This window comes from Bacillus sp. FDAARGOS_527, from assembly GCF_003812125.1.
Classification (GTDB): Bacteria; Bacillota; Bacilli; order Bacillales; family Bacillaceae_G; genus Bacillus_A; species Bacillus_A paranthracis.
In genome coordinates, this window is sequence record NZ_CP033795.1 from 965,246 (window position 1) to 1,022,916 (window position 57,671).

Consider the following 57,671-nt stretch of genomic DNA (forward strand, 5'->3'; position numbering starts at 1 on the left):
TCAGCTCACGGAAATTATAAATTTCTCCATTATAAGTAAGAGCATACGTATAATCACCAGCACGAAATGTCTTCGGCTGTGTCCCACCTTCTGGATCAATTACAATTAAACGGCGGTGTGCAAAAGCCGCGCGAGGTGAAAACCAAAATCCTTCAGCATCCGGACCGCGATGCTGAATACGATTTGCCATCTTTTTTAAAATAACATGTTCATTGGAAAGATCTTTATTCCAATTTACCCAACCTGTAATTCCACACATACACATCTCATCTCCTAATTTTAAATAGTAGGTTAACGAAATAAAATGTACACTAAGTTAAAGAATGACTATATAAATAGTGTACTACATGAATCAAATTACAGACTTGAGAAAATTTTCTTTGGATGCATAGTTATGTGAGACAATGGCTAAGGGAAAGTATTCCATTACATACAAAAAATAATTAAAAGATGAGAGAAAATATTTTTTTAGACGTTATATAGGGTGTAAAAGCTTTTACAAAAAAATAAGGGGAATCGCTACATGAAATCAAATGAGAAAAATTATATAAAAAGATTAAAGCGACAAAAAGAAGATGCGCTAGAATTTGTTGTCGATACATACTTACCGCTCATAAAAGGAATAACCCACAAAGTTCTTCTTCCAGTTCAAAATGATGGACTCATAGAGGAATGTGTAAACGATATATTTCTTTCCATATGGAATAACGCAAATAAATTTCATGGAGAACCAAATGATTTTAAAAAATGGATTGCGGCAATTGCGAAATTTAAGGCGATTGATTATTACCGGAAGGCAACTAAAAAAGTAGAGATTATTTCGGATGAGTTTCATATTAGTACGGAAAAGTCAGCAGAAGATGAATTAATCGTTATGGAAGATAGGGAAGAGTTATTGAAGCTTATTAATCAATTAGAACCGTTAGATCAAAAGGTGTTCATTATGAAATATCTTCTTGGTATGAAGACAGAAGAAATAGGAGACAAGTTAGGGTTAACTCGGGCAGCGATAGATAATCGTGTGTATCGTGGAAAAAAGAAACTACAACAAAATGCTACGAAAATTAGTTTTGGAGGTAGTGTCATATGAAAGACATTTATGAACTATTAAATGATATTGATATAGATGAGAAAGAACTTGAGGAAATTGAGGCTTCTGAAATTGAAAAAGAAAAAGTAAAGCGCAATGTAAAACAATCGATGCGTACGAAGAAAAAGATGAAAAGTTGGAAAAAAGGCGTTGCTGCTGCATCTATTTTAGTCGGCGTATCGGTTGCCATGCTTGGCATCGGATTTCCGACATACGCTGGAGGATTACCAATAGTAGGTGACATATTCCGATTTTTAGATAATGGTAGAACAGGGTTATATGAAAATTATAAAGAGTTTTCGACTGAATTGAATATGACGAGGGAGAGTAATGGGGTTAAGGTTACCATTAATGATGCTGTGTTCGATGGTAGAACTATTACAATCACATATTCTATTGAGAGCGAAAAAGATTTAGGAGAGAAACCGTTCCCATTTGGAAGTCCGCAAGTTATGGGCTTTGATGGCGGAGGAGGTAGTTCAAACGTTACAAAAGTTGGAGAGGGGAAATATGTAGGTATGACTACGATGAGTGGTCATGGTAGTGAAAGATTAGATGTTGCAAATGTTTGGTGGGATATAGAGGCAATTGAGTTGGATTATGAAGGTAATGTAATAAAGGGAAACTGGAATTTCGCACTTAGTTTAAAAGCAATGGATAGTAAAGAAGTAAAGGTTAATAGGGTTTCTGAAAATGAATTAATAAAAGTAAATATAGACAAAATGGAAGTAACTCCGATGTCATTTATCGTTTTTTTCAATCAGGAAGAATCTAAAGTATTAAGAAGTATATGGGATAGCGCTGATGTGGAATTAGAAATAAAAGATGATTTAGGAAATAAATATGCTGGTGAAGGAAATGGCGGAACTAGTACAGTAGCAGAACCGCACAAAAGTAGTTGGAGTTCGACATTCCAAAAGTTAAATGAAAATGCAACAAAGCTTATCGTTACACCTCACGTGCACTTGCGAGTTCATACACCTGAAAATCATGGTGGAGTGGAGTATGTGAATGGGAAAGAGAAGAAGATTGAAGTACCGAAAAAAGAAGCGAAGAGCAAAGATATTGTTCTAGATGATATCGTAATTGATTTAAAGAAATAGAAGAGAGACTGCCTAAAACCATTAGGCAGTCTTTTTTTCGTTAAGGAGTAGTAACGAGTAATGCATGCGGGTGTTGTGTTTTATACTCATCTTTCCACGGAATGTTTAGTTGTTCCCACGATTCACCGCTATCATTGGATTGAAACAAGCCGTTGTTATTTAAAGTGTAAAATGTATGTGGTTCTGCTTCGTTTGTCGCAAACATCGAAATGACTGTACCGATTGCAGATGGTAGTCCTTGTTGTACTTGCTGGAACGGAGTATCTTTCGTTTTACGATAAATATAAGATTCATAAGGAATACGGTGATGAGCGAGATCTGCACTCGGTGCGGCAGAAACGAGAATTGTATTACAATCAGCTGGATCGATAGCCATGCTATATAAATAATGATGTTCAAGTCCATCACTACATGAAATCCAGCTGTTTCCACTGTTATAACTTTCAAGATATGCGCGATCAGGTCCGCCCATAAATCCGTCACCACATGATGCATAAAGGCGATTTGGGGCTTCAGGGTGCATAAGTAATTGATGAGCATCGATAGGAGCACCGAATTTTTTATCAATCCATGTATGCCCTTTATCGTTACTTTGAATAACGGCACCAGCTTCGATTGAAACGTGGATTGTATTTGGATTGTTTGGATCAACCGTAATCCAGCGTACGTGATGAGTAAAAGGTCTAGGAGGGAAAGCCCACGTATAAGAAGATAATAATGATTTCATATTTTTTAGTTCCGTCCACGTTTCCCCACCATTTTCTGAACGGAATAAAGCGCTCGGTTCTGTGCCGACATAAACGGCGCCATATCCGTTAACTTGTTCATTCGTGCTTATCGTAATGGAAGTGATCGAAGAATGTAAAATACCATCTTCTTTTGGAAAATCAAAGTAACGATAAGAATCTCCAATTGGTCTCCATGAATCTCCGCTATCGTCACTTAACCAGAGACCTCGTCCAAAAGTGCCGCAATATACACGATTTTTTTGAAATGGATCAACAGCGATACAGGTAGGTTGCATATTTTGTAAGTGATACGCCGCTTCATAGTTACCATATCGTTCTTTCACTACAACAAGTTCACGTTCCATACAGAGAAATAAACGTTTCATTTTCGTAACCTCCTTAAAAATTCTTTCATTAGTAAACAATATGAAGCTGAAAAAGAAGTAGTCTTATTTTTTGTTGAGAAAAAGGACTTGTTTGAAAAGTATCGAAGTGTGAATACAGAGGAAGCGGGATAAAGACAGGGAGTTTGTTTCATACTAACATACAGATATAGCACTTAAAGGAGTATAAGTATGGGACATTCACATGATCATGGTCATTCCAAAAATAAAAAGGCATTACTACTTGCATTCTTACTAACAACCAGTTTTATGATTGCTGAAGTTATTGGGGGATTTGTAACAAATAGCTTAGCACTACTATCTGACGCGGGGCATATGCTAAGTGATGCAGTATCTTTAGCTTTAAGTTTACTTGCGTTTAAACTCGGAGAAAAAACAGCAACAACTGCGAAAACATATGGATATAAGCGAGTCGAAATGTTAGCGGCATTATGTAACGGTGTCGTCCTTATTGTCATTTCAATATACATTTTTATTGAAGCAATTCGCCGTTTTAAAGAGCCAGTTGAGATTGCTAGTAATGGAATGCTTATTATTGCTGTACTTGGTCTGCTTATTAATATTTTATCAGCTGGGATATTAATGAGAGGCGGAGATGTGAAGGGTAATTTAAATTTAAGAAGTGCTTTCTTATACGTATTAGGCGATCTATTAGGATCAGTTGGAGCGATTATTGCTGCGTTACTTATTAAATTTTTCGGATGGACTGCTGCAGATGCGATTGCTAGTATTCTTGTGTCTATTTTAGTCATTATTAGTGGATGGCGTGTAACACGTGATACGGTCCATATATTAATGGAAGGTGCACCGCAGAACATAAATGTTGAAGAGGTAAAAAGTACATTGTTAAATATTCCGGTTGTAAAAGAAGTTCATGATTTGCACATATGGTCTGTCACATCGGATTTTCAAGTATTAACTTGCCACTTGATTATTAAAGGAAATGAAACACAAAGTGTATTAAAAGAGGCTACGGAAGTATTAAAAGAGGAGTTTCATGTAGAACATGTCACCATTCAAGTAGAAATAGATGGTGAATTTAATCATAGTGAGACAACTTGCAAAGTATGAAAGAAAAAGGATAAGAAAAAGTGTCATAACATTTTTCGCACGGCATACATATATATAATGTGGCCACAAATACTTTGTAAGGTAAATATTTCATGAAATTACTTTACTTATAAAGAGTCATCTTTTATAATCAAAAGTGGTAATTGATAAAGATTATCATTTTCAATGATCGTAGAAAGGAGTTTTTTAAAAGATGAGTAGTCAACTCCGTTTTGCTGTTGAAAATCGTAAGAGGCATTTAATTGATGAGTTAATTGGAGCAGGTGTGTTTAAAATTCGTGACCGACAATTATACGAGCTGTCTTTAGAGGAATTGGAAAAAGAGTACGAAGATATGGAAGATTATGCAGATATTCAGGCATAGCTATATATATTAGTAAAAAGAGAGCTGGTTACGATTTTGTGTAGCCAGCTCTCTTTTTATTTCGTAGAAATTATTTTTTGTATTTCTTTCATTGGACGGAGCCAGTTTTGAGTCATCATTTGTTCCATTTGTTTTTCATCCTGCTTCTGTAATGCTTGAATGATAGAGTGATGTTCTTCAATAGATTGACTTGCTGGAACAAAGTTTTGGAAAAACAAATATTCAAGGCGTAAGACGTGAAGTTGCATATTTTCTAGAAAGGGTTCAATATATTGATTTTTAGCAATAGAAGAAATGGTATTGTGAAATTGTATATCTAGTTGTAAAGCTTGTTTTGTGTTTTCTTTCTCTATAGAGTACTGAAAGTCATCATTTATTTTAGAAAGTAGCTTCAGATCAGCGTCTGTAATGTTTTGAAGTGCTTGTTTTCCTATAATAGAGTGAAGACCAGCCATCGTTTCATAAATGATCGGAATGTCGTCTAACTGAATAGGAGCAATTTTTGTTTTTTGTCCAGGTACCATTTCCACTAATCCAGAAAGCTCTAATATTTGAAGCGCTTCTCTCACAGGTGTTCTGCTTACTCCTAGTGCTTCAGCCAGTTCCCCATCATTAATTTTTTCATTGGGCTTCAGTACACCTTCAATAATCCAATCTTGTAGTTGATTTAAAACGAGTGATTTTGCTGAAACTCTTCCTAGTTTTTTATTATTTTGAGGGATAGGCATAGTGAATTCAATCCTTTCATTGTATATTTTCCTTTTTCTCATGAACAAGCTTTAATTCGGGTTTCCCTTCATCCGGTTTTTGGCTTAAGATAAGCACCATTACAATGACACAAAGGGCCCCTAATAACTGAAAAGATTGAAATGGTACATGTAATATAAGTACAGAAGAAATAATAGCTGCGAGTGGTTCTGTACAACCGAATAATGTCGTTTCTTTCGGGGTTAAGTATCGTATGCTGTCTAAGTATAAATAAAAGGCAATAAGTGTCCCAAAAATGACGACAAATGTGATGAGCGGTAGAGTACTTAATTTTACATATTTCACAGTTGATAATAAAATAAATTCTTTCGTAGAAATAAAGTGTACAATCGTTACACCAATACCCCCAATAATCATGCCCCATCCAACGATAACAGAGGAAGACCATCTTTCTAGTAATCCCTTTGAATATAAACTATAAAAAGCGAGAGATAATCCAGATAAAATCCCCCAAATAATAGCTGGTGTAGAAACAGCTAAGTTATGCACAGACCCGTTTGTTAGTAAGAGGAAAGTACCTACTAATGAAAGGGTAATTGAAATAAAATCAATTTTTGATGGACGAACGTTCCATTTGAAAAGTAAGTATACAGTAATAAATATAGGAGCTAAATATTGCAATAATGTTGCAACGGCAGCATTTCCTTCTTTAATAGAAGCGAAGTACGTGTATTGTACAGCAAGCATACCGAATAGGCCAAACAATATCATTTTAGTAGCATCAGATCTTTGTTTCCATATGCTGAATATTTCTTTTTTTCTCGTTCCGAATGATGAAATAATGAGCAAGATAACGCCCGATATAAGCAATCGAATTGTAACTAACCATTCAGTAGAAATATTGTCATATTGAAAAAGTTGTTGTGCAGCTGTTCCGGACAAGCCCCATAAACAAGCACCGATGACAACCATAATGATTCCTTTTAGACGATTTGGATCCATCATGTAGAGAGTCCTCCTTCCAGAAAATATATTGTATACAATATGCAATATATCACGAAATGAATGAAAAATAAACTGAAATTTCTGTACTGTGAAGTAGGAATTATAGTATTTTCAGTTACGTTTACGATACAAGTGAGTAGGTTAAATAAAGAGAGATAAAATTATAAAATTAAATCATAATCAACAGGATAAAAAAATAAAGATAAGAGTAATTTGGTTTGTTAAAAATATGTGTAGAAGGAGATACGCGATGAACTGGGTTACTCATAAACCAACATTTGAATTTGATAATTTTAGTCCATTTATTCGTGCGAATACTGCGTGGCTTGGGCATTTGGAGTTCGCATACGATTTAGTAAGATTTGAAAAACCAGAAATATTAGTTGAGCTAGGTACACATCTAGGCGCTTCTTTTTTCAGTTTTTGTCAAGGGGTAAAGGATGGGGGATTATCTACAAAATGTTATGCTGTAGATACTTGGACTGGAGACGGGCATACAGGTCCATATGGAGAAGGTGTTTTCCAAATCGTAGATAAAGTGGTGAAAATGAGCTATCCCAATATAGGTAATTTAATTCGATCTACTTTTGATGAGGCTGTTGATCAATTTCAAGATGGAACGATAAACTTGTTGCATATTGATGGCTATCATACGTATGAAGCAGTTTCTCATGATTATAAAACATGGTTACCGAAACTTGCGAATAACGGTATTGTGTTATTTCATGATATTGAGGTGAAAGATCGAAACTTCGGCGTGTATAAGTTTTGGGATGAAGTCACAGCAAAGCACCCTCATTTTCAGTTCCAGCATTCATATGGACTCGGCGTATTATTTCCGAAAGGTTGTAGCGATAAGTTTGTGGAAATACTTAAAAATAAAGAAGAAATACAAAATATGTATAAATAAAAGTGGAGCATGCATCATTTGAATGATGCGTGCTTTTTTGTGTGGGGAATAATGATATTCCTTTAAACGGTGAGGATAATAGTAAAAAGTTTTATGTTGGCAAATATTAAAAAAGTTACTCTTTGATTGTTAAATATAAAAAATGTAACATTTTTTATATTTTCCATTGCGAAAAGTAGCATCTACTTTTACAATAGAAAAGGTGTCCAATATATTATACTGGAAAAATAAATCGAAATAATATGAAAATTTTGTTTTGTCTTCGCTAATTGTATATTACATACATGTAAGACGACACACGTCATGTTATCGACTTGTAAGGAGAGAAAAAAATGAAAAGTGTAAGATTACCATCGATGCTAGAAATCATAGTTCTTTTATTATTATTTCTTGCTGTTGTCTTTTCCTTCCAAACGATTTTTGATCTCCCAATTCAATTAGCGCTATTTATTTCATGGTTTTTAGTAATTGCGCTTGGATTAAGATTAGGATTTCGTTATCAAGAATTGCAAGATGCAATTACGAAAGGGATTTCTAACGGATTAGAAGCAATACTCATTTTAGTTGCAGTAGGTGCTTTAATTGGAACATGGATTGCTGGTGGGATAGTACCAACATTAATTTATTATGGATTAGAATTTATTCACCCTAGCATATTCCTATTAGCAACATTAATTATTTGTTCGATAACTTCTATCGCGACAGGAACATCATGGGGAACAGTTGGAACAGCAGGTATTGCAATGATGGCGATTGGTGAAGGTCTTGGGTTACCATTACCACTTGTTGCTGGTGCAGTTCTTTCAGGTGCTTATTTCGGGGATAAATTATCGCCACTTTCTGATAGTACAGTACTTGCAGCATCTATGGCAAAAGTAGATGTTATTGCACACGTACGAGCTATGCTTGTATTAGACGTTCCAGCGTATATTATTACTAGCATTATGTTTACTGTAGCTGGTTGGATGTATGGCGGAGATAACGTAGATTTAAATCGAGTAGAATTTTTAAAGGAATCATTATTAAAACACTTTGATATTAAAATATGGATGTTAGTTCCGGCGATTATTGTCATTGTCCTATTAGCAATGAAGAAGCCTTCTATGCCTACAATTGCAATGGGAGCTTTACTTGGCGCAATTTGGGCAACTGTTTTCCAAGGAATGCACTTTGGAGACGCAATTGGAACAGCATATAACGGATTCTCAATTCAATCAGGCGTTGAGTTTGTTGATAAGTTATTAAACCGTGGCGGAATTAACGGTATGCTCGGTTCAGTAGCCGTAATTATTTTCGGTTTAGGGTTTGGTGGATTACTTGAAAAATTAGGTGTTCTAAAAGTAATCGTATCAAAATTCGAAAAGAAATTAAATTCTGCTGGTAATGTAACATTATCTACATTAATCGTTGCATTTTTAGCGAACATATTTGGATGTGCGATGTACGTATCACTTATTTTAACACCGAAAATTATGCAAGAAAGTTATGATAAACTAAAAATCGACCGCCGCGTATTAGCGCGTAACTCAGAAGTAGGTGGAACATTAACTTCAGGTATGGTTCCATGGTCGGATAACGGTATTTTTATGGCTGGTATTTTAGGTGTTGCGACGATATCATACATTCCATTTATGTGGTTAAGCTTCGTATCGTTAATTTTAGCAGTTATTTACGGATATACAGGCAAGTTCATTTGGTATGTAGATGATGCTGAAAAAGGAAAAGAAGCATCATAAATAAAAAATCACCTTCTACGTGTTGTAGAAGGTGATTTTTTATTTTGTAATAGGAGTTGAAGAGGTTATCTCATCCTCATATTTAGCAATTTTTTGTTGTATCTTTTTTTGCTAATTGACGAACAAGTTCATATCCAATTCCTTTATTTGCACCTGTTATGAAAGCATATTTTTTCATATTGAATTCCTCCAGTATTGTTATAGTAGGTTACAAAGGAAAGAATACAACCTAAACTTAAGTTTAGGTCAAGAGGAGTTTTTAAAATAAATATAAAATATCTATTTATATGAGTGAGAATTCTTATCATTTAAAGGGAAGTCTGTTATTATAAGAAATGTAGGTATTATATTTTCAAGGGGATGAAAACATGGAGTACAGAATTGAAAGAGATACATTAGGAGAAATTAAAGTTCCAGCTGATAAATTATGGGCAGCACAAACACAACGTAGTAAAGAAAACTTCCCGATTGGAACAGAGCAAATGCCGCTTGAAATTGTAAAAGCGTTTGCCATTTTAAAGAAGAGTGCAGCGCTTAGCAATCAAAAATTAGGAAAGCTATCAGAAGAAAAAGCAGAAGCAATTGTGACAGCAGCTGACGAAGTGATAGCAGGGAAATGGAATGAACATTTTCCACTTGTCGTATGGCAAACAGGTAGTGGTACTCAGTCAAACATGAATGTGAATGAAGTAATTGCAAACCGAGGGAATCAAATTTTGAAAGAGAAAGGATTTGACGTACATATTCATCCGAATGATGATGTGAACATGTCTCAAAGTTCAAATGATACTTTCCCAACTGCGCTTCATGTAGCATGTGTACTCGCAGTAGAAAATCACGTGTTACCAGCAATTACGAAATTAAAAGAAACGTTAGCAGAAAAAGTAAAAGCATTTGAACATATTATAAAAATTGGTCGTACACATTTACAAGATGCGACACCGTTAACATTAGGACAAGAAATTAGTGGATGGCACCGTATGCTTGAAAAAACAGAGCGTATGATTGCAGAGAGCAATACATATATGAAAGAGCTTGCGATTGGTGGTACTGCAGTTGGAACAGGTATAAACGCCCATCCTAAATTTGGTGAGATGGTATCTGAGGAAATTAGCCAATTTACAGGTAAGCAATTTATTTCTGCACCAAATAAATTCCATGCATTAACGAGTCATGATGAAGTTGTATATACGCATGGGGCATTAAAAGCATTAGCAGCGGATTTAATGAAAATCGCTAACGATGTGCGCTGGCTGGCAAGTGGTCCACGTAGTGGGCTAGGAGAAATTATTATTCCAGCAAATGAGCCAGGAAGCTCTATTATGCCAGGTAAAGTAAATCCAACGCAAAGTGAAGCGTTAACGATGGTTGTAGCACAAGTGATGGGAAATGACGCAACAATCGGATTTGCAGCGAGCCAAGGCAATTTTGAGTTAAATGTATTTAAACCTGTTATTGCATATAACTTCTTACAATCTGCTCACTTATTAGCAGATGCAATTGTTTCATTTAATGATAATTGTGCAGTTGGTATTGAAGCAGATGAAGAAGTCATTAAAGAGAATGTGAATCGTTCATTAATGCTTGTTACTGCATTAAACCCGCATATCGGATATGAAAATGCAGCGAAAATTGCAAAGCATGCTCATAAAGAAGGGCTAACTTTAAAAGAAGCAGCATTGCAATCTGGATTACTAACAGAAGCGCAATTTGATGAAATTGTCGATCCGAAAAAAATGATTGCTCCGAAAGAGTAATAAAAAAGCCAAGATTCTTTGTTTAGAATCTTGGTTTTTTTATTACTGTAAATGCCAAAATATATTATTTGTTAGCAGACATATTCAATATTTTCATATGTGGGCAGTTTTCTTTTAAAAGTGCAATGAATTTTTCTTCTTCTTGTGGTACGAAAGTTGTCACAGAGTCGAATAAATTATAATGGATTTCTAATTGCTGTCTAGTCCATTTCTTTGAATGAAGTTTTTTACCAGAGTATTTAATGTGGCGAATATCTTCAAAGGGAATTTCAGTACGTAGTATGAAACCATGTTTTACGAAAAGAGATGATTCCGTTACGTTGTAGTGAGAGAAATAGAATGAAGAAAGATTCACGATATTTAGCAGCATCATGAGGGTGAAAAAAATAGAATTTTCATTTTGGAAAAATAGTGAAATGAAAAAAATCATGATAAATAATGTAATAAAAATGACGTGAAATGGATTTTTTTTCGCTTTAAATTTCAAGTTAGTCACCTCGGTATACGTGTACTTTAACTAAATTAAATCATAACATCGTAATAAAACGTGTGAAATTTCTTGATGGGATACATTCAAAAGAAGTTTTGTAATAGTGGAGTGGCATGAAGTGACTTACAAGAATAGGAAGATAGTGTTAGTCATAATTAGTTGTATGATGATTATGGGGAGTTGTGCTAATACATTTGTTTAAGATAGAAACCGAAAGCATACATTTGTACAAGCAAGTAAGGTTTTAGTTGAGACTGTAAATAGAATCTTTAAAAGATAAAGGTGTTTTCGTATACGGAAACACCTTTTTTGTAGTTAAAATTGAATGTACTTTCTCCCAATGTCCATATTCACTAATTGCATATGTATTTTGGGCAATTTGTTTAACAGTAAACCAAGGGTCGTGCAGAATAGTCATGTTTTGTTTCACATCCTATCGTAATTTATTAAATACATTCGCTTTTTATTGCTTCATGTCCTTTTTAAAGAATATTTTATAGACATTTTTTATAAAGGTTTGAAAAATAGGTAAACGAAACATTGAAATGTTTATTTCGTTTATGTTAAGATGATGAAGTGATAATAAACGTTATTGAAATTTGTTTATTTTAAAACGGACATTTTAAAGGAGTGTTTAGTATGAGCGATATTTCAGAGAAGTTTTGGGATGCGTCGGTAGAGGAATTGAAAAAAGGGTATGTGTTTGATGAGGAAACGGAAGAGTATATTTGTTTAGCTTGTGGAGAAACGTTTATTAAGGGTGTTATTTATCAAGATAATCAAGTTTTGTATGAAGCAGAGAAGTTTGTACAATTGCATGTGCAAAACGAACATACATCTATGTTTGACTATTTATTAAACCTTGATAAGAAGTATACGGGTTTAACGGATTTGCAAAAGAAGATGGTTCAGTTTTTCCATATGGGGCTGAATGATAAAGAGATTGTGAAAGAGATGGATGGCGGAAGTACTTCAACCATCCGCAATCATCGGTTTACACTTCGAGAGAAAATGAAGCAAGCGAAAGTGTTTTTAGCGTTAATGGAACTGTCAGAAGAAAAATCAAAAGTACAAACGAAATTTGTACCCATTCATAGAACAGCAACGATGGTAGATGATCGTTACAATATTACAGAAGAAGAAAATGATGAAGTGTTAAAAACGCATTTTACAGAGGGATTAGATGGACCGCTTTCTAAATTTCCAAAAAAGCAAAAGCGTAAATTAATTATATTACGTCATTTAGTGACGAAGTTTGATAGTAATAAAAAGTACACTGAAAAAGAAGTAAATGCTATTATAGAAAGCGTATATCCGGATTTTGTAACTTTGAGAAGATATTTAATCGAATACGGGTTTTTAGATAGAACAGCTGATGGAAGCCAATATTGGGTGAAGTTATAATATAGGGACAAGAAAATGAATAGAAGCACATCGTTATAACAACTATACAAAGAGATAGAAGTTGAAAAACAGATTTTTAATAAAAGGAGAAATGAAATTTGAAACCACCTACAAATAACAATAAAGAAGGTGCGGAGTCACATAAGTTAGAAAGTGAGAGTAAACCGATTTGGAAATCGATGTCCATGTTTTTAGTACCGTTACTATTAAGTAATGTACTACAATCAGTTGGACAATTATTCGGTATGGTAGTAGTAGGAAGATGGCTTGGAGTGAATGATTTAGCGGCCATATCGGCATTCTTTCCTCTATTTTTCTTACTCGTTTCATTTGTAATTGGTATTGGTTCAGGTAGTTCTATTTTAATAGGTCAGGCGTTTGGGGCAAAAAACGAAGATCGTTTAAAAGCGATTGTTGGTACGACGCTAACATTTACCTTTATTATTGGAGTTGTGTTAGCGATAGTAGGTAGTATTTTTGCAATGGATATTATGCGCCTTATGGGGACGCCAGAAAATATTATTGAAATAAGTGTACATTATGCACGTATTTTATTTATATCGATGCCAATCTTATTTTTATATTTCGCATACACAACGTTTATGAGAGGTACAGGAGATTCTAAAACGCCATTTTACTTTTTAATTGTAAGTACAGCGCTAAATATGATCTTATTACCAATCCTTATTTTTGGATGGTTAGGTGCTCCAAAATTAGATGTGTATGGAGCAGCCTATGCTTCTGTTATATCTACAGTTATTACGTTTATTGTCATGTTAGTGTATTTAAAGAAAAAAAATCACCCACTACAATTAGATAGTACGGTAAGGAAATATCTTCGAATGGATTGGGGGTTATTAAAGCTTTTACTACGACTTGGTATTCCAGCGAGTATTAATATGATATTAGTTTCATTATCAGAAATTGCGGTAATCGCGTTTGTAAATCGTTACGGTTCGGATGCAACAGCAGCTTATGGCGTTGTGAACCAAGTTGCAAGTTATGTGCAAATGCCAGCAGTTAGTCTTGGTATTACAGTCTCCATTTTTGCTGCCCAATCAATTGGTGCGAATCAATTTGATCGATTGCAGAAAGTTGTGAAGGCCGGAATTATTATGAACTACGTCATCGGTGGTGTGCTAATATCTCTCATTTACTTGTTCTCAAGAGACATTCTATCACTATTTTTAACGAGTCAAACTACAATTGAAATTGCTCATAGCCTAGTTATGATTACATTATGGAGTTATTTAATTTTCGGGCATGCGCAAATTATTAGTGCGACAATGCGAGCAAGCGGTACAGTATTATGGCCAACTGTTATTGGCGTCGTATCAATTTGGCTTGTTGAAGTACCTGTAGCGTATTACCTTTCTTACCATACAAGCCTTGGCATAGAAGGCATATGGATTGGATACCCAGCAGCATTTATTGTTAGCTTAATACTACAATATGCATATTATAAGCTTTCATGGCAGAAGAAACGAATTACACGATTAGTGAGTTAAACACTAAAAATGTCCCTAAGTTATTATACTTAGGGACATTTTTTATAAGTGCAGATTTACAAATAGCTTTTTAAAGTAATATCAAAATGTTGTCTAATGAGTTTATTATCACTCATGTAAAACTCCCACGCTTTTTCTGGTTCACCGATAATTTCAAAAGATTCTTCTGTAATATATAAGGCACAATTATCCTCTAGTGCAATGCCTTCTATATTCCCTTGATGATTTTGTAAAAAGGAATGGAAGGCGTTCATTCTATTTAATTGATTATAATGTGGACAAAACCTTTTGTTCACAATTCCCCAGCCGTTGCTCTCTATATAACCGGAGCCTTCATAATCTGAGCGGATGCTAGATGTGAACCAGCACATAGCACCAGCGCTACACCCTGCAATGAGCGTTCCTTGCTGCAGAGCCGATAGTAATTTTTCATCGAGCTTATGTTCTTTCCATTCTGTAATCATTTGAATATAGTTCCCGCCACCGAGATAAATTAAATCAGCAGACTGAATCATTTCGTTTATTTCATATTTAGAAGGTGTATCGGCTATAATACGTAAAATTTGTACGTCACAGTGTAATTGTTTTTCAAATGTGTCTAAAAATAATTTTATATAGCTTTCATCATCATGACTAGCTGTAGGAATGAATAATACTTTCGGATACTGTTTATTTGTTAATTCTATAAGTCGCTCATTAATAGGCGAGTGATTTGAATCTTGTAAATCACCGCCACCAATGACAGCTAATTTCATAGTAAAGCACCACCTAATCATTTTCGTTATATAAAAATTCGATAGAAGAGAGTTACATTCCTTCTGTGATGTAATGATTAAGTAGAAAATATAGTTTAAATATATCGGGATAGTAAAGCAAAGGCTGGTTATATTGGGAAATGAATTAAAAACAATTTATTAATATATAATACTTCTTACTATTGTTTCAAAATATGGAAACAATATGTTTAAATAGATATAACGAAGCATGAATTCATATTGAATGAGTGCTTATCCTTTAAAAAAGAATTGGAAATAATAGAGATTTTACAAATGAGTTTTTACTTTTAATAGGAAGTTATATTACAATATGGTAAAATTATTTCAATATATTTATTTAATATAAAAATACAAAGAGGGAGCGTGAAAAAAGTGGATTTTCGATTTGAATTTACAACGAAGGTGAAAGAATACTTGGATGATGAGAAGGATGAAAAAATAATAAAAGATGGACATAGAGATATTATTTTTCAGTATTTATATCCGCCTAGAGAGTGAAATTGGTATTTATAAAAATCCTAACTTTACTTTTTTTGCATCAGGAAGACGCTCGCATATCGTATTAGAAAACATTGAATTTAAAACAGAGGTAAATGTAAAAAGTAACATCATTGAAATTACAAAAATAGTGGATAATGTCGTTATCCCGTTAGATACTATCGTAGCGAAAGATCGGGAATTGTTTGCACTTGGACGTAATGAGAAGTTTAATGTACAAATATTAGAGCAGTATCTCTTTGATACGTTTGGTGAAAAATTAGGTTTAAAATGAATGGAATTGCCTATGATAGGTAGTTCATTTTCGTATATATCATTTACGTTTGACCTTTCATGTAATTTGTACTACAATTCGTAGTGTGAAAGGAGCCGCATTATGTTTACTCAAAACTATAAGCTAAATGAGCAAGGGTTAAATCATTTCTTTGGACCGCTTGAAGCGAAAATTATGGAGATTGTTTGGTCTAGCGAGGGTATTACGATTAAAGAAGTACAGCAGAAATTAAGCGAAGAATCACCTGTGAATTTTAATACTGTGATGACAGTTATGAACAGGTTAGTAGAGAAATTACATTTAGAAAAACAGACTGTGAAAAGAAGTGGCATATATCTTGCTGTACAAACAAAAGAAGAATTCTTATCCAATCAAACGAAGAAAATGACACAGGAATTGATGGGGGAATTTGGAGATTTGGTTGTAAATCATATGCTAGATGAGTTAGAGCAGGCTGATCCGACTTTAATAAAAAAGTTAGAAGATAAATTGAGTCAGTTAAAAAAAGAGGATTAATGAAATGAAATGGCAAATGCGTAAAATCGTATTGTTAACAGTAATTGTTAGTACCCTTTTTGTTAGCATGTTATTGTATTACGTTACATATCCATTTCTTTTTCAAAATAAGGCGTTCTTTCTTTCGAATTTTTGCTTGTTTCAGTTAGAAAAACATATGAAAGAATTATCGCTCATTCGTATTATAATTGCTGGATTTCTACTACTTACTGTGTTTATCGTGTGCAAAAGAATGTGGCGACAATTTTTCGATACTAAAAGATTACAAAAAGTACTTATCGCCTTTGTTCGAAAAGGAAAACAAATATATATATTGCCGACTGCGGAAGTTGTGGCATTTACAATTGGATTATTTCGTCCGAAAGTTGTCGTGTCAGAAGGGATGCTTCAAACATTTTCAGATGAAGAAATGGATGCGATTATTTTTCATGAAGAATATCATCAAAACAATCGAGATCCGCTAAAATTATTTTGTTTTACGTTATTAGCAGAAGGAATGATATACATCCCGATATTAAAAGGGCTATTGCAGCGCTATCATGTGTATCAGGAGTTAGCTGCAGATAAGTATGCAATGCGGAAAATGAAATCTAAATTCGAGTTAGGAAGCGCATTATTAAAATTAATTAAAATAAAGACAATGGAAAATCGATGTGTTACAGCTTCATTTGCAAAAACAGCAATAAATTTACGAATTGAGCAAGTGTTACATGAAAAAGTTGTTAAGCTTACTATTCCGTTACATACGAATTCGGTATATGTAACAGTAGGTTTATTCTGTATGTCGGTTGTACTGATTGTAGGAGAGTGCATATAGCCTCTTTTTTTTAAGAATTAACACTACTTTATGTAGTGTTTTGGGAGGAAGAAAAGTGAAGAAACTAATTGCTATTATACTAGCCGGAGCACTAATTTGGGCCGGAGTGAATTTTTATAATGCAAAGAAAGAAGAAAAAGAAAGAAAAGCGAAACAAGCGGAATTACAGAAAACAGAAGTATTACCACAAGTAGGATTTAAAGCACCAGACATAACATTAAAAGGATTAGACGGGAAGCTGTATTCGTTAAATGATGCAAAAGGTAAACCATATCTTATTAATTTTTGGGCATCATGGTGTGGTCCATGTGAAATGGAGGCACCTGACTTAGTTCATATGTATGATAAATATAAAAAGGATGTTGAAATCTTTGCGGTAAATGCAACAATAGGAGATCCAGTGCAAGAAGCGAGCGCTTTTGCAGATCGTCATGGATTTCAGTTTCCTGTTTTACTAGATATGGACGGAGTAGCTGGATTAGACTATAAAGTATTTTCTTTACCAACGACATTTTTTGTTAATAAAGATGGAATTATTGTAGAGCAAGTACGAGGCGTATTACCTCCAGATCAATTAGAAGAGAAATTTAAGAAATTAATTGAGAGTTAAAGAGGGGATTTTGTATTAATGGAGTGGATCGTGAGGATACAATCTGTAGCTCTTATAATTGGAAGTCTATTTGGATTTATATTGATGAAACGAAAGATGAAGAACGAAAGTGTACCATATGAAAAAATGATGGATGCAGTAACAAATGCTTTTCTTATCATCGTATTTGTATGGAAATTTGCACCGGCAATTATAAATCCAGTATGGGCTATTAGATCACCACTGCAAGCATTATTAGCTATAGGAAGTATGAAACATATTATAGTAGGATGTATAATTGCGAGTGTATACATTGTTTGGAAAAGTAAAAAGGAGCAATTTTCGCTTCGTATTTTACTTGATGCATTGCCCATTGGGTTTTGTATGAGTATTATTTTTTATTTTCTATTCCACCACAAAATAGGTGTACAAACGACACTGCCTTGGGGTGTGAAAATATATGAATCTAAATTTATATATCATCCCATTTTCGTATATGAGATCATCCTTGGTCTTTGTATACTGGGCTTGTTATGGATGAAAAATGAAAGACTGGGAAATGGAAAGAATATAAGTGTTTTTCTAATAGTTGAGGGGTTTGCTCATATTATTATTTCGCTTGTTAGTGAACAGAATTCGGTTTTATTTGGTTTATCGATGCAGCAAATACTAAGTTTTTGTGTTATGAGTTTAGGGATTTTGTTCGTGCCGAAAAGATAAAAATAGCCATGTACGGAGGAATCCGCACGTGGCTATTTTTATTACATCTATTAAAAAATCGGCGGAGTAACAGAAAATAAAACAATGGCATTTTTCTCGAATTGATTTACCCATTTATGTTTTAAATAAGCGGGTATTTTTACGCTATCACCCGTTTCTAATATGTATTCTTCTTCATTTAAATGTAATGTGATTTTCCCTTCTAATACAAATGCTAATTCTTCACCTTTATGCTCTAGCACATTTTCTGATGAAGCTGTATTCGGCGGGACGGTCATAATTGCTGTTGCTAAATTTCCTGTGAAATCAGGTGATAGCATTTCATATGATAAATTATCGATAATCATTTTTTTGCGTTTATGAGAACGTACAATTAAATCGTCTGTATTGGTATCTTCAAGTAAAAAGCTAAATGTTGGAACATCAAGAGCTTTAGCGAGTACTTTTAATGTTTGGATAGAAGGGTTGGCAGATCCACGCTCAATTTGACTTAACATAGATGGTGTAATATCAGCCATCTTTGCAAGTTCTTTACTCGTTAAACCTTTTTCTTTTCTTTGTTTTTCAATTTTTTTACCAATATCTATATTTTCCATAATGAAAATCTCCTTACTAATTATTAAATTATATTTAAATAAATTAAATTAAAATTAACTAAAGTGAAAAATTTATGTTAAACTATATTAAAATTAATTTAATTATAATTTATTAAATCGTAAGCTACAAGGTGATGAGGAGGAAGAGAATGAAGGGAATAGAGAAATTAAAAGAGGGATATCCACTCTTAAATAAATTAATCGCAACAGAAGAAGTGTTTTGGGTGAATCCGAACATGGAAAAGTATGAAACGGCAATAAAAGATTCGCCACTCAGTGAAGAGAATGTAAAAGATGCGGAGGAGAGGTTAAAGCGTTTTGCATCATACATTGCGAAAGTTTTTCCTGAAACGAAAGAGACGAAAGGCATCATTGAATCACCTTTATTGAAAATCCCTTCTATGAAACAAGCTTTAGAGAAACATTACAAGCAACCTATTTTAGGAGAATTATTATTAAAATGTGATAGCCATCTCCCAATATCAGGATCAATTAAAGCTAGAGGCGGCATTTATGAAGTGTTGAAACATGCTGAACAATTAGCTTTGCAGCATGGTATGTTAACAGAAGAAGATGATTATTCCATTTTAGATAGTGATACATGTAGAGAGTTTTTTGCAAAATACTCAATTGCTGTAGGTTCTACAGGTAATTTAGGGCTAAGCATTGGGATTATGAGTGCGAAACTAGGTTTTAACGTAACGGTTCATATGTCAGCAGACGCGAAACAATGGAAAAAAGATTTATTAAGAAGTAAAGGTGTAAATGTTATTGAATATGAAGCTGATTATAGTAAAGCAGTAAAAGAGGGGCGTCAGCAAGCAGATACAGATCCTAGTTGTTATTTTGTAGATGATGAAAACTCACATGATTTATTTTTAGGATACGCAGTAGCAGCATCGCGTTTACAAAAACAATTAGAAGAGTTAGAGATTGTAGTGGACGAAGAACATCCTTTATTCGTTTATCTACCATGCGGAGTAGGGGGCGGACCTGGCGGAGTCGCATTTGGTTTAAAGTTATTATATAAAGACAACGTACACTGTTTCTTTGCAGAGCCAACACATTCACCATGTATGTTACTCGGGTTAATGACAGGACTTCATGATAAAATCGCCGTTCAAGATATCGGAATTGATAATGTAACAGACGCAGACGGACTTGCGGTAGGAAGGCCGTCTGGATTTGTCGGTAAAACGATGGAACCATTTTTGAGTGGGAATTACACAGTAAGCGATGAAGAGTTATATAGATTGTTAAAAGAACTAGCTGATACAGAGAATATTTATTTAGAGCCTTCTGCATTAGCTGGTATGATAGGACCAGTAAAAGTATGTAAAGAAGATGCGTATTTACAAGAGCAACAGTTAATGAAGGAGATGAAAAAAGGTACTCATATTGTATGGGGAACTGGTGGTAGTATGGTTCCAGAAGATGTGATAAATGGGTATTATAAAACGGGTGAGAGATTAACAATATAAGAAAAATGAGGCTAGTTGTAGCCTCATTTTTTCATGTACATAAAAATCTTTGTTATTTTCACAATAGTTCTTTATAGTATATATAAAGGATAATTAATATTGTATAAATACAACAAAAAGCTTTATTTTACATAATAAGAGGATGTGTATACGATGTCATTACAGACTAAATATATAGCGGGTATTTCGCTTGGGGTTATGGGTATCGGCTTTGCGGCTTCTATCCCTTTTCAAGGAACGGTAGCAGGAGAGATTATACAAGGGGGATTTGAAGCTGGATTGGTTGGTGGACTTGCGGATTGGTTCGCAGTTACAGCATTATTCCGTCACCCGATGGGAATTCCAATTCCGCATACAGCTTTGTTACCGAAAAACCGTAAACGAGTAACGAAAGGGCTCATCAATACGTTAGAAAATGAGTGGTTAACGAAAGAAAGTATTACGAATAAAGTAAAAGAAATGCAGCTAGCACAAATGGTGCTGCAAATTGCAGAGAGAGAAATGCAGTCTGATGCTGTGAAAAAAGGGATTGTAACGATTGCGGAGAAAGCGATTGTTTCAATAGATACGGAAAAATTAGCGGTTATTATTGAAAAAGAATTAAAAACATATTTGCATACAATGAATACAAGTAACATTTTACAAGTGCTTGTTGATCAATTAGTTGTGCAAGAATATGATGAAAAGACACTTGATTACATATTAGTAAAAGTGAAAGACTGGACAGCGCAAGATGAAGCGCGTTACCAACTCGGAAGCTTAGGTATGAAGGCGATGGAAAATATAAAAGTAGATGGATTCTTGCAGTTTACTTTGAAATCATTTATGAATATTGTAGATGAAGATAAAATTGGCGGTATTTTGCAGAAGTTTATTATTAGTAATATTAGCGGCTTACAAGATGCTGATAATAGCACGAGACAACTTATATTAGCGAAAATTCGTCAAGAAATAATAAATGTAAAAGAAAATGAAGCTTTACTACAAGAATTAGAAAATTGGAAAGAAAAATGGATTGCCAATTGGAACGCTACTGACAAAATTAAAGAGATGCTAGAACAAGTGCAGCAAAAAGCAGTTGCCTTTGTAAACAATGAAGAATTTGCGGATAAGTATGTTATTCCATTTTTACAAAAACAAATGAATAAAATAAAAGATGACGAAGTGACTGTTCAAAAAATAGAAGATTGGTTACAAAAACAAGTTGTGAAGCTTGTTGAGAATAACCATTCGAAAATCGGAAAGCTTGTGCAAGAAAACCTTGATAAGTTAGATGATAAAACGTTAATTGAAATGATTGAAAATAACGTCGGTAAAGATTTACAGTGGATCCGAGTAAACGGAGCTGTTTGCGGATTTATGATTGGCTTAGTGTTAGAGGGAATTAAAGCGATTATATGAGAAAAACCTTCCGCAATTTGCGGAAGGTTTTTTTATTTTTCAATAACGCTCATATTTAAATTGTAAGCTTTCTCAATGTTTAATTTGTACGTTCCATTCCCGGTTTTAATCGAATTTTTATACCAATGTTCTTGCCCGTTGGATTCTGGATTTTCTTCTGAAGAATTATTTTCTTTTTTCGTTAAATCTTCTACTTGTTCCCAAGGTGTATTTCCGATAGCTTCTTTTTGGTTTGTTACTGCTGTTAGAGAAATGTCACTTTCTTTTATTAAATGAACAGATACACCTGAGCTTTCTTGTACAAACCAATTGTTTTGTAATTGACCTGGATAAAGAGAAAGATCGCGATTAGAAGCACGAATTTCTACATGTTTCGTTTGCGGTAGTACAAGTGTCGGCTTTACGCGTGGTTCATGACCAAACAGTCTTTGATGAAACGGTAACGACTTTAATGTTATATACATTGTTTCTCCGGTCGTTTGAACTGAAAGAAAATCTTCTTGTTTTAAATTTGGTTTTTCATTTCCTTTTGTTGTCATTTCGTATGTTCCAAGAAGGCTAACTTCATTTGAGTTTCTTCCGTCTATCGTTAGAGGATGGTTGTCTGTACCTGCATCTACGACAATTTTATTGATAGATTCAGGAATGCTAAGTTTGCTTTCTGGAATCGTGTTCGTTTGTCTAGTTGTATGAATGGCGTAGCGAACTTCTTCTAGCAATCCAGTTGATAATAAACAGTAAAAAGCAATGCCAACACTTCCTAAAACACCGATAAAGAAAATACTAAAAATATCATATTTAATAAATGATTGTTCCTTCTTAGAAAATAGAAGGTAAAGTAAGATTTCCACGCCAAGTATAATAAGTAAAACAGGCCACCATGCTGTTAAGGAATCTAATACTTCAGTACCTTTTATAACTGAAAATAGTAAGAAGCAACCTAATGCAATAATAGAAAGCCCCATTGAAAATGTTCCAACGCGCCATGTTCTCATTCTTTCGTACCACCTTTGTTTTCTTTATTTCCAAGTAACAATTTAAAGCCGCCACCAATTAAGAGGAGTGCAACGATAGATGTTTGGAAATAGCGATAATACAGCTCGCTAAGATGAATGTTAAATATAGTTGCAAAGTAATCATTCAAAATAGGAAGGACTGTTTGATCTAATAAATAATAACCACCGAGTGCAATTAACCCAATACCGATCCATCTTTGATGATTGATAAAATAATCAATGATAGGTTCGTCATTTACACGTTCTTTTCCATACTTTGCAGTTTGCTGTAAAGCGTCAAAAAAGCTATAGAACCAAATGATTGGAACTAAAAATAAAAACGCAGAAAGTCTTAATAAGTCAAGTAAATATATAGAAAGTAAAAAGGCTGCCATAAGCTGAAGGCCGCGGCGTTGTAAGCCTAAATACATATGTCCTGCTCCGGGGAACATCGCTAAAATAGAAGCAAATGTTTTATTCTTCTTTCCTTGTTCACGATGCTCTTCAAACTCTTCGAAAATAGTACGATCATCTAGTTGCTCGCCACGTTCTTTTTTCTGGAGTTGCTGAACAACATCGAAGAAATTGTATATCCATAAAACAGGTAATGTAATAAGGAAGATAAGGAAACTTTCTTGCGATGTTAAAAGCGCAACGAAAATAATCATACTTCCGATCCCTGTGCAAGCTACTAAAAATGTAAGTCCACGTTGCATAAGCCCTAATTGAAAATGTCCAAGTCCAGGGATGATTGATAGAAGAATGATATAAAATCGTTCGCTCTCTTTAGAGGACTCTGTTAATTCTCCAGCTTCTTGTTTTTTCGTTTGGTTTATAATGGTGATAACTAAATCTAGTAAGTTAATTACCCATAGAACAGCTAGTAAAAATAGGGAAAGAAAAGCCATGGTGCGCTCTCCTAATTCTACTGTACAAAATACTGTGAAGATAAATAGAAATAAAGCTCCCCCGCTATATAAAATAAACCGTCCAAATTTCTTTAAATATAAATGTCCAAGCCCGGGAATTAGCCCTAATACAAGTGCTAAAAAGGGATTTTTATTCATGCTTTGAACCTCCGTCCTTTTTGGATGTGTCTACCGATTTGTTTACAATTTGTTGTGAGATAGAAGACTCGTTATGTTTTGAAGATTTCTCGAAATTTGATGTCGCTGTGAAAATATATTGGAATAAACCACTTACCATAAAAATAATTGTAGCCGCAGTCGCAATTATGTAGTGAACGATGGTGCGCTTTAGTGAGTTTGTTTTTATATTTTCATTAGGTTGTAGCGTTTCAAAATTAATTTGCGTCATAACTTCGTTCGTAAATGAATCATCATTTATCATTGGAAGGTTTTCCTGTTGTTCATCAATACTTTCCATATAAAGTGCTAAACAATGATCACATTCATAAAGATGTTCTTCCATAGATTCACGTTCATTGCTTTCTATAACATTTAATGTATAATTGCGCCAATCTTCTTTTGAATAATGCATCATAGAAACTCTTCCTCCTTCCAATGTTTTTTAATCCATTTTCTTGCCCGATACAGTTTCATTTCGACTGTTTTCACTTCGATGTTTTCCTGTAAAGCAATTTCTTGATAGCTTTTTTCTTCTAAGTAATGTGCGAGAACGACGTCACGGTAATTATCGGGAAGTTCTCTCAGTTTTTGAGCAATGAGTAATTTTTGCTCTTTCGTCAATAATAAAGCCTCAATATTATGAGAGGATTTTATATTTTCCTCAGTTTCTTTACATAAAGAGAGCTCTTCGTTTTCTCTAGCTTTCTTTCTCTTATAATCAATAGCGTGATTGGTGGCAATACGCGCCATCCACGTTTTTAATCCGCGAAATTGATAATTTGGGAGAGAGGCGTGAATTTTTACGAATACTTCTTGTGTAACATCTTTCGCATCTTCTTCATGTCTTAAAATAGAAAAGATAACTTGAAAAATATAATGACGATATGTTTGCACAAGGATACGAAAAGCATGTTCGCTTCCTTGCTGTGATTTTTCAATTAATTGTTTTTCCTCAATGGGTCTCTCCCTCCTTTTTGACGCATTCTATTATATAGACGTAAAGAATGGTAAGTCACCCTACACATGTTGTAAAAAAAGAATAATATATTTTTAGGAAGGGGGCTAGATGAAAAAAGGTGTGAAAAAATGGTAAAGAGAAGTATATAATGAGCAAGTAAGAAATGTTACGGGAAGAAAGGATGTGAATGTTAGTAGGGGAAGATCCATACTAACAAACATGAAAATTAAAATATTAATAGCAGATGATAACTCTTTTATAAGAGAAGGTATGAAAATTATTTTAAATACATATGAAGAGTTCGAAGTAGTAGATACAGTAAATGATGGGAAAGAAGCAGTGGAATATTGCAAAAAGAACGACGTTGATATCGCTCTTTTAGATGTTCGTATGCCGAACATGAATGGGGTAGAGGCGACGAAATTCATTTGTGAAGAGACGAAAACGAAGCCGCTTATTTTAACGACGTTCGATGATGATGAATATATTTTGGACGCAGTGAAGAATGGGGCGAAAGGTTATTTATTGAAAAATAATGATCCAGAGCGTATTCGTGATGCGATTAAAGGAGTATATAACGGCCAAACCGTTATGCAAGATGTAGTTCTCGATAAAATTAAGTCTAATTTAATGGAAAGTAAAGAGGAAGAATGTAAAATAGATAAAAGTCTTTTTACTGAAAGAGAGCTGAGTATTATCGCATTAATTGCAAAAGGCTTTTCGAATAAAGAAATCTCGAAGCAACTTTTCATATCAGAAGGAACAATTGCAAATTATATTACGTCAGTTTTAGGGAAAACTGGACTGGAACATCGTACACAAATCGCGATTTATTATTTAACAGGGAAAGTAGATTAAAGATATGGAATTTTGGTTAATTGTAAGTAAATTAATTGTCTTTATATATATTGTGTTTAGTTACATGTATTTAAATGTTGCGAACTTACCATGGATTATACTTACTTTGCTTTTATATCTTTCTGTAAACATGCTAATTTCTATATGTAAAAAAAATACGTACAAAAACATATTAACTTTTATTTCAATTGGCTTAGTTATGTTATTTACATGGAAGATTCATTCGTTCTTTATTTTGTTTTTACCACTGAACTTATATGAAATTATATTCCGTTATATAGAGAAGAGATGGCAACTCTTTATCATTATGATGATTCCTATTATCTTTACAAATGAAAGTATTAGAATGACATATGGATTAATTGTTGCATTTTCCTTTCTCGTATTAACTATGGCAGAACGGTATATATCGCGCGTATTAAAGCTTGAATCACAAAATGATCAGATGCGAAAAGATATGCAGCGGCTGACGAAAAGCTTAAATGAAAATAAAGAGTATATAAGACAATCAGAGTACACATTTAAGTTAGAAGAGAGAAACCGGTTATCACAGGAAATTCATGATAAAATTGGCCACTCGATGACAGGGGCACTCATTCAAATGGAAGCAGCAAAGAGATTAATGGGGATAGATAAAGAAAAATCTGCCGAGTTATTACAAAATGCAATTCATATTTCAAAAGATGGTATTGAAAGCATTCGGATTACATTAAAAAATATGAAGCCACCAACTGAGCAAATTGGCATTCATCGTATGAAATTATTCATAGAGGAATTTGCCGGTAAGCATGATATAAATATTCCTTTCGTATATAAAGGGAATTTAGATATGATTTCGCCGATTCAGTGGAAGATTATCGGTGAAAATGTTACGGAGGCATTAACAAATGCGATGAAATATGCTGATGCGACAGTCATTTCAATCGATATTCATGTACTTAACAAGATGGTGAAAGTGCAAGTGAAGGATAATGGAAAAGGTGCAGTACTTGTTAAAAAAGGTCTCGGGATTATGGGGATGGAGGAACGAACGGCGTCTGTAAATGGTAAAATTATTGTAGATGGAACAAGTGGTTTTTCAGTAACAATGTTGCTGCCGATATGAGGATGAATCATCTCATATGAAAAAAGTGAATAATCTCATGTGAAAAGAATGAACTTCTGCACTGAGCAGGTTCATTCTTTTTGTTTATACTAAAAGCAGAGAAACCGAAATAGGGGTGAAACGATGAATACTTTAGAAATTAAAAATTTAACGAAAAAATTTGGTGATTTCATCGCAGTTGATAATATGTCTTTATCTATTAAAGAAGGAGAAATATTTGGCTTTTTAGGATCGAATGGTGCTGGTAAGAGTACGACAATCAACATGATTGCTGGTTTGTTAAGAAGTAATGAAGGTGAAATTAGCATACTAGGAAAAAATATAAAGAAACACAATCGATTTGCGAAGATGAATATCGGTATTGTTCCGCAAGATATTGCAATTTATGAAGAGTTAACAGCTTATGAAAATGTGAAATTCTTTGCTGGATTGTACGGATTACGGGGAGCTGAATTAAAAGCTAGGGTCGAGGAAGCTCTTCAATTTGTAGGACTTAGTGATAAACAGAAAAGCTATCCGAAAAACTTTTCAGGCGGGATGAAGCGAAGACTGAATATCGCTTGTGCAATTGCTCATAGACCGAAGTTAATTATTATGGATGAGCCGACAGTTGGAATTGATCCACAGTCAAGAAATTATATCCTGCAGTCTGTTCGGAAATTAAACGAAATGGGAAGTACGATTATTTATACGAGTCACTATATGGAAGAGGTAGAAGAGATTTGTACGAAAATAGCGATAGTAGATCACGGTAAAGTGATTGCAGAAGGAACGAAAGAGCAGTTAAAAGCGATTATTACTGATACGAAAGATATTTGGATTGAAGTGAAATCGGTAGAGAATTTAGATGTAGAAAAATTAAAAGAGATAAACGGTGTGAAAGCTGTTCAAATTGAAGAGAACGTAATTAAAGTAAATTCTGATGCAGGATTAAATAATTTAAATAAAATTGTTCAGCACTTCATCAATCATGACATTGAAATCCGTTCGTTAGAGGAGCAGGCTCCTAACTTAGAAACGGTATTCCTTACGTTAACTGGAAGAAACTTACGAGATAAATAAAGAGTAAATGAAGAAAAGGTAAAGGGAGGTTCATCAATTGAACATCTTCAATATTGCAATTATGCATATGAAAAGAGATTTCAGAGACGTAAGAACTTTAGTTTTTATGTTAGCTTTTCCGATTGTGCTTATGCTTGTGTTAGGTACAGCATTAAGTAATGCGTTTAATAGTGATAGTCATTCAATTAAAGATATACGGGTGCTATATAAAGATGAAGCGAGTAGCACGTTTTCTCAAGTATTTGAAGCATTTGCGAAAGAAGTTGATAAATCGGGGATTCATTTTAAAAAAGCTTCTGAAGGTATAGATGGGAAGGAAGCAGTGAAGCAAAATAAATATGCTGCTTATGTAGAATTAAATAAAGATGGTGCAAAAACTTACGGAAGTGACAAAAGTAGTATTGAGGGAAATATTGTGGAAGGTATGCTTATAACATTTGTTGATAAGTACAATGTAGCAGCCGAAGTTGCAAAAGTTGATCCTAGTAAGGTGAGCGCAGTTATTTCAAATGGAAATCATAATGATTATATAAAAGAAACATCTTTACAAGCTGCGAATAAACCGGGTTCTATGGATTACTATGCGGTTGTAATGACGACGATGATTGCGCTGTATGCTGCGATGGGAGCAAGTTTTCTAATTCGAGGCGAACGAATACGTAAAACAGGAGATCGCCTTATTGCTGCACCTATAAGTAAGGCTGAAATCTTCATTGGGAAAGTGCTTGGTAGTCTAGTAGCAAATGCCCTGTGCATATTACTCGTTATGTTATTTAGTAAATTTGTCTTTCAAGCGAATTGGGGAGATCACCTTGGAATCATATTTCTTATTTTATTAACAGAAATCTTTCTAGCTATTAGCTTCGGTTTAGGGATTGGATATATTACAAAAACACCTGAATCGTCTAGAGCAATTATTATGGTGGTAGTGCAATTAGCTTCTATTTTTGGCGGTGCATATTTCGTAATAGAAGAAAATTTCGTTACGAATTTATCACCATTAACGTGGGCAAACACAGCTGTTATGAAAATTATTTATGCGAATGATGTAGGGGCAGCACTACCAGTCATTTCTTTAAATATTGGAATATCAGCACTCTTTTTATTAATTGCAATTATTGCATTACGTAGACGGGAGGGGCTATAGTATGAAAGATATTTTATGGCTCATACAAAAAACGTTATCTGTACTTTTGAAAAATAAAAAAGGGTTATTGATTATTATTAGTTTGCCAATAATCGGGACGCTCATCTCTTTTTCGATATACGGAAATGCAGGGCAAGGAACGTTAAATATCGGGATTGTAAATAAAGAAAATGAGCCGATAGCAAACGATACGATAAAGTTTTTAGAAGGATTAAATCATGTGAATGTGAGTAAGGTTAAGGAGTCTGAAATAGAAGATAAACTCACTTCTAAAAAACTTGATGGAGTTATTACATTAGCTTCTGGTTTTTCAAAAAGCGTTCGAGAAGGGAAACCAGATCATATTGAAATTGCATCGATTAAAGGTGATCAAGTAACAGGATTTATAAAATCATATTTATACAATTATATTGATAATGTAGCAGCTATTAGTAAAGTAGCAGGAACAGATCAAAGTGCATTTGATAAGATGTACGCAGGATATCAAAAAAGTTCATTTAAAATGAAAACGGAGACGCTAGAAGATACTTCGAAAAATAAAGATATGACAAATCAAACGATGGGTTATCTTATTATGTTTATGCTGTTTTCAGCAGTGAACTTATCAGGATTTATTTTAAAAGAAAAAGAGAATAGAACGTATTTTAGATTATTATCAACACCAATTGACGGAAAGAAATTTATATTGTCCAATGTGGCAGTAAATATGATGATATTAACATTGCAAATTGTCATTGCAGTACTATTTCTGACGAATGTTTTTCATACAAATATTAATATGCCTTTCATAGTAATGATTGGTGTGCTTATGATATTCGCTTTAATTGCAATTGGTTTATCATTAGTCATTGTGTCTTTTTCAAAAAGTTCAGCTGCTTCAAATGCAATGCAAAATTTAGTGATAGTACCAACATGTTTGCTTGCTGGATGTTATTTCCCGTACGACATTATGCCAAATGCAGTACAAAAAGTAGCTAATTTTCTTCCGCAGCGTTGGTTATTAGATACGATAGCAAAATTACAACAAGGAATTCCGTTCTCTGAGTTGTATTTAAACATATTAATTTTATTCGCTTTTGCGATTGCGTTCTTCTTAATTGCCATTTATAAATTTGGAAGAAATAATGATGCGAGAAACTTTGTTTAATACAAAAAGGGTGTGATGTAAAGTCACATCCTTTTTTGTATAAAGCATGAAATCTAAATTTGAATGACAAAATAGAAAGGAGGAAAGAAAACGAGCGGAAGGAAATTAAAATGATTAAAAAAATATTGCGAGTTACTTCTATTATTATTGCTATTTTCGTTTTTATTTTAATTTGGATGCATATTGACGTTACCTTAGGAAGGAAAATGGAAGCTGGCAAAAATATGCCGACAGAGTATGCCCCTCACTATAGTGATTTTCAATTATATGTAGAAGGGAAGTCGTTTTATAAACAGCTATTTGCTGATATAAGAGAAGCGAAGCAATCTATTTATACATATTTTTTTATTTTGTCGGATGATAAAAGTAGCCATACTTTTTTAAGTTTATTAAAAGAGAAGGCAAAAGAAGGAGTAAACGTCTATTTATCAGTTGATCGCATTAATGATTTATCATTTGAAGGAAAGATGATAAATGAATTGCGGGAAAGTGGTGTGCATTTTACGTATAGTAGAAAACCTGAATTGCCATTCGGATTTTATTCACTTCACCATCGTAATCATCGCCGTATTACGACAATTGATGGGGAGATTGGCTATACAGGTGGTTTTAATATAGGAGATGAGTATTTAGGTAAAGATAAGCATTTTGGATATTGGCGTGATTATCATGTGCGACTTAAAGGTGAAGGAGCAAAAGATTTAGAAGAACAATTCGTTTTAGATTGGAAACGAGATACGAAAGAACATATAAAGAGAAGTACGAATAAAGCTAGTAAAGGGAACACGTTACATACGATGGTGAGTTACAATGGACATTACGTTGCTGAAAAATATGTGAAGTTAATAAACGAAGCGAGGCATTCGGTTGTCATTACGACCCCGTATTTTATAGCGAAAAATAAAGAGTTAATGAACGCTTTAATCGCGGCACAAAAACGTGGTGTTACAGTAAAAATACTTTGGTCATATAAACCAGATATCCCTCTTATTAAAGAGGCAGCATATCCTTATATTCGTCAAGCTGTTAATAATGGAATTAAAGTATATGGTTATAAAAAAGGAATGTTCCATGGCAAATTAATGCTTATTGATAATGAACTAACTGTTATTGGTACGACAAATTTTACTTCGCGAAGTTTCAATATAAATGATGAAATGAATTTGTATATTCATGGTGGTTCAATTGTAGGGCAAGTTAATGAGGCGTTAACGGAGGATTTTCATGATTCAAAAGAGATGACGAAAGAATTTTTTGAAAAGTTATCATTCTGGGAGCGCTGTAAAGAGAAAATTGCGGGATTGATTGATTTTTATTTGTAAATTTTAATGAAAAAGGGGCCTTTTATAGACCCCCTTTTTTATGATTAATAATTATTTTTCATGCACAAGCAATGAAGCATCATCATTAATTAACGTCCCCACATGTTCACCTAAGCAAATTCTTTTCATTACTCCAGGCTCATCAAAGTTAAAGACGTGTGCTGGTAAATTATAATCACGGGCAAGCAATAAAGCGGCTTGATCCATTACTTGTATGTTTTGCCTAACTATATCGTTATAGTTTAGTTTTTTGTACATTTTTGCTGCTTTATTATGTTTTGGATCACTAGTAAAGACGCCATCTACTCCTTGTTTTGCGACTAATATTGCGTCACTATTCATTTCAATGGCCCTTTGAACACTTGGATAATCTGTCGTAACGAATGGTTGCCCGTTACCACCTCCAAAAATAACGATATACCCGTTATCTAAATGGTGGACTGCACGCAAGCGAATGTATGGTTCAGCTACAGCATTAAACGGGATGGAAGTCATAACGCGCACTTCTTTATTTGTTTTACTTGTTAAAACGCCGCGGAGCATTAAGCTGTTAATGATTGTACCTAACGTCCCGATATTGTCAGCTTCTACACGATCGATTCCCCATTCTTCAGCTAGATGACCTCTAAAAATGTTACCGCCACCGATGACGATGGATACTTCGATACCTAAATCAACAATGGATAAAATTTCGTTTGCGATATGTTCTAATCGTTTGGAGTTAAAGCTATTTCCAGTTTGATCGGCAAGTGCACCGCCGCTTAATTTAATTAAGACACGTTTATATGGTCTCATAACAATTCCCCCTATATAGATCGCAATAAAAAAGGAACAAAGGCGAATGCCTTTGTTCCTTTTTAAGAAAATGAAAAAGAAAAGAAGAAGATAAGACGAATTGTTTTGTATAGTTTTTCATATCATCCACTCCTTTTCATTTTGATTTGTTGTAAGTATATATCTTTTTGATTATACGAAACAATCTGACTACTTATCAAGTTTATTTTATCGTTTTTTAACAAAATGGTGTCAATGAAAAAAAGAAGAAAAATATTTGAATTTTTTGTGACGAACTTGTAGGTTTTTGTATGATTTTGTAGGTTCGCTTATAAGATGTGTGAGTAGCTTTTATAAATTCAAATTGAAAGCGTTCGCATGAAGGGGATGAACATAAATGAAAAAATTCGGATTGGCAACACAAATTTTTGTCGCGCTTGTTTTAGGGATTGTAGTAGGGGCAGTCTTTTATGGCAATAAAACGGCGATTTCTTATATCACACCAATTGGGGATATATTTATTCACTTAATTAAAATGATTGTAGTACCAATTGTTATTTCAGCATTAATTGTTGCAGTAGCTGGTGTAGGAGATATGAAAAAGCTTGGGAAACTAGGCGGTAAGACAATTCTTTATTTCGAAATTATTACGACGATTGCTATTTTGATGGGATTACTTGCAGCGAATATATTCCAACCGGGTACTGGCGTTGATATGAGTAATTTACAGCAAAGTGATATTTCTTCTTATAAACAAACTGCAGATGCAACAGAGAAGAAAGGTTTTGCTGATACAATTGTTCACATTGTACCGAAAAACGTATTTGAATCGATTGCACAAGGTGACCTATTACCGATTATATTCTTCTCAGTACTATTCGGCTTAGGAGTTGCGGCAATTGGGGAAAAAGGAAAGCCTGTCTTTAACTTCTTTGAAGGTGTACTCGAAGCGATGTTTTGGGTTACAAATCAAGTTATGAAATTTGCACCATTTGGTGTATTCGCATTAATTGCGGTTACGGTTGCAAAATTTGGTGTAGCAACACTACTTCCTTTAGGAAAACTAGTGCTAGCTGTATACGTAACTGTTATACTATTCGTTGTGATTGTATTAGGTATTAATGCAAGAATGGTTGGCGTAAACATTTTTACATTAATGAAAATTTTAAAAGAAGAACTTATTCTTTCATTTACGACAGCAAGTTCAGAAGCTGTTTTACCTAATATAATGAGAAAAATGGAAGAGTTCGGTTGTCCAAAGGCAGTTGCCTCTTTCGTAATTCCGACAGGTTATACATTTAACTTGACTGGATCGGCTATTTATCAAGCGTTAGCGGCATTATTTGTTGCACAAATGTACGGTGTGCACATGTCACTGACAGAGCAAATAACGTTATTATTCGTTCTCATGTTAACATCCAAAGGTATGGCGGGAGTTCCAGGTGCATCGTTCGTTGTTGTATTGGCAACGTTAGGTTCAATGGGGTTACCACTAGAAGGTATCGCATTAATTGCGGGAATTGACCGCATTTTAGATATGATTCGCTCATCTGTCAATGTATTAGGAAATGCATTAGCGGCCATTGTTATGTCGAAGTGGGAAGGCGAATTCGATAATGAGAAAGCAAAACAATATGTAGAAACAGTCAAAGAAACAAAAGCAGCATAAGAAATCGTTAAGGAGTGAATAATCATGGCAACATTAACTGAAGTTAAAAATGGTGTTCGAATTGAAAAAGACTTTTTAGGTGAAAAAGAAGTACCAAACTATGCATACTACGGCGTACAAACAATGCGTGCAGTTGAAAACTTCCCAATTACAGGATACAAAATCCATGAAGGTTTAATTAAAGCGTTCGCAATTGTAAAAAAAGCTGCAGCGCTTGCCAATACAGATGTAGGAAGATTGGAATTGAACAAGGGCGGCGCGATCGCAGAAGCTGCTCAAGAAATTCTCGATGGAAAATGGCATGATCATTTTATCGTAGATCCAATCCAAGGCGGAGCAGGTACTTCAATGAACATGAATGCAAATGAAGTCATTGCCAATCGTGCGCTTGAATTATTAGGAATGGAAAAGGGAGACTATCATTATATTAGTCCAAATAGTCATGTAAACATGGCGCAATCAACAAACGATGCATTCCCAACAGCGATTCATATCGCAACATTAAACGCATTAGAAGGTTTATTACAAACGATGGGTTATATGCACGATGTATTTGAATTAAAAGCAGAACAGTTCGATCATGTGATTAAAATGGGTCGTACGCATTTACAAGACGCTGTGCCAATTCGTCTTGGACAAGAATTTAAAGCGTACTCTCGTGTACTTGAACGTGATATGAAACGAATTCAGCAATCACGTCAACACTTATATGAAGTGAACATGGGAGCAACTGCAGTTGGTACAGGCTTAAATGCAGACCCAGAATATATTGAAGCAGTTGTAAAACATTTAGCTGCAATTAGTGAACTACCACTAGTTGGTGCAGAAGACTTAGTAGATGCAACGCAAAATACGGATGCATACACAGAAGTATCTGCAGCACTTAAAGTATGTATGATGAATATGTCTAAAATTGCGAATGACCTTCGCTTAATGGCATCAGGTCCACGTGTTGGTTTAGCAGAAATTATGTTACCGGCTCGTCAACCAGGTTCATCTATTATGCCAGGGAAAGTAAACCCTGTTATGCCAGAAGTAATTAATCAAATTGCATTCCAAGTAATTGGTAACGACCATACAATTTGTCTTGCTTCAGAAGCAGGTCAATTAGAATTAAACGTGATGGAACCAGTACTTGTTTTCAACTTACTACAATCAATTAGCATTATGAATAACGGTTTCCGTGCCTTTACAGATAATTGCTTAAAAGGAATTGAAGCGAATGAAGATCGCTTAAAAGAGTATGTTGAGAAGAGTGTAGGAATTATTACAGCCGTAAACCCTCATATCGGTTATGAAGCAGCAGCTCGCGTTGCGAAAGAAGCAATCGCGACAGGGCAATCCGTTCGAGAACTTTGTGTGAAAAATGGTGTATTGTCACAAGAAGATTTAGAGTTAATTCTAGATCCATTCGAAATGACGCACCCAGGGATTGCAGGAGCAACTCTTTTAAAGAAAAATTAAAAGAAGAGGGGGGACAAGCCCCTCTTTTTTGTTTACAATATAGAAATGCTATATATGAATAGAGGTAGGGATGTTATGAGCAAGTTTACAGTAGCTTCTAATGGTTCATTAGAAACGACATTAAGAGGAGTAGAAGTATTATCAACACCACTTTTAAATAAAGGGGTCGCTTTCACGCAAGAAGAAAGAGAAGAATTAGGTTTAAAAGGGTTATTACCGCCAGCAGTTTTAACATTGGAAGAACAAGCGCGCCGAGCATACGAACAATTTTGTTCTCAGCCGGATGATTTATTAAAGAATGTATACTTAACAGCGTTACATGATCGAAATGAAGTATTATTTTATCGTATTTTAACAGATCATTTACGCGAAATGTTACCAATCGTATATACACCTACTGTTGGTGTAGCGATTCAAAGATATAGTCATGAATATCGTAAACCACGTGGTGTGTATTTATCAATTAACGATCCGTCAGGTATTGAAGAAGCGTTTGCCAATATTGGTGCAACAGCAGAAAATATTGATTTAGTCGTTGTAACAGATGGAGAAGGTATATTAGGAATTGGTGACTGGGGCGTTGGTGGTATTAACATCGCAATTGGAAAATTAGCTGTTTATACAGCCGCAGTTGGAATCGATCCTAGCCGCGTATTACCGGTAATTTTAGATGTAGGTACAAATCGTGAAGAATTATTAGACAATCCATTTTATATTGGAAATCGTCACCCTCGTATAACAGGTGAAGCTTACGATGAATTTATTGATACATTTGTACAAGCGGTAAATAAGCAATTCCCGAAAGCACTTTTACATTGGGAAGACTTCAGTTCTCGAAATGCACGAAAAATTTTAGATAAATATCGTCATGATATTTGTACGTTTAATGATGATATTCAAGGTACAGGTGCAGTTTCGCTTGCGGCTGTATTATCGGCAGTAAAAGCTTCTGGTGTACCGCTAAGTGAACACCGCGTTGTTGTGTTTGGTGCTGGTACGGCTGGAATCGGTATCGCAGATCAAGTTAGAGATGCGATGGTCCGCGTAGGCGTATCAGAAGAAGAATCATATAAGCGTTTCTGGTGTATTGATCGTAACGGATTAGTTACAGATAATATGGAAGATCTTCTTGATTTCCAAATTCCGTATGCAAGAAAAGAAGCGGAAGTAAGTGAGTGGAAACAAAATGGTGTGATTGGACTTGCTGAAGTTGTGAAACATGTGAAACCGACAATTTTAATTGGTACATCAACTGTTGCTGGTGCATTTAAAGAAGAAATTATTAAAGAAATGGCTTCTCACGTAGAAAGACCAATCATTTTACCAATGTCGAATCCGACGCCACTTGCTGAAGCAAAACCAGCCGATTTAATCGAGTGGACAGAAGGAAGAGCGTTAGTTGCAACAGGAAGTCCATTTGAACCAGTTACATACAACGGTGTAACGTATGTGATTGGACAATCAAATAACGCACTTATTTTCCCAGGTCTTGGTCTTGGAACAATTGTCGTACGTGCAAGCGTCATGACGGATGGCATGTTTGCAGCAGCAGCTGAAGCGGTTGCGAGCATGGTAGATACAAGTCAGCCAGGAGCACCTATTTTACCAGAAGTTGAAGAGTTACGTAATATCTCGGAAATGGTAGCAATTGAAGTAGCGAAAGTTGCTGTTGCAGAAGGTGTTGCGAGAGAGAACTTAAGTGATAACGATATCAAGATTGCAGTGAAAGAAGCAATCTGGGAGCCTGAGTATCGCCAAATAAAAGCGGTAGAAAAGGTTAGAATATAGAAATAAAGCCCGTTTATAAATATAAGCGGGCTTTCACTTTTATTACTGAAAAAAGAATATAGGAAGTGGCACCTTTGAATTGGAATCAATTATGGAAGAAAGATATATCTCTTTTAATTATATTAATGGTTGTTGTTCCGATTGCTGGAGAGCTTAATTTTCATCCTTTTAATGATACGTTTCGTGTTAGCTTTGGGACGCCGTTATTCTTCTTTTTATTACTATTTTTAAGAAGAATACCAGCAGCTGCTGCGGGTATTCTTGTCGGTATATGTGTAGTCTTATTCCGAGTATGCCTTGACTGGGTCATGCAAGGCTCATTTCATATGACAGAATCATTTTATTTGCGTTATCCTGTGTTCTTTTATTATTTTATTTATGGAAGTCTTTTTTCACTTTGTAGGGTGAATAAGTTTCATCAGAAGCCAATTGTTATTGGGTGCCTTGGAATTTCAATTGAAATTGTTGCAAGTATGTCGGAACTTGCGTTTTATCACATGTTAGTACTAGGTACAACAATAACAATTTCTGAAGTAAATAAACTCATCATTATTGCTATTTTCCGTAGCTTCTTTGCACTTGGCTTTTTAAATATGATGAATTTATATGAAACGAAATTAAAAGAATCACAAGTTCGAAAAGAAAATGAAAAAATGTTCATGCACCTTTCAAATTTATATGTAGAATCTGTTCATTTGAAAAAAACGTTACAAAATGCAGAATTAATTACACAAGAAGCGTATCAATTATATCGGAATTTACAAGCGAATGATGATTCCAGCAGTAAAACAGCATTGAAAATAGCAGGAGAAGTGCACGAAATAAAAAAGGATAATCAAAGGATTTTTGCAGGATTATCTAAACTGTTATTAGATAAAAATGTGGCTGAGTATGTAGAAGGTCATGAGCTTACAGAAATGATTGTAAGAATAAATGAAAAGTATGCTGAAATGTTAGAGAAAGATATACGTTTTTCTAAACATATAGAAGGTGAACACGCTGCATATCACGTGTATACAGTGCTATCAATTTTTAATAACTTAGTTGCGAATGCAGTTGAAGCAATTGAAGATAGAGGTCTCATTCGTATTAAGTTATATAAACGAGAAAAAAATGTAATCTTTGAAGTGATTGACGATGGCCCAGGTATAACGCAAAAGTATAAGAAATTAGTATTTAAGCCCGGGTTTACTTCAAAGTATGATCAAACAGGAACACCGTCCACAGGTATTGGACTTTCTTACATAGATGAAATGGTAACAGAGCTCGGCGGAGAAGTGAGGTTAGAAGACAATGAAAATGGGAACGGGTGTAAGTTTATCGTTTGTTTACCGGAGTGCAGTTTAAAGCGGGAAGGGGAATAGGTTTGTTTTATTATATTGTAGATGATGATGAAGTTTTCCGTTCGATGCTTTCGCAAATTATTGAGGATGGCGATCTTGGGGAAGTAATTGGAGAATCGGAAGATGGAGCGTTTATTGAAGCAGAACAGTTAAATTATAAAAAAGTGGACATTTTATTTATTGATTTACTAATGCCGATGAGAGACGGCATTGAAACAGTTCGTCATATAGCATCTTCATTTACTGGGAAAATTATTATGATTTCCCAAGTTGAATCGAAACAGCTCATTGGTGAGGCATATACACTTGGTGTGGAATATTATATTACAAAACCACTAAACAAAATAGAAGTAGTATCTGTTGTACGAAAAGTGATAGAACGTATTCGTTTGGAACGTTCTATATATGACATTCAAAAATCATTGAATAATGTGTTTCAGTGGGAAAAGCCGCAAATGCGTAGTGAAACAGTGCAAGAAGGGAAAAAGATATCAGATTCAGGACGCTTCTTACTATCAGAACTCGGTATTGCGGGAGAGAACGGAAGTAAAGATTTACTTAGTATGCTAGAATATTTAAATGGACAAGAAAAGGCGCAAACATTTGAGTTTGGATTTCCTGCTTTAAAAGATATCTTTCACCAAATAACAGTAAAAAAATTAGGGGAACTAGCTTCAGATGCAGATATAGAGAAGGAGAGAAAAGCATCTGAACAACGTGTAAGAAGAGCAATTTATCAATCATTAAACCATTTAGCTTCTCTTGGACTAACAGACTTTTCAAATCCGAAATTTGAAAGTTATGCTCCGAAGTTTTTTGATTTCACTGTGGTTAGAAAACGGATGACAGAAATGACAAAGGATGGGGTAGCGACTTCTGGCCATATACGAATTAATACGAAAAAATTTATTCAAGTGTTGTATTTTGAGGCGAAACGACTGATGGAGATAGAGTGAAAAGGTGCTTATAAATAAGCATCTTTTTTTGTTAAATCAACATTTTATATTTTCTCGTGAAGCATGTAAAATGTTAAGTAAGAGAAAATGGTTTTACATTAAGGAAGTGTCAAAACAATGAGTTTTACATTAAATAAATCGATTATTAAAGAAGTATGTGGAGAAACCTCATATAAAAGAGGCGAAGCTTATTATAAATCAAATAAAGTAATCGTGAATTACTATGATGAAACGAAAGAAATTTGTGAGGCGACGGTAAAAGGGAACGAGGATTTTCATGTTACGGTAGAAAAAGCTAAGAAAGGTGATGTTGTTGCGAGATGTAGTTGTCCTTCGTTAGCGTCTTTCCAAACGTACTGTCAACATGTAGCAGCTGTATTGATACAAATAAATTATAACCAGCAAACGGGTGGAATGGGCTCTATTAGTAGCAGAAATGATCAATTAACAAACGGGATGTTTCAGTTGTTTGCAGATAAACCACTAAGGCCAAAAAGTAAACAACATCGGTTTGATACACGTGAAATATTAGATGTTGCGTTTATATGTTCACCGGTAGCGACGAAAAGCGGTGGGGCTCTTCTTGGAATTCAGTTAAAACTAGCCAAAACATATTTTATAAATCATATTAGAGAATTTCTTTCTAAAGTGGAGAAGAGAGAGACTTTTCATTGTTCCAATGAATTTACATATACGCCAGATGTACACAGTTTTAAACAAGAAACAGACGCGATTATACAACAACTCATTAAAATATATCATAACGAAAAAATGTATGAAGATGCACTAGAAGTACATGCGAAACAAGATAAAAGCATGATATTTATACCGCCAGCTTCTTGGAATGATATGCTCTCTGCACTTTCTAGAGCCGAGTATGTAAAGCTGAAACAAAATGAGCAACTGTTTCAGGGATTACACATTTCAAAAGGGTTATTGCCATTACATTTTGAGTTTACGAAAGGGAATAATGGCGGGTTTACCCTTCATATAGACGGTCTAAATCGTGTTCGAGTTTTGGAGATGTATAACAACGCTCTTTACGATGGGAAATTATATCATTTATCTATGGAAGATTGTATGCGACTTATTGAATTGCAAAAGATGATGAGTCGCTCAAATAGCAATCAGTTTTATATTCCTGAAAATAAGATGGAACATTTCGTAGCGAAAGTTGTGCCTGGATTAATGAAACTTGGAACAGTGCGCATTGATGAAGTCATATCCGATCGTGTTGAAACGCCATCGTTAAAAGCAAAGCTATATTTAGATCGTGTGAAAAATCGTTTGCTAGCAGGTCTTGAATTTCATTATGGAAACGTCGTGATTAATCCACTAGAAGAAGACGGGCAACCTTCTGTTTTTAATCGTGATGAGAAAAAGGAAAAAGAAATTTTAGACATTATGAGTGAAAGTGCCTTTGCGAAAACAGAAGGCGGTTACTTTATGCATAATGAAGAAGCTGAGTATAACTTTTTATATCACATCGTTCCAACGTTAAAAGGTTTAGTTGATATTTACGCGACAACAGCAATCAAATTACGAATTCATAAAGGGGATACAGCGCCACTTATTAGAGTGAGAAGGAAAGAAAGAATTGATTGGTTGTCATTTCGTTTTGATATAAAAGGAATACCGGAAGCTGAAATTAAAGGTGTATTAGCGGCTCTTGAGGAGAAACGTAAATATTACCGATTAGCGAATGGTTCTTTATTATCACTAGAGAGTAAAGAGTTTAATGAAATTAATCAGTTTGTAAAAGAATCAGGTATTCGAAAAGAATTTTTACATGGGGAAGAAGTGAATGTTCCGCTTATTCGGAGTGTAAAATGGATGAACGGACTTCATGAAGGTAATGTTTTAAGTTTAGATGAGTCTGTTCAAGATTTAGTTGAAAGCATTCAAAACCCGAAAAAATTAAAATTTACAGTGCCACAAACTTTACATGCTGTAATGAGAGAGTATCAAGTATACGGGTTCGAATGGATGAAGACACTCGCCTATTACCGTTTTGGCGGTATTTTAGCAGACGATATGGGACTTGGAAAAACGCTGCAAAGTATTGCTTATATAGATTCTGTTTTGCCTGAAATTCGAGAGAAGAAGCTGCCTATATTAGTCGTTTCACCGTCCTCGCTTATCTATAATTGGTTTAGTGAATTGAAAAAATTCGCTCCACATATTAGAGCAGTTATTGCAGATGGAAATCAGACAGAACGGCGAAAAATTTTAAAAGATGTAGCAGAATTTGATGTCGTAATTACGTCATATCCATTACTAAGAAGAGATATAAGGTCGTATGCGAGGCCGTTTCATACGCTATTTCTTGATGAAGCACAGGCGTTTAAAAATCCGACAACGCAAACTGCAAGAGCAGTGAAAACAATTCAAGCTGAATATCGTTTCGGACTAACAGGAACGCCTGTAGAAAATTCATTAGAAGAGCTATGGTCTATTTTCCACGTTGTATTTCCAGAATTATTACCAGGAAGAAAAGAGTTCGGTGATTTAAGGCGTGAAGATATAGCGAAGCGCGTAAAACCGTTCGTATTAAGACGATTAAAAGAAGATGTATTACAGGAGCTGCCAGATAAAATAGAGCACTTACAGTCATCGGAGTTATTACCAGACCAAAAGAGACTATATGCTGCTTATTTAGCGAAATTAAGAGAAGAAACGTTAAAACATTTAGACAAAGACACGTTACGTAAAAATAAAATTAGAATTTTAGCTGGCTTAACGAGATTGAGACAAATTTGCTGTCATCCCGCTTTATTCGTTGATGATTATAAAGGGAGTTCAGCTAAATTTGAGCAACTGTTAGACATACTAGAGGAATGTAGAAGTACTGGTAAGAGAATTTTAATCTTTTCTCAATTTACAAAGATGCTGTCTATTATTGGTCGTGAATTAAATCGTCAAGCGATTCCATACTTTTATTTAGACGGAAATACACCTTCGCAAGAACGTGTAGAGCTATGTAATCGATTTAACGAAGGGGAAGGGGACCTATTTCTCATTTCTTTAAAAGCTGGTGGTACGGGACTTAACTTAACGGGTGCCGATACGGTTATATTATACGATTTATGGTGGAATCCAGCTGTTGAACAACAAGCAGCAGATCGGGCATATCGGATGGGACAGAAAAATACGGTACAAGTTATTAAGTTAGTGGCTCACGGAACAATCGAGGAAAAAATGCATGAACTGCAAGAGAGTAAGAAAAATTTAATTGCTGAAGTGATTGAGCCGGGAGAAGAGAAATTATCATCCATCACGGAAGAAGAAATTCGAGATATTTTAATGATCTAAGAAAGAAAGCTATGCCTTCAAATATATGAGGGCATAGCTTTTTCGTTGTAATAATTATATTTTGTTTTGTACAAAGTAAAGAAACTAAATGTTATTTCTTTGTACCTTTACTTTTGTATGGTTTTGCAGCTTTCTTTTTCTTTGCGCTTGATTGCCAACGGTTCCATCCTTTACTTCCTGTACCTTGTCCTACACCTTTTTTCGGTTTTGCTTTCGTTTTACTCATATGATCACTCCGTTATATAAAAATCTTATTTGATAATAGTCAATGATTTAGAAAATACTCTTTATAAATGACTATGTTTGTTTTAAGTAAAAACAAACTGCTTGAATGCTATAGTATATCATGAATTTGCAAGTAAACTGAAAGGAATTACAAAGAAAATGAAAATAATACGAAATACTGCGGATTCTATATTTCGGACGATTACATTAATTGTTGTATATATGTTAGTTTCTGTTAGTGAAACGTTTTTTGGAATGCCCAGACAAAAGAAGTAAAGAAGGTATATTGGAAACAATCAATAAAGCCGTAAAATAAAGAATTGAAAAATATTTTAAAACTTTTTGTTGACTTTCTTTATTTTTTGTATAGAATAATCATTAATAAAATGTTTCAGAGATGTGACAACAAAACGACTATGAAAGGACGAGTAGTAGTAGGACGTAGTCTAAGCGAGTCAGGGATGGTGTGAGCCTGATACGAAGCCTATTATGAAGAACCTCCTGGAGTTGCTAACCGAAATCCTTGATAGGAAAGTAGACTTAGCCGGGAACTTCGCCGTTACAAGAAGAACAGTATCGAGATATTTCATCTCCGTATTGTATAAGTGAGCAACCTCTGTTGCTAATTTGGGTGGTACCGCGGAACCAAAGCCTTTCGTCCCAGTTTTTTGGGAAAGAAGGGCTTTTTTTGTTGGCTTCTTTTCACAACATCCAAACATTTTAGGAGGAAACCACCATGTATCAATCATTAATGACAGTAAGAGAGACTCAAATCGCAATTAAGGAAGTTAAAACATTTTTCGAGGATCAATTAGCAAAACGACTTGAATTATTCCGTGTATCTGCACCATTATTCGTAACGAAAAAATCAGGATTAAACGATCACCTAAACGGTGTAGAACGTCCAATTGAATTTGATATGTTACACTCAGGAGAAGAATTAGAAATTGTGCACTCACTAGCGAAGTGGAAACGATTTGCACTGCATGAATATGGATATGAAGCTGGTGAAGGTTTATATACAAACATGAACGCGATCCGTCGTGATGAAGAACTTGATGCAACACATTCTATTTACGTTGACCAATGGGATTGGGAAAAAATCGTTCAAAAAGAATGGCGTACTGTAGATTATTTACAAAAAACAGTACTAACAATTTATGGAATATTCAAAGATTTAGAAGACCACTTATTTGAAAAGTATCCGTTCCTTGGGAAGTATTTACCAGAAGAAATTGTATTCGTTACTTCTCAAGAACTAGAAGATAAATATCCAGAATTAACACCGAAAGATCGTGAACATGCAATTGCAAAAGAACACGGTGCAGTCTTCATTATCGGAATTGGTGATGCACTTCGTTCAGGTGAAAAGCATGATGGACGCGCAGCTGATTATGATGATTGGAAATTAAACGGTGATATTTTATTCTGGCACCCAGTACTACAATCTTCATTTGAATTATCATCAATGGGAATTCGTGTTGATAGTAAATCACTTGATGAGCAGTTAACGAAAACAGGTGAAGACTATAAACGTGAGTACGATTTCCATAAAGGTATTTTAGAAGACGTACTACCATTAACAATTGGTGGTGGTATCGGACAATCAAGAATGTGCATGTACTTCTTACGTAAAGCACATATTGGTGAAGTTCAATCTTCTGTATGGCCTGACGATTTACGTGAAGCTTGCAAGAAAGAAAACATTCATCTATTTTAATAGAAGAGAGAGAATAGCTTAAATATAGAGCTATTCTCTCTTTTTTACTGTGTAAACGAATGGTTTACAGTGAGTTTTACTAATGGTTTCTTTCTTTTTTATCTCCTTGTATGTAATAATTTGTTAAAGGAGGGGACGTTATGAGCTTAGGAGAACAGTTAAAAAAATTACGAGAGTCAAAGGGATTTTCACAAGAGGATGTTGCTAAAAAGATTGGTGTGACGAGACAAGCGGTATATAAAGTGAAACTTTAATCAGTGGGCGATTTATCCTACTGATTATTAGTTGAACCAATCGGGCTTTTATAGGCAGTTAATCGCATCTGGCTGCCTTGATTATGTTTAAAAGCTTTGATGAGATTTACTGCCTGTTAAAGCGGGGTAAGTGGGAGAATGATAAAAGTTGTCCTGATATTGATAATTTGATTTTATTGAGCGAAATGTACAATGTTACGCTCGATGAGTTAATAAAAGGGAATCAAAACATTAAAGAAAAAATACATATTGATGAAGAAGATGAGGATTTTGAGAAGGAGAACGATTTTGGTTTTTATATTGGATTTGGTTTACTAATTATGAGTGCGTTCATTGATTATGAAAAAATACAGGTGGTTGTATTAGTAATTGCACTATTCATGATGGTTTTTTATTCGGATGTGAAGAAAGTTATTTTGAATGAGTTCAGATCGTTTTTTGAAAGAAAAGATATATATGATAAAAAGTGAGAAGAGTAAGTTATATTTCCTAGGAAAGAGTATAACAAGAAAATAAATTGCCTTATAATAATTTTAGGATGTTAATAGTATGTTAAAAAGCTCAAACAAGTATAACCCCGTTCTAAAGCTAGGACGGGGTTCAAAATCTAAGTTTTATTAAGTGTAAAGTTCTTTCAAATATTTTTACTTTAGTAAAGACTTCTAATAAAACATTAATTATTTATTACCGAGTTCTTCCGCTAAACCGATTAAAATGCCTTCAGTTCCACGAATGTAGCAGAGACGGTAAGAGTTCTCGTATTGAACTACTTCGCCAACGAGCTGAGCACCATGCTTAGTAGTAAGCCTAGATACCATTTCGTCAATGTCTTCAACGGTGAACATGACGCGCAAATAACCGAGGGCATTGACAGGAGCTGCCCGGTGATCTGCTATAGCGGGCGGGGTAAGAAATCGCGAAAGTTCAATTCGGCTATGGCCATCTGGAGTTACCATCATAGCAATCTCTACGCACTGAGAACCGAGGCCGGTTACGCGACCGGCCCATTCACCTTCGACAGTGGCGCGCCCTTCGAGTTTCAAACCAATCTCCTCGAAGAAAGAGATTGCATGATCAAGGGATTCTACAACGATGCTGACATTATCCATTCTGAGTAATTTGTTGTTTGTCATTGTCTTTATCTCCTTATATGTAAAAGTGTATGATCTAACCATCTACATAATTATACTATTAAAAAGTTATAAACTCCTTCCAAACAAAAAATAGCTTGTCACAGTATAGGGAAATGTGACAAGCTATTTTTAATTGTGCTATATAGTATCTTGTTAACAAACAATACCGCGACTTCCCCGAAAAATGTTTCTACGCTGTATGCTCTTAAAGGGCCCGATCGTTGTATAGAATGAAGTGTATTATTTAAATGATAAATACATTTCTTATTACTCTATATGCAAATAGCTTTCTATTTATATAGGAAGGAAGTAGATTCATATAATTTGTTTTAAGTTTTACTAGTAGAAATTAGCTCATCTGCACTAAAGGCTCAATTTTCGCCATAAATGATTGATGCAGCGCCTCGACACCTGTTACTAAATGAAGGCGGTCAATAACGACAGACACTTTAATTTCTGATGTACTTACCATTTTAATATGAATATCTTCTTCTTTTAAAGTAGTGAACATATTCGCAGCAACACCTGGATTAGAGACCATACCAGATCCTACAATTGATACTTTTGCTAAATGATTTTCATATTCTACTGATTCATAGTGAAGTGCCTCTTGATTTTGTTCCAATACTTCTAATGTTTCTCTTAAATCATTAGAATGGATGGAGAAGGAGAGATGAACAGTTCCTTCATTTGTAATACTTTGAATGATGATATCTACATTAATATGTGCCGCTGCTAATGTAGAGAAAACTGTTGAAAGCGAGCCTTGTTCCAATCCTTTCAATGTGATACGTGTAATATTATCTTCAAATGCAATACCTTTAACGATTGATTGTTGTTCCATGGTACATTCTCCTTTTACAATTGTTCCATTTTCTTGTTCCATACTTGAGCGAACTTCTAAAATGACATTATGATTTTTAGCAAACTCAACAGCACGTGGGTGTAATACACCAGCACCGAGATTTGCAAGTTCTAACATTTCGTCATAAGAAATTTCATCTAATTTATAAGCATCTTTTACAACTCGTGGATCCGTCGTATATACGCCAGTCACATCTGTGTAAATATCACATTTTTTTGCGTTCAGTGCAGCAGCTAATGCAACAGCAGTTGTATCAGAACCACCGCGTCCAAGCGTTGTAATTTCATGGTTTTCACTAACGCCTTGGAAGCCAGCTACGATAACAATCGTACCTTCAGCAAGATAAGATTGAATTCGATCTGTATGAATGTCAGTAATCCGTGCACTATTATGTACAGATTCTGTCGTAATACCAGCTTGCCATCCTGTTAATGAAATCGCGTTATAACCTTTTGCTTGTAATGCCATTGTTAATAATGAAATAGTGACTTGCTCTCCTGTTGATAGAAGCATATCCATTTCGCGTTTACTCGGATTTTCTGTAATCGCGTTAGCAAGTGCTACAAGTTCGTCTGTACTTTTCCCCATTGCTGAAACGACAGAGACGATACTATGTCCTCGTTCATATTCTTCAATAATTAAATTTGCTACATGTTGAATGCGTTCAACGCTTCCGACAGAAGTGCCACCAAATTTTTGTACAATCGTTTCCATTACGAATTCCTTCTTTCATCCATTTTTAAGAATAGATTAGGACATATATAAATCCCAATATTCCTGTAGTTACCAGAGAAAAACAAAAAACACCATCTCAAATAAGTGAGGATGGTGCTGTTACAGGAAAAGGGAAACAGAAAACGGAGCTAATAAAAAAACCGCCAAAAAAGGAATACCATAAAAATGATATCTCTTTTTTGTAGATAGCTCTTCATACGTACACGTCTGTACATATGACAGTTCTGTTTCTATTCGAAAACAGCCCCAATCGATACATACAGAGAAATATATCGATTTCGGCAATACTTCCTTTCATCTAATTTCATAGACATCTCTGTGTCTCCATTAGAATACTCATAAGTATCGCAACCTCTATCTCACGTTTTAGGCGAGAGTGTTTGATTTATGAAGTTGTTGGTAACATTTGTTTTATAATAATTTAAATTTTTCGAGGAATCAAGTGTTTTATATATATTTTAAAAATTCTATCTTTTTATGAGGGAGTTTGTGAAAAATGTAGCAAAATAAATTTATTACATGTACATTAAAATTATAGTGCATTGGAGGTGGAAGAATGAAAGGGAAAAAGCCTATTTATGTTTCAACAGAAATGAACACAACAATGGAGAAATTATGGGAATACACGCAAGAACCACATATACATACAGAATGGGATGCCCGCTTTACTGAAATTTCATATTTAGAGAAAAAAGAAGGAGAACCACAGAAATTTTTATATAAAACAAAAATCGGATTTGGACTTGAAATAGCTGGGGAAGGGGAATCGATAGGTGAAATAAGAAAAGAAACAGGTGAACGGATTTCTTCTTTAAAATTTTGGACAGAAAATCAATTATCACTTATTCAAATAGGGCGTGGTTATTGGAAGTATACACCCCGTAAAGAACACATTCATTTTGAGACGCAATATGATTATGATACGAGGTTTGGTCGTATAGGGAATGTAATAGATTTCTATATGTTTCGGCCGTTATTAGGCTGGGCGACTGCTTGGAGTTTTGATGCTTTAAAATTATGGTTAGAAAAGGGGCTTCATCCTAGGTTGCTAATTAGAAGAACAATGACATATTGGCTCGTATGTTTTTTATTTGCATTTGTATGGATGTATCAAGGGATCTTCCCAAAAATAATTTTCAGTCATCCAGAAGAGATGAAGATGCTTTCTGCGATTATTGATTCAACTGGAAATAGTATTGCAATTCTTAAAGTAATAGGGATGTTAGAAATTATTTTTGGTATCATATGGCTATTTCCAGTTCCAAAACAAAAATTATTTATACTACATATTTTTATGTTAATAGCCTTAACGATAGTGGCAGGATTTACGAATATCGTAAGCTTTACAGAGCCGTTTAATCCAATTACATTAAACGTTTTACTAATGGGGGTATCGATTGTCGGTTATATAAATAGTTTTGATTTACCAAGTGCAAAAAATTGCAAGAGGAAGAGAAAGGGATAATGTATGGCTAATATGTATGAAAGACTATTAGGGGATTCTTATAAAAAACTTCATCCAAAATTACAGAAACGTTATGAGATTACAGAAGAAAATAGCTTTACTGGAGAAGGAAAGATGGATGAAATTTACGGAGGTTCTTTTTTCGTAAAATTGATATTAAAAATTGCATCGAAGTTTCGAATGTTTTTCTCTGAGCGGGGGAAGGAAGTGCCATTTACAATACATAATACCGCTGAGCGAGATGGAAACGGAAATGAATTTGTGCGATGGAATCGTACTTTTTACTTTCGTAATAAGAAAAGATATTTTAATGCGGTAATGAAATTCGATGAAAATGAAATTGTAGATTATTTTGGTGAACCACACATACTTGTTTCTACACTGAATTTTCATATTGATGAGATGGGGGCGATGCATATTTCTTCAAAGAAACAATGGTTTTACATGTTTAGAAGAAAAATCCCGTTACCTAGATTCTTATACGGAGAGGCCAACATTGTAGAAAGTTATGATGAAACAAAACAGTGCTTTCGAATTCATGTACAAGTACGCAATCCGTTAATTGGTTCATTATTTTCATATAGGGGAACATTTGTGGAGAGGAAATAAATGATATGAAAAATATAATAGTTGGGCTTGCTTGTTATATTATTTTTCTAATATGTGAGTGGTCAAATGTAAACCCAGTTGAAGCAATTATTTTATTATCTATTTTGTTATGTATACCGATGTCTTTTTGTATTATTGATAAAAGAGCACGAAATGGATCGTATGTATTATTTTATAAATCTGTATCGTTTTTATATCCGATAGCAGCGATTTGTGCAATGTTAGCTTTCGTAACAAATCAATATATCTTTGCGATAATTTGGTTTGTATATACGGGGATCGTTGCGTTATTTGGTATAAATAGATTACTAGAAAGAGGATGGACACCGTTAGAAGAGACAGCTATCGATAGTGCGTTTATTTATTTGTTTTTAGGTGGTTTTTGGTTTTTTGCTTCTGTAGCAAAACTCTCCATTATGCACTTTAGTTCTGACATCATTTTGCTTACCGCTGCACATTTTCATTACTCTGCATTTCTATTGCCATTATCAGCTGGTTTAATAGGGCGGAAGAGAGAAAAGAGCAGTAAAGTATATGATGCAATTATGTTTATTATAGTCATTTCACCGATGACAGTTGCGATTGGAATTACGTACTCAAGGGTATTTGAATTTTTTGCAGTGTTCCTATATTTATGTGCGATTTATGGGTATGGAATTTATGTTTGGCGGGCGAAATTTAATGCTATCAGTGCAAAAATCCTCCTAATCATATCGTCTAGTACGCTCATGGTAACAATTATGTTTTCACTTATATATTCGTATGGGAATTTGAAACATGTAATGACGATTACAATTGCCCAAATGGTTTGGATTCACGGTGTTGTTAATGGAATTGGAGTAGCGTTGCCGGCATTTGTCGGCTGGATGATTGAAAAGAGTGTTCCGAACTATAAATATTACGGGAAACCAATGAGCAGATTAAGAGGAGAGGCGACAGTTGGTGAAGCATTTTTACATAACAGAAATGTAATAGATAGCAAGGAATACAAAGGTTTAGTTGATAAAATGAATGATTTCCATAGTGGGATATTTGATAGGGCCAAGATTCCTGTAAGTATTATTCGTTTTTATGAAAATACAACAGAGTATGAATTACAATCGCATATTAAATGGACTCGCTGGTTCCGCCCGTTTGCATTTTGCTATGAGAAAATGAGTAAGCGTGTAGGACAAATGCATTTAGGAATGGGCGGCAAGTGGGAAACGATGCACGGCTCTATCATAGGGATAATGGATGAGAAGGATGGAAGGGAGAATGTAAGGGCTTGGCTAAGAAAAAATGAAACAGGGGAGTCTATTTTTTTAGCCTTGTATTCCATGTATACATATAAGAGCGATACATATATGAATATCGCATTGCCTTTACCATATTCGAATATGACGGGGATTTTAAAATTACGCAATGATAATAATAATTTAATTATTACTAGTAAGCTGAGAAGAAATGGTAAGGGAGATGAGGGGATCTATATACATACTCGCTTCTTTACAATCCGTTTACCGTTAGCTGAGACTTTTATTATTAAAGAGGGAAAAGGTCAAATGTTAGAAGCTAACCATAAGATGTGGATATTTGGAGTTAAGTTTTTAGAAATTGATTATGAGATTAAGAAAATAGAGGAGAAGTAAGAAAAGCTTGGAGAGATTCCAAGCTTTTTTACGTATGGGTAATAGTCATAGCAACTTGTTTATCTAAGTCATTTTCCCAAATACGTTGAATTTCAAACGTACCTTTTTCAAAAAATAATGGAAATCTTTCTTTAAACCAATCTTGCATAGGGAGATTTAGTGCTGTATCGATTGATACCCATAATAATTCACCTTCAGGAGGATTCATAAGAAGCTCACCTTCAAATGAATCTGTCCAATAGTTAAATACCATATATCGAACATTTTCTTTCAGATTTACGTATTCATCTAATCCTTTAAAAGTTAAATTTGAAACAAGTAATCCAGTTTCTTCTTTTGCTTCTCGTTTAGCAGCTTGAACGATACTTTCTGGAAAATCTACTTTACCGCCAGGAGCGATGTAACCAGGAAAGCCTAGATGATCGGGACGTTGTATTAGCAATACTTCGTTATTCCGCTGAATCATACACATTGTATACATACGGTGTTCTATATCTTTCCAGTTCTTGCTCATACGAATCTCTCCTCTTAATAAAATCTTATAGTTTTTAACTATAGTTATGTATGACAAAAAATACAATAATAATACAAAATTATACAATTTTCAATTGACTATTACTAATTTTCAGAACTATAATTAGTCTGTTACATAAATACATCGTACTTGAGAGGGGAATATATTCTATGAAAAATAGAATAATCGCAGCAGGAGTAATTGCAGCTAGTATATTATCTTATTCATCTAGTAGTTTCGCGCAAACGAAAAAATTTCCAGATGTCCCAGCTAAACATTGGGCAGAAGACTCTATTTACTATTTAGTAGAGAAAGGTGCAGTTACAGGTAACGAAAAAGGAATGTTTGAGCCAGGAAAAGAAATCACTCGTGCAGAAGCAGCTACAATGATGGCTCAAATCTTAAACTTACCAATCGATAAAAATGCTAAACCATCTTTCGGTGATTCTCAAAACCAATGGTATACCCCATTCATCGCAGCTGTAGAAAAAGCTGGCGTTGTAAAAGGGAAAGGAGCTGGCGTATTCGATCCAACTGGGAAAATTGACCGAGTTTCAATGGCCTCTCTTATTGTAGAAGCTTACAAATTAGATTCTAAAGTAAATGGTACTCCAGCAACTAAATTTAGTGATCTAGAAAAAAGTTGGGGTAAAGCAAAAGCTAACATTCTAGTTGAATTAGGGATTTCTATTGGAACTGGTGACAAATGGGAGCCCGAAAAAATTCTAACTAAAGCAGAGGCAGCTCAATTTATAAAAAAGGCAGATTCTCTTAAAATAGGTAACCCTTTAGTAGAAAAGGTAGTTATTATTGATCCTGGTCATGGAGGATTTGATCCAGGGAATCCAGGGCAAGGTGTAGAGGAAAGTAAAATCGTGTTTGATACATCTTTAAGATTACAGAAGTTGTTAGAAAAAAATACACCTTTAAAAGCTTTATTAACACGTGAAGAGAACGGAAATCCAGGAAGTAACAAAAATGAATCTCTTGCGAATCGAGTGAAATTTGGTCAAGAGAACAATGCAGATATATTTGTAAGCATTCATGCAAATTCTTCTGAAAATCATGATGGTCATGGAACGGAAACGTATTATTATAAAAAATCCAAGCGTGGAGAAGAGACACAGATTGAAAAGGATAGTGAAGTGTTAGCAAAGAAAATTCAAAATAGAGTAGTAGAAGCACTACATACAAGAGATAGAAATATAAAAGACAATCACTCACTTTATGTAGTAAATAATAATACAGTACCAGCAGTTTTAACAGAGCTTGCCTTTATTGATAATGATATAGATAATGGTAAATTAGCTACTGAATCAGGAAGACAAATTGCTGCTGAGGCAGTTTATGCTGGGATTTTAGATTATTATGAGTGGAAAGGTTTCGATGTTGAAAAATATCGTTTAGCTAAATAACAATATTGATTGCTAAGTCCATCGTCTACATAGAGATGGGCTTTTTATGTGATTTTATGTAATTTTGTATCGAAATAAAAAGATATATCGTATTATGTTGATTATAAATAAAATAATGGTAGATTAGTTGATTTTTATCACGTATACTTTTACTGTTGACTATTTAAGAGTGTGTTAGTTTAATAGGGAAAATTATACGATAAAGGGAGGCAAGTTAACACGGGACAAGCATATAAAAAACGTGTTAAAAAATTTATGAAAAAAGTTATTTCTAATGTGTTAGCAGTGACAGTCGCGCTTCAAGTAGTGATGGCTCCAGCAACTTCGTTTGCATCTACAAAAGAATTTCCAGATGTTCCAAAAAATCATTGGGCACTTGAAGCAATTAATGATTTAACGTCAAAAGGGATTATTGCAGGTTACGATAATGGTAAATTCGGCTTCGGAGATGTTGTAACTCGTGAGCAAGTAGCAGCATTAATGTATCGCGCATTAAAACCAGAAGCAAAAAGTGATTATAAAAATCCATACTCTGATATTAGTGCAGGAACGACAATGTTCCCAAAGGAAATTTTAGCATTAACAGATATGGGGATTTTCGTAGGTGATGATAAAGGAACGTTTAGACCGAAAGAATCATTAACACGTGCGGAGATGTCTGTTATTTTGCAAAAAGCATTTAAATTAGAAGTAAAAGCACCACATACATTTGATGATATAGATGCAACATATTGGTGGGCAAAGGAAGCAATTAGTGCATTGCAATCTAATGGTGTAGCGGCAGGGAATGGACTTGGAGGATTTGATCCATCAGGTGTATTAACACGTGAAAGCTATGCACAACTTTTATATAAAGCGATGCAAATAAAAAAGGATGTTCCTGTTGAACAACCATCATATATTAATCTAGATGTGACATTACCATCTAACGTAACAGCGCAAGAGATTGATAATTTTATTAAAAAATCCCATCCAGATAGCCCACTTGTTGGGAATGGTAAAGATTTTATTCAAGCGCAAAACGAGTATGGTGTGAGCGCATTATACTTAGCTGCACATGCAATTTTAGAATCTGGTTACGGTAAATCAGAAATTGCATATCGTAAACATAATTTATTTGGCTTAAAGGCATTTGATTGGGAGCCATTTGCCAATGCGAAATACTTACCATCTTACGCGCAAAGTATTTCATACAATGCTGATTATGTACGAAAGAATTATTTAGAAGAAGGTGCTGATCATTTCCATGGCTACACATTACCTGCTATGAATGAAAAGTATGCAACAGATAAAGAATGGGCTGGCAAAATCGCTAATATTATGGAACGTATTAAACCGTTTAACAAGAAAGACTATGAAAATGTAAAACGATTACCAAAAAACCCTAATACATTAAATGTAAATGCATTAGGCGAAGCGATTCCATATAAAGATTATGCAAAAGATGCAACAGCTACTGTTCAATTAGTAGGCTCTTACTATCAAGTACCATATCCATTTAGCTATACAATTAAGAGCGTACCAAATATTACGCAAAATGAAGTTGGAAAATTAGAAAGTGGCAAGAAAGTAAATGTATATCGTGAAGATCCAAACGGCTGGGTAGAATTTTCATTTGAAAATGCTCAAGAAAAATATTGGACATTAAAGAAGAACTTAAAAATATAAATAAAAAAGGTGTTTTCATTTATGAAAACACCTTTTTTATTTATATTTAACATGTATGTAATCAACGATTGTAAAATACCCAATAACAACGGTTTTAAATTCCCCAAAAATAACAGATAATCGTTTCGAAACAAACATCAAAGATGGAGTGAAGAAACGGTGCTGAAGATTGGGGAGTTTTTTATGATTAGAGAGTTATTTCAGAAAGGGTGGACGAAAACAGCCATTGCAGAAGCAACAGGCTTCGATCGTAAAACGATCAGCAAATATCTAAAAAGCAATCAGTTGCCGGAACGTAAGGCAAGCGAGCAGCAGAAAGAGAGTAAGCTCGAACCCTATAAGTCCTACATCCTTCAACGAGTCAAAGAAGGAACAACCAACTGTGTCGTACTGTTAGAGGAAATTCAAACGATGGGTTACGAGGGGAAGATGACAATTTTAAGAGACTTTGTTCGTCCTCTTCGTCAACAGCCAAAGAAACAGGCAACCTTACGGTTTGAAACACCACCAGGGAAACAAGCCCAAATGGATTGGGCGTACGTGGGAAAATACTTAGTGAATGGCAATCTGCAAGACATTTATGCATTTGTGATGATATTAGGTTATTCCCGAATGAAGTACGTAGAGTTTACAACCAACATGAATCTCGAAACCCTCATGAAGTGTCATATGAATGCTTTTTCTTACTTTAATGGGGTACCAGAACAAATTCTCTATGATAATATGAAAACCGTTGTAATCAAGCATAGTCCTGTAGAGATTCGTTTCAATCGCAAGTTTGAGGATTTCTTAGCCTACTATGGGATTGTGCCAAAAGCCTGTCGTCCTAAACGTCCGCAAACAAAGGGGAAAGTAGAAAGAACCATTAAGTATTTGAAAGATAACTTCTTTCAGCGAAAACACGAACCAACTTTACATGCATTAAATGAAGCCGTACGTACATGGTTGGATCAGATAGCTAACAAGAAAACCAATCAGACTACTAATGAGTCACCATTTCAACGATTTGAGCAGGAACAGAAGTTCCTGCAGATATGGGGAGTGAAGCCTCTGTTTCCCACTTCACATTGGGAAACCAGAGAAGTCAGTCGGGACTGTGTGGTGTCGTACCGCGGAAAAAGGTATTCAGTTCCTTACCGTTACGCTGGACAAATGGTTAAGATTAAAGAAACACTCGATCATCATTTAGAGATTTACGATGAACGTGAATGTATCGCAAAACATCCGGTTCTTACAGGAAAAGCAACTACTCATATCCGAATGGAACACTATGATGGGCTACATACAAAAGAAAAAGGGCAGAAAGCGAAGAACGTTGAAGATTTGGCGACCGACGGTCTTCACTCTCATACCCCATCTCCAAATGTGGAAAAACGCCCTCTCGCTGCTTACGCAGCACTGGAAGAAGGTGAGTCTGTATGATGAACGAACTCTTATTGGAGCGTTTAAAGAAGCTCGGCTGGCATCATACAGCCAACCAACTTGATAGTTTACTAGAAGACGCTTCTAAGGATAATGTATCATATTCTGAGTTTCTTCACACTATCGTTTTGCATGAAACGGAGCAACAAGATTCTGATCAACTAGAAAAGCGAATGAAACGGGCAAAGCTGCCTTACACCAAAACGATTCATGATTTTGACTTTACATTTCAACCAAGTCTGAGCGAGAAAAGGGTCAAGGAAACCTTAACATGTCGCTTTATTGCCAATGGGGAAAATCGCATATTACTGGGTCCTCCGGGTGTAGGAAAAACTCATTTAGCCGTCTCCTTTGCGATTGAAGCGATTACCCAAGGATATACAGCCCTATTTTTGTCGGCCGACGACTTAGTGGCTCAGTGCCGCAAGGCCAATGATAAAGGGACACTCCAGCGACTCGTAAATCGTTGGAGTCGTCCAGACGTGTTAATTGTAGATGAAGTAGGTTATTTTCCTTTTGATGAACTAACCGCCAATGTTTTCTTCCAGGTTGTTTCAAAGCGATACGAACAAGGAGCAATGATTTTAACATCTAATAAATCGTACCTTGAATGGGGAAAAGTTTTTGGTGACGATGTATTGGCAACGGCTATCTTGGATCGCCTCTTACATCATGCGATTACATTTAACATCAAGGGTGACTCCTACCGTTTGCGAGAAAAGAAAAAAGCAGGAATTTATCCTGCCCAAACAACGATTTAGCCGTTCATAATGGGGAATTTCATTTCGTTGAAATTGGGGAAATTTGAATCGTTGTTGACAATGTAATATTCTTAGATTCAGTATGAGTTTCTTTTTTATGTTTTTACCAATAATTAAACCGTTTCATATATAATTAAAAGTATTTAAGATTGAATTTTCTGTTTTTGTTTCATTGTTAACTTAATTTGAAAAGAGGAGAGGTATATGCAAGGAGAAATACCAACAGAGAAAAGTTTAAGTTATATCGGTAAATTGCTATTGCCAGTTAAAGCGTCACCACATTTTAAATTTTTATGGGTTGGGCAATTGCTTTCGACTTT

Annotated in this window: 54 protein-coding genes, 4 pseudogenes, 1 riboswitch and 1 other annotated feature (2 of these 60 running past the window's edge); of the genes and pseudogenes, 40 read left to right on the forward strand and 18 right to left on the reverse strand. The window is 34.7% G+C overall.

Annotation, left to right across the window (positions count from 1 at the left end; translation table 11 throughout):
• Nucleotides 1-259 carry the 5' portion of an asparagine synthase (glutamine-hydrolyzing) gene (gene asnB / locus EGX95_RS07375; RefSeq protein WP_046951981.1) on the reverse strand. The gene continues 1,565 nt to the left of window position 1, outside the view, so only the first 259 of its 1,824 coding nucleotides appear in the window; its start codon is at nucleotides 257-259; its stop codon lies off the left edge, out of view.
• A 264-nt stretch (nucleotides 260-523) separates the two neighbouring features.
• Between asnB and EGX95_RS07380 the strand changes: the two genes are divergently transcribed.
• Nucleotides 524-1,090, forward strand: a complete 567-nt coding sequence (locus EGX95_RS07380; RefSeq protein WP_000840039.1) for a sigma-70 family RNA polymerase sigma factor — start codon at nucleotides 524-526, stop codon at nucleotides 1,088-1,090.
• On the forward strand, nucleotides 1,087-2,193 hold the full coding sequence (locus EGX95_RS07385; RefSeq protein WP_000653153.1) for a DUF4179 domain-containing protein: 1,107 nt from the start codon (nucleotides 1,087-1,089) through the stop codon (nucleotides 2,191-2,193). The genes EGX95_RS07380 and EGX95_RS07385 overlap by 4 nt, the downstream gene beginning before the upstream one ends.
• 40 nt (nucleotides 2,194-2,233) lie before the next feature.
• On the opposite strand, the gene EGX95_RS07390 is transcribed toward EGX95_RS07385, so the two are convergent.
• On the reverse strand, nucleotides 2,234-3,307 hold the full coding sequence (locus tag EGX95_RS07390; protein ID WP_000825334.1) for a WD40/YVTN/BNR-like repeat-containing protein: 1,074 nt from the start codon (nucleotides 3,305-3,307) through the stop codon (nucleotides 2,234-2,236).
• A gap of 189 nt (nucleotides 3,308-3,496) precedes the next feature.
• Between EGX95_RS07390 and EGX95_RS07395 the strand changes: the two genes are divergently transcribed.
• The gene (locus EGX95_RS07395; protein ID WP_123805477.1) at nucleotides 3,497-4,396 is read left to right on the forward strand and encodes a cation diffusion facilitator family transporter; all 900 of its coding nucleotides are present in this window, start codon (nucleotides 3,497-3,499) and stop codon (nucleotides 4,394-4,396) included.
• A gap of 193 nt (nucleotides 4,397-4,589) precedes the next feature.
• Nucleotides 4,590-4,760, forward strand: coding sequence for a Fur-regulated basic protein FbpA (gene fbpA, locus EGX95_RS07400; protein WP_000098301.1), 171 nt, complete (start codon nucleotides 4,590-4,592; stop codon nucleotides 4,758-4,760).
• Between the two features lie 56 nt (nucleotides 4,761-4,816).
• On the opposite strand, the gene EGX95_RS07405 is transcribed toward fbpA, so the two are convergent.
• A complete protein-coding gene (locus tag EGX95_RS07405; protein ID WP_001992741.1) occupies nucleotides 4,817-5,488 on the reverse strand; it encodes a GntR family transcriptional regulator in 672 nt (223 codons plus the stop codon).
• A 16-nt stretch (nucleotides 5,489-5,504) separates the two neighbouring features.
• The gene (locus EGX95_RS07410) at nucleotides 5,505-6,470 is read right to left on the reverse strand and encodes a DMT family transporter (RefSeq protein ID WP_033670227.1); all 966 of its coding nucleotides are present in this window, start codon (nucleotides 6,468-6,470) and stop codon (nucleotides 5,505-5,507) included.
• 253 nt (nucleotides 6,471-6,723) lie between these two features.
• Between EGX95_RS07410 and EGX95_RS07415 the strand changes: the two genes are divergently transcribed.
• Both EGX95_RS07415 and nhaC read left to right on the forward strand, forming a co-directional pair.
• Complete coding sequence (locus tag EGX95_RS07415) at nucleotides 6,724-7,383, forward strand: class I SAM-dependent methyltransferase (RefSeq protein ID WP_001104685.1); 660 nt, start codon at nucleotides 6,724-6,726, stop codon at nucleotides 7,381-7,383.
• 332 nt (nucleotides 7,384-7,715) lie between these two features.
• Complete coding sequence (nhaC, locus tag EGX95_RS07420; RefSeq protein ID WP_000843974.1) at nucleotides 7,716-9,119, forward strand: Na+/H+ antiporter NhaC; 1,404 nt, start codon at nucleotides 7,716-7,718, stop codon at nucleotides 9,117-9,119.
• A 100-nt stretch (nucleotides 9,120-9,219) separates the two neighbouring features.
• Here the strand turns inward: nhaC and EGX95_RS30280 are convergent.
• Nucleotides 9,220-9,297: pseudogene (locus EGX95_RS30280) on the reverse strand (short-chain dehydrogenase); the annotation flags it as partial.
• A 190-nt stretch (nucleotides 9,298-9,487) separates the two neighbouring features.
• Between EGX95_RS30280 and fumC the strand changes: the two are divergent.
• Nucleotides 9,488-10,876, forward strand: a complete 1,389-nt coding sequence (gene fumC / locus EGX95_RS07430) for a class II fumarate hydratase (protein WP_000456614.1) — start codon at nucleotides 9,488-9,490, stop codon at nucleotides 10,874-10,876.
• Between the two features lie 64 nt (nucleotides 10,877-10,940).
• On the opposite strand, the gene EGX95_RS07435 is transcribed toward fumC, so the two are convergent.
• Nucleotides 10,941-11,363, reverse strand: coding sequence for a PH domain-containing protein (locus EGX95_RS07435; protein ID WP_000669080.1), 423 nt, complete (start codon nucleotides 11,361-11,363; stop codon nucleotides 10,941-10,943).
• Nucleotides 11,364-11,529: 166 nt separating this feature from the next.
• On the opposite strand from EGX95_RS07435, the pseudogene EGX95_RS07440 reads away from it, so the two are divergent.
• A pseudogene (locus EGX95_RS07440) lies at nucleotides 11,530-11,646 on the forward strand (permease).
• Here the strand turns inward: EGX95_RS07440 and EGX95_RS29990 are convergent.
• Complete coding sequence (locus EGX95_RS29990) at nucleotides 11,611-11,796, reverse strand: hypothetical protein (protein ID WP_001997191.1); 186 nt, start codon at nucleotides 11,794-11,796, stop codon at nucleotides 11,611-11,613. The pseudogene EGX95_RS07440 and the gene EGX95_RS29990 sit on opposite strands and share 36 nt — an antisense overlap.
• A 209-nt stretch (nucleotides 11,797-12,005) precedes the next feature.
• On the opposite strand from EGX95_RS29990, the gene EGX95_RS07445 reads away from it, so the two are divergent.
• Both EGX95_RS07445 and EGX95_RS07450 read left to right on the forward strand, forming a co-directional pair.
• The gene (locus EGX95_RS07445; RefSeq protein WP_001280290.1) at nucleotides 12,006-12,770 is read left to right on the forward strand and encodes a DUF2087 domain-containing protein; all 765 of its coding nucleotides are present in this window, start codon (nucleotides 12,006-12,008) and stop codon (nucleotides 12,768-12,770) included.
• Nucleotides 12,771-12,868: 98 nt separating this feature from the next.
• Nucleotides 12,869-14,278 carry an MATE family efflux transporter gene (locus EGX95_RS07450; protein ID WP_000804168.1) on the forward strand — a complete coding sequence of 470 codons (1,410 nt, stop codon included), beginning with the start codon at nucleotides 12,869-12,871 and terminating at the stop codon, nucleotides 14,276-14,278.
• A 56-nt stretch (nucleotides 14,279-14,334) separates the two neighbouring features.
• On the opposite strand, the gene EGX95_RS07455 is transcribed toward EGX95_RS07450, so the two are convergent.
• Nucleotides 14,335-15,033 (reverse strand): peptidase E, encoded by a 699-nt coding sequence (locus EGX95_RS07455; protein WP_000762144.1) that lies wholly within the window; start codon nucleotides 15,031-15,033, stop codon nucleotides 14,335-14,337.
• A 393-nt stretch (nucleotides 15,034-15,426) separates the two neighbouring features.
• Here EGX95_RS07455 and EGX95_RS07460 point away from each other — a divergent pair.
• The 5 genes and pseudogenes from EGX95_RS07460 (at nucleotide 15,427) to EGX95_RS07480 (ending at nucleotide 18,468) form a co-directional block, all read left to right on the forward strand.
• Nucleotides 15,427-15,826, forward strand: a pseudogene (locus tag EGX95_RS07460) (DUF3942 family protein).
• Nucleotides 15,827-15,928: 102 nt separating this feature from the next.
• Nucleotides 15,929-16,342, forward strand: a complete 414-nt coding sequence (locus EGX95_RS07465) for a BlaI/MecI/CopY family transcriptional regulator (RefSeq protein ID WP_000495061.1) — start codon at nucleotides 15,929-15,931, stop codon at nucleotides 16,340-16,342.
• Nucleotides 16,343-16,346: 4 nt separating this feature from the next.
• Nucleotides 16,347-17,159, forward strand: coding sequence for a M56 family metallopeptidase (locus tag EGX95_RS07470; protein ID WP_000871965.1), 813 nt, complete (start codon nucleotides 16,347-16,349; stop codon nucleotides 17,157-17,159).
• 55 nt (nucleotides 17,160-17,214) lie between these two features.
• Nucleotides 17,215-17,769 (forward strand): TlpA family protein disulfide reductase, encoded by a 555-nt coding sequence (locus EGX95_RS07475; protein ID WP_000733158.1) that lies wholly within the window; start codon nucleotides 17,215-17,217, stop codon nucleotides 17,767-17,769.
• A gap of 18 nt (nucleotides 17,770-17,787) precedes the next feature.
• Nucleotides 17,788-18,468 (forward strand): prolipoprotein diacylglyceryl transferase family protein, encoded by a 681-nt coding sequence (locus tag EGX95_RS07480; RefSeq protein WP_000454841.1) that lies wholly within the window; start codon nucleotides 17,788-17,790, stop codon nucleotides 18,466-18,468.
• Nucleotides 18,469-18,518: 50 nt separating this feature from the next.
• On the opposite strand, the gene EGX95_RS07485 is transcribed toward EGX95_RS07480, so the two are convergent.
• Nucleotides 18,519-19,064 (reverse strand): helix-turn-helix domain-containing protein, encoded by a 546-nt coding sequence (locus EGX95_RS07485; RefSeq protein WP_000427640.1) that lies wholly within the window; start codon nucleotides 19,062-19,064, stop codon nucleotides 18,519-18,521.
• Nucleotides 19,065-19,213: 149 nt separating this feature from the next.
• Here EGX95_RS07485 and dsdA point away from each other — a divergent pair, with 149 nt between their 5' ends.
• Together dsdA and EGX95_RS07495 are read left to right on the forward strand one after the other, a co-directional pair.
• Nucleotides 19,214-20,545: a D-serine ammonia-lyase gene (gene dsdA, locus EGX95_RS07490; RefSeq protein ID WP_000675897.1), complete on the forward strand. Its 1,332-nt coding sequence runs from the start codon at nucleotides 19,214-19,216 to the stop codon at nucleotides 20,543-20,545.
• 153 nt (nucleotides 20,546-20,698) lie between these two features.
• A complete protein-coding gene (locus EGX95_RS07495; protein ID WP_000058285.1) occupies nucleotides 20,699-21,946 on the forward strand; it encodes a DUF445 domain-containing protein in 1,248 nt (415 codons plus the stop codon).
• Nucleotides 21,947-21,978: 32 nt separating this feature from the next.
• On the opposite strand, the gene exsE is transcribed toward EGX95_RS07495, so the two are convergent.
• Genes exsE through EGX95_RS07515 form a run of 4 tightly spaced genes read right to left on the reverse strand, consistent with a single transcriptional unit; the run spans nucleotide 21,979 to nucleotide 24,923 of the window.
• Complete coding sequence (gene exsE, locus EGX95_RS07500) at nucleotides 21,979-22,941, reverse strand: exosporium protein ExsE (RefSeq protein WP_001261400.1); 963 nt, start codon at nucleotides 22,939-22,941, stop codon at nucleotides 21,979-21,981.
• Complete coding sequence (locus EGX95_RS07505; protein ID WP_001039089.1) at nucleotides 22,938-24,008, reverse strand: hypothetical protein; 1,071 nt, start codon at nucleotides 24,006-24,008, stop codon at nucleotides 22,938-22,940. Before EGX95_RS07505 ends, exsE begins: the two co-directional genes overlap by 4 nt.
• Nucleotides 24,001-24,444 (reverse strand): hypothetical protein, encoded by a 444-nt coding sequence (locus tag EGX95_RS07510; RefSeq protein ID WP_000972367.1) that lies wholly within the window; start codon nucleotides 24,442-24,444, stop codon nucleotides 24,001-24,003. The genes EGX95_RS07505 and EGX95_RS07510 overlap by 8 nt, the downstream gene beginning before the upstream one ends.
• On the reverse strand, nucleotides 24,441-24,923 hold the full coding sequence (locus EGX95_RS07515; protein ID WP_001195469.1) for an RNA polymerase sigma factor: 483 nt from the start codon (nucleotides 24,921-24,923) through the stop codon (nucleotides 24,441-24,443). Before EGX95_RS07515 ends, EGX95_RS07510 begins: the two co-directional genes overlap by 4 nt.
• Before the next feature lie 283 nt (nucleotides 24,924-25,206).
• Here EGX95_RS07515 and EGX95_RS07525 point away from each other — a divergent pair, with 283 nt between their 5' ends.
• The 6 genes from EGX95_RS07525 (at nucleotide 25,207) to cls (ending at nucleotide 31,628) form a co-directional block, all read left to right on the forward strand.
• Nucleotides 25,207-25,845 carry a response regulator transcription factor gene (locus EGX95_RS07525; RefSeq protein ID WP_000694106.1) on the forward strand — a complete coding sequence of 213 codons (639 nt, stop codon included), beginning with the start codon at nucleotides 25,207-25,209 and terminating at the stop codon, nucleotides 25,843-25,845.
• 4 nt (nucleotides 25,846-25,849) lie between these two features.
• A complete protein-coding gene (locus EGX95_RS07530) occupies nucleotides 25,850-26,950 on the forward strand; it encodes a sensor histidine kinase (RefSeq protein ID WP_063246806.1) in 1,101 nt (366 codons plus the stop codon).
• A gap of 123 nt (nucleotides 26,951-27,073) precedes the next feature.
• Nucleotides 27,074-28,012, forward strand: coding sequence for an ABC transporter ATP-binding protein (locus tag EGX95_RS07535; protein ID WP_001093819.1), 939 nt, complete (start codon nucleotides 27,074-27,076; stop codon nucleotides 28,010-28,012).
• Between the two features lie 37 nt (nucleotides 28,013-28,049).
• On the forward strand, nucleotides 28,050-29,159 hold the full coding sequence (locus EGX95_RS07540) for an ABC transporter permease (RefSeq protein ID WP_001020171.1): 1,110 nt from the start codon (nucleotides 28,050-28,052) through the stop codon (nucleotides 29,157-29,159).
• Nucleotide 29,160: 1 nt separating this feature from the next.
• Entirely contained in the window at nucleotides 29,161-30,306 is a 1,146-nt protein-coding gene (locus tag EGX95_RS07545) for an ABC transporter permease (RefSeq protein ID WP_000651873.1), read from the forward strand.
• Nucleotides 30,307-30,416: 110 nt separating this feature from the next.
• A complete protein-coding gene (gene cls / locus EGX95_RS07550) occupies nucleotides 30,417-31,628 on the forward strand; it encodes a cardiolipin synthase (RefSeq protein ID WP_000591918.1) in 1,212 nt (403 codons plus the stop codon).
• Nucleotides 31,629-31,679: 51 nt separating this feature from the next.
• Here the strand turns inward: cls and pyrH are convergent, their stop codons facing one another.
• Nucleotides 31,680-32,423 (reverse strand): UMP kinase, encoded by a 744-nt coding sequence (pyrH, locus tag EGX95_RS07555; RefSeq protein ID WP_001248049.1) that lies wholly within the window; start codon nucleotides 32,421-32,423, stop codon nucleotides 31,680-31,682.
• A 376-nt stretch (nucleotides 32,424-32,799) separates the two neighbouring features.
• Between pyrH and EGX95_RS07560 the strand changes: the two genes are divergently transcribed.
• From EGX95_RS07560 to EGX95_RS07585, 6 genes are all read left to right on the forward strand, one after another.
• A complete protein-coding gene (locus tag EGX95_RS07560; protein WP_000713290.1) occupies nucleotides 32,800-34,071 on the forward strand; it encodes a cation:dicarboxylate symporter family transporter in 1,272 nt (423 codons plus the stop codon).
• A 24-nt stretch (nucleotides 34,072-34,095) separates the two neighbouring features.
• A complete protein-coding gene (gene aspA / locus EGX95_RS07565) occupies nucleotides 34,096-35,535 on the forward strand; it encodes an aspartate ammonia-lyase (protein ID WP_000224178.1) in 1,440 nt (479 codons plus the stop codon).
• A 75-nt stretch (nucleotides 35,536-35,610) separates the two neighbouring features.
• Entirely contained in the window at nucleotides 35,611-37,323 is a 1,713-nt protein-coding gene (gene malS / locus EGX95_RS07570) for an oxaloacetate-decarboxylating malate dehydrogenase (protein WP_002081413.1), read from the forward strand.
• Nucleotides 37,324-37,388: 65 nt separating this feature from the next.
• On the forward strand, nucleotides 37,389-38,687 hold the full coding sequence (locus tag EGX95_RS07575; RefSeq protein ID WP_001997204.1) for a sensor histidine kinase: 1,299 nt from the start codon (nucleotides 37,389-37,391) through the stop codon (nucleotides 38,685-38,687).
• A 2-nt stretch (nucleotides 38,688-38,689) separates the two neighbouring features.
• Nucleotides 38,690-39,622 carry a response regulator gene (locus tag EGX95_RS07580; protein ID WP_000500317.1) on the forward strand — a complete coding sequence of 311 codons (933 nt, stop codon included), beginning with the start codon at nucleotides 38,690-38,692 and terminating at the stop codon, nucleotides 39,620-39,622.
• A 117-nt stretch (nucleotides 39,623-39,739) separates the two neighbouring features.
• On the forward strand, nucleotides 39,740-42,934 hold the full coding sequence (locus tag EGX95_RS07585; RefSeq protein WP_000011079.1) for a DEAD/DEAH box helicase: 3,195 nt from the start codon (nucleotides 39,740-39,742) through the stop codon (nucleotides 42,932-42,934).
• 91 nt (nucleotides 42,935-43,025) lie between these two features.
• Here the strand turns inward: EGX95_RS07585 and EGX95_RS07590 are convergent, their stop codons facing one another.
• The gene (locus tag EGX95_RS07590) at nucleotides 43,026-43,160 is read right to left on the reverse strand and encodes a DUF3934 domain-containing protein (protein WP_000047591.1); all 135 of its coding nucleotides are present in this window, start codon (nucleotides 43,158-43,160) and stop codon (nucleotides 43,026-43,028) included.
• A gap of 406 nt (nucleotides 43,161-43,566) precedes the next feature.
• Nucleotides 43,567-43,825: a binding site (T-box leader), on the forward strand.
• Between the two features lie 70 nt (nucleotides 43,826-43,895).
• On the opposite strand from EGX95_RS07590, the gene asnA reads away from it, so the two are divergent.
• The 3 genes and pseudogenes from asnA to EGX95_RS07610 all read left to right on the forward strand — a co-directional run.
• Nucleotides 43,896-44,879 carry an aspartate--ammonia ligase gene (gene asnA / locus EGX95_RS07600; protein ID WP_000284910.1) on the forward strand — a complete coding sequence of 328 codons (984 nt, stop codon included), beginning with the start codon at nucleotides 43,896-43,898 and terminating at the stop codon, nucleotides 44,877-44,879.
• Nucleotides 44,880-45,019: 140 nt separating this feature from the next.
• On the forward strand, nucleotides 45,020-45,133 hold the full coding sequence (locus EGX95_RS07605) for a helix-turn-helix transcriptional regulator (protein ID WP_000051967.1): 114 nt from the start codon (nucleotides 45,020-45,022) through the stop codon (nucleotides 45,131-45,133).
• Between the two features lie 128 nt (nucleotides 45,134-45,261).
• A pseudogene (locus EGX95_RS07610) lies at nucleotides 45,262-45,603 on the forward strand (helix-turn-helix domain-containing protein); the annotation flags it as partial.
• A gap of 207 nt (nucleotides 45,604-45,810) precedes the next feature.
• On the opposite strand, the gene EGX95_RS07615 reads toward EGX95_RS07610, so the two are convergent.
• Complete coding sequence (locus tag EGX95_RS07615) at nucleotides 45,811-46,266, reverse strand: VOC family protein (RefSeq protein ID WP_000183758.1); 456 nt, start codon at nucleotides 46,264-46,266, stop codon at nucleotides 45,811-45,813.
• A 349-nt stretch (nucleotides 46,267-46,615) separates the two neighbouring features.
• A complete protein-coding gene (locus EGX95_RS07620) occupies nucleotides 46,616-47,845 on the reverse strand; it encodes an aspartate kinase (RefSeq protein WP_000448044.1) in 1,230 nt (409 codons plus the stop codon).
• Between the two features lie 199 nt (nucleotides 47,846-48,044).
• Nucleotides 48,045-48,231, reverse strand: a riboswitch (Lysine riboswitch).
• A 191-nt stretch (nucleotides 48,232-48,422) separates the two neighbouring features.
• On the opposite strand from EGX95_RS07620, the gene EGX95_RS07630 reads away from it, so the two are divergent.
• The 3 genes from EGX95_RS07630 to EGX95_RS07640 are packed head-to-tail and all read left to right on the forward strand — an operon-like array spanning nucleotide 48,423 to nucleotide 51,571.
• Complete coding sequence (locus tag EGX95_RS07630; RefSeq protein WP_000676667.1) at nucleotides 48,423-49,331, forward strand: DoxX-like family protein; 909 nt, start codon at nucleotides 48,423-48,425, stop codon at nucleotides 49,329-49,331.
• A gap of 3 nt (nucleotides 49,332-49,334) precedes the next feature.
• Nucleotides 49,335-49,940, forward strand: coding sequence for a DUF4166 domain-containing protein (locus EGX95_RS07635; protein WP_000002637.1), 606 nt, complete (start codon nucleotides 49,335-49,337; stop codon nucleotides 49,938-49,940).
• 5 nt (nucleotides 49,941-49,945) lie between these two features.
• Nucleotides 49,946-51,571 carry a YndJ family protein gene (locus tag EGX95_RS07640; RefSeq protein ID WP_000789554.1) on the forward strand — a complete coding sequence of 542 codons (1,626 nt, stop codon included), beginning with the start codon at nucleotides 49,946-49,948 and terminating at the stop codon, nucleotides 51,569-51,571.
• Nucleotides 51,572-51,599: 28 nt separating this feature from the next.
• On the opposite strand, the gene EGX95_RS07645 is transcribed toward EGX95_RS07640, so the two are convergent.
• Nucleotides 51,600-52,085, reverse strand: coding sequence for an 8-oxo-dGTP diphosphatase (locus EGX95_RS07645; protein ID WP_000042288.1), 486 nt, complete (start codon nucleotides 52,083-52,085; stop codon nucleotides 51,600-51,602).
• Between the two features lie 170 nt (nucleotides 52,086-52,255).
• On the opposite strand from EGX95_RS07645, the gene EGX95_RS07650 reads away from it, so the two are divergent.
• From EGX95_RS07650 to EGX95_RS07670, 5 genes are all read left to right on the forward strand, one after another.
• Nucleotides 52,256-53,500: an N-acetylmuramoyl-L-alanine amidase gene (locus EGX95_RS07650; RefSeq protein WP_000797228.1), complete on the forward strand. Its 1,245-nt coding sequence runs from the start codon at nucleotides 52,256-52,258 to the stop codon at nucleotides 53,498-53,500.
• Between the two features lie 255 nt (nucleotides 53,501-53,755).
• On the forward strand, nucleotides 53,756-55,168 hold the full coding sequence (locus EGX95_RS07655; protein ID WP_000755998.1) for an S-layer homology domain-containing protein: 1,413 nt from the start codon (nucleotides 53,756-53,758) through the stop codon (nucleotides 55,166-55,168).
• Between the two features lie 159 nt (nucleotides 55,169-55,327).
• Nucleotides 55,328-56,590, forward strand: coding sequence for an IS21 family transposase (istA, locus tag EGX95_RS07660; RefSeq protein WP_002073783.1), 1,263 nt, complete (start codon nucleotides 55,328-55,330; stop codon nucleotides 56,588-56,590).
• A complete protein-coding gene (gene istB, locus EGX95_RS07665; RefSeq protein WP_000980839.1) occupies nucleotides 56,587-57,351 on the forward strand; it encodes an IS21-like element helper ATPase IstB in 765 nt (254 codons plus the stop codon). The genes istA and istB overlap by 4 nt, the downstream gene beginning before the upstream one ends.
• A 204-nt stretch (nucleotides 57,352-57,555) precedes the next feature.
• Nucleotides 57,556-57,671 carry the beginning of an MFS transporter gene (locus EGX95_RS07670; protein WP_001161160.1) on the forward strand. The gene runs 1,147 nt beyond the window's last position, so the window shows 116 of its 1,263 coding nt (coding positions 1-116); its start codon is at nucleotides 57,556-57,558; its stop codon lies off the right edge, out of view.

Coding starts and splice junctions, on each gene's coding strand:
- EGX95_RS07395 (WP_123805477.1), top strand. CDS start 3,497: ATGGGACATTCACATGATCATGGTCATTCCAAAAATAAAAAGGCATTA.
- EGX95_RS07620 (WP_000448044.1), bottom strand. CDS start 47,845: ATGGAAACGATTGTACAAAAATTTGGTGGCACTTCTGTCGGAAGCGTT.
- EGX95_RS07485 (WP_000427640.1), bottom strand. CDS start 19,064: ATGGAAAATATAGATATTGGTAAAAAAATTGAAAAACAAAGAAAAGAA.
- EGX95_RS07585 (WP_000011079.1), top strand. CDS start 39,740: ATGAGTTTTACATTAAATAAATCGATTATTAAAGAAGTATGTGGAGAA.
- EGX95_RS07495 (WP_000058285.1), top strand. CDS start 20,699: ATGTCATTACAGACTAAATATATAGCGGGTATTTCGCTTGGGGTTATG.
- EGX95_RS07505 (WP_001039089.1), bottom strand. CDS start 24,008: ATGAATAAAAATCCCTTTTTAGCACTTGTATTAGGGCTAATTCCCGGG.
- EGX95_RS07380 (WP_000840039.1), top strand. CDS start 524: ATGAAATCAAATGAGAAAAATTATATAAAAAGATTAAAGCGACAAAAA.
- EGX95_RS07605 (WP_000051967.1), top strand. CDS start 45,020: ATGAGCTTAGGAGAACAGTTAAAAAAATTACGAGAGTCAAAGGGATTT.
- asnA (WP_000284910.1), top strand. CDS start 43,896: ATGTATCAATCATTAATGACAGTAAGAGAGACTCAAATCGCAATTAAG.
- dsdA (WP_000675897.1), top strand. CDS start 19,214: ATGAAGGGAATAGAGAAATTAAAAGAGGGATATCCACTCTTAAATAAA.
- nhaC (WP_000843974.1), top strand. CDS start 7,716: ATGAAAAGTGTAAGATTACCATCGATGCTAGAAATCATAGTTCTTTTA.
- pyrH (WP_001248049.1), bottom strand. CDS start 32,423: ATGAGACCATATAAACGTGTCTTAATTAAATTAAGCGGCGGTGCACTT.
- istB (WP_000980839.1), top strand. CDS start 56,587: ATGATGAACGAACTCTTATTGGAGCGTTTAAAGAAGCTCGGCTGGCAT.
- EGX95_RS07385 (WP_000653153.1), top strand. CDS start 1,087: ATGAAAGACATTTATGAACTATTAAATGATATTGATATAGATGAGAAA.
- cls (WP_000591918.1), top strand. CDS start 30,417: ATGATTAAAAAAATATTGCGAGTTACTTCTATTATTATTGCTATTTTC.
- aspA (WP_000224178.1), top strand. CDS start 34,096: ATGGCAACATTAACTGAAGTTAAAAATGGTGTTCGAATTGAAAAAGAC.
- EGX95_RS07615 (WP_000183758.1), bottom strand. CDS start 46,266: ATGACAAACAACAAATTACTCAGAATGGATAATGTCAGCATCGTTGTA.
- EGX95_RS07455 (WP_000762144.1), bottom strand. CDS start 15,033: ATGAAATTAGCTGTCATTGGTGGCGGTGATTTACAAGATTCAAATCAC.
- EGX95_RS07405 (WP_001992741.1), bottom strand. CDS start 5,488: ATGCCTATCCCTCAAAATAATAAAAAACTAGGAAGAGTTTCAGCAAAA.
- EGX95_RS07465 (WP_000495061.1), top strand. CDS start 15,929: ATGTTTACTCAAAACTATAAGCTAAATGAGCAAGGGTTAAATCATTTC.
- EGX95_RS07525 (WP_000694106.1), top strand. CDS start 25,207: ATGAAAATTAAAATATTAATAGCAGATGATAACTCTTTTATAAGAGAA.
- EGX95_RS07470 (WP_000871965.1), top strand. CDS start 16,347: ATGAAATGGCAAATGCGTAAAATCGTATTGTTAACAGTAATTGTTAGT.
- EGX95_RS07390 (WP_000825334.1), bottom strand. CDS start 3,307: ATGAAACGTTTATTTCTCTGTATGGAACGTGAACTTGTTGTAGTGAAA.
- exsE (WP_001261400.1), bottom strand. CDS start 22,941: ATGAGAACATGGCGCGTTGGAACATTTTCAATGGGGCTTTCTATTATT.
- EGX95_RS07560 (WP_000713290.1), top strand. CDS start 32,800: ATGAAAAAATTCGGATTGGCAACACAAATTTTTGTCGCGCTTGTTTTA.
- EGX95_RS07655 (WP_000755998.1), top strand. CDS start 53,756: ATGAAAAAAGTTATTTCTAATGTGTTAGCAGTGACAGTCGCGCTTCAA.
- EGX95_RS07535 (WP_001093819.1), top strand. CDS start 27,074: ATGAATACTTTAGAAATTAAAAATTTAACGAAAAAATTTGGTGATTTC.
- EGX95_RS07640 (WP_000789554.1), top strand. CDS start 49,946: ATGAAAAATATAATAGTTGGGCTTGCTTGTTATATTATTTTTCTAATA.
- EGX95_RS07630 (WP_000676667.1), top strand. CDS start 48,423: ATGAAAGGGAAAAAGCCTATTTATGTTTCAACAGAAATGAACACAACA.
- EGX95_RS07545 (WP_000651873.1), top strand. CDS start 29,161: ATGAAAGATATTTTATGGCTCATACAAAAAACGTTATCTGTACTTTTG.
- EGX95_RS07650 (WP_000797228.1), top strand. CDS start 52,256: ATGAAAAATAGAATAATCGCAGCAGGAGTAATTGCAGCTAGTATATTA.
- EGX95_RS07635 (WP_000002637.1), top strand. CDS start 49,335: ATGGCTAATATGTATGAAAGACTATTAGGGGATTCTTATAAAAAACTT.
- malS (WP_002081413.1), top strand. CDS start 35,611: ATGAGCAAGTTTACAGTAGCTTCTAATGGTTCATTAGAAACGACATTA.
- EGX95_RS07590 (WP_000047591.1), bottom strand. CDS start 43,160: ATGAGTAAAACGAAAGCAAAACCGAAAAAAGGTGTAGGACAAGGTACA.
- EGX95_RS07530 (WP_063246806.1), top strand. CDS start 25,850: ATGGAATTTTGGTTAATTGTAAGTAAATTAATTGTCTTTATATATATT.
- fumC (WP_000456614.1), top strand. CDS start 9,488: ATGGAGTACAGAATTGAAAGAGATACATTAGGAGAAATTAAAGTTCCA.
- EGX95_RS07645 (WP_000042288.1), bottom strand. CDS start 52,085: ATGAGCAAGAACTGGAAAGATATAGAACACCGTATGTATACAATGTGT.
- EGX95_RS07410 (WP_033670227.1), bottom strand. CDS start 6,470: ATGGATCCAAATCGTCTAAAAGGAATCATTATGGTTGTCATCGGTGCT.
- EGX95_RS07510 (WP_000972367.1), bottom strand. CDS start 24,444: ATGATGCATTATTCAAAAGAAGATTGGCGCAATTATACATTAAATGTT.
- EGX95_RS07445 (WP_001280290.1), top strand. CDS start 12,006: ATGAGCGATATTTCAGAGAAGTTTTGGGATGCGTCGGTAGAGGAATTG.
- fbpA (WP_000098301.1), top strand. CDS start 4,590: ATGAGTAGTCAACTCCGTTTTGCTGTTGAAAATCGTAAGAGGCATTTA.
- EGX95_RS07480 (WP_000454841.1), top strand. CDS start 17,788: ATGGAGTGGATCGTGAGGATACAATCTGTAGCTCTTATAATTGGAAGT.
- EGX95_RS07415 (WP_001104685.1), top strand. CDS start 6,724: ATGAACTGGGTTACTCATAAACCAACATTTGAATTTGATAATTTTAGT.